Source organism: Parasediminibacterium sp. HNIBRBA5674 (genome assembly GCF_056745525.1).
Genome location: NZ_JBQWIE010000025.1, coordinates 1 through 57,486 on the forward strand (window position 1 = coordinate 1; position 57,486 = coordinate 57,486).

Annotated in this window: 63 protein-coding genes and 1 tRNA gene (1 of these 64 only partly in view); 17 read left to right on the top strand and 47 right to left on the bottom strand. The window is 37.3% G+C overall.

The window, feature by feature from the left end:
- Positions 1-220 precede the first annotated feature (220 nt).
- Complete coding sequence (locus tag ACT9TX_RS12575; RefSeq protein ID WP_481338646.1) at positions 221-643, top strand: NUDIX hydrolase; 423 nt, start codon at positions 221-223, stop codon at positions 641-643.
- A 65-nt stretch (positions 644-708) separates the two neighbouring features.
- On the opposite strand, the gene holA is transcribed toward ACT9TX_RS12575, so the two are convergent.
- The 4 genes from holA to ACT9TX_RS12595 form a co-directional block, all read right to left on the bottom strand.
- Positions 709-1,707, bottom strand: a complete 999-nt coding sequence (gene holA / locus ACT9TX_RS12580; protein WP_481338647.1) for a DNA polymerase III subunit delta — start codon at positions 1,705-1,707, stop codon at positions 709-711.
- A gap of 168 nt (positions 1,708-1,875) precedes the next feature.
- Complete coding sequence (locus ACT9TX_RS12585) at positions 1,876-2,922, bottom strand: ABC transporter permease (protein ID WP_481338648.1); 1,047 nt, start codon at positions 2,920-2,922, stop codon at positions 1,876-1,878.
- A 57-nt stretch (positions 2,923-2,979) separates the two neighbouring features.
- A complete protein-coding gene (locus ACT9TX_RS12590) occupies positions 2,980-4,080 on the bottom strand; it encodes a BT_3928 family protein (protein WP_481338649.1) in 1,101 nt (366 codons plus the stop codon).
- A gap of 90 nt (positions 4,081-4,170) precedes the next feature.
- Complete coding sequence (locus ACT9TX_RS12595; protein ID WP_481338650.1) at positions 4,171-4,713, bottom strand: DUF1599 domain-containing protein; 543 nt, start codon at positions 4,711-4,713, stop codon at positions 4,171-4,173.
- Positions 4,714-4,817: 104 nt separating this feature from the next.
- Here ACT9TX_RS12595 and folP point away from each other — a divergent pair, with 104 nt between their 5' ends.
- On the top strand, positions 4,818-5,642 hold the full coding sequence (folP, locus tag ACT9TX_RS12600) for a dihydropteroate synthase (RefSeq protein ID WP_481338651.1): 825 nt from the start codon (positions 4,818-4,820) through the stop codon (positions 5,640-5,642).
- Between the two features lie 367 nt (positions 5,643-6,009).
- Here folP and ACT9TX_RS12605 read toward each other — a convergent pair whose 3' ends face one another.
- The 6 genes from ACT9TX_RS12605 to ACT9TX_RS12630 form a co-directional block, all read right to left on the bottom strand.
- On the bottom strand, positions 6,010-6,720 hold the full coding sequence (locus ACT9TX_RS12605) for a gluconate 2-dehydrogenase subunit 3 family protein (protein ID WP_481338652.1): 711 nt from the start codon (positions 6,718-6,720) through the stop codon (positions 6,010-6,012).
- Between the two features lie 100 nt (positions 6,721-6,820).
- Entirely contained in the window at positions 6,821-8,563 is a 1,743-nt protein-coding gene (locus ACT9TX_RS12610) for a GMC oxidoreductase (RefSeq protein ID WP_481338653.1), read from the bottom strand.
- A gap of 69 nt (positions 8,564-8,632) precedes the next feature.
- Positions 8,633-9,118: an asparaginase domain-containing protein gene (locus tag ACT9TX_RS12615; protein WP_481338654.1), complete on the bottom strand. Its 486-nt coding sequence runs from the start codon at positions 9,116-9,118 to the stop codon at positions 8,633-8,635.
- Between the two features lie 36 nt (positions 9,119-9,154).
- Positions 9,155-9,982, bottom strand: a complete 828-nt coding sequence (locus ACT9TX_RS12620) for a class I SAM-dependent methyltransferase (protein ID WP_481338655.1) — start codon at positions 9,980-9,982, stop codon at positions 9,155-9,157.
- 8 nt (positions 9,983-9,990) lie between these two features.
- Positions 9,991-11,436 (bottom strand): B12-binding domain-containing radical SAM protein, encoded by a 1,446-nt coding sequence (locus ACT9TX_RS12625; protein WP_481338656.1) that lies wholly within the window; start codon positions 11,434-11,436, stop codon positions 9,991-9,993.
- 11 nt (positions 11,437-11,447) lie between these two features.
- The gene (locus tag ACT9TX_RS12630; protein WP_481338657.1) at positions 11,448-12,416 is read right to left on the bottom strand and encodes a hypothetical protein; all 969 of its coding nucleotides are present in this window, start codon (positions 12,414-12,416) and stop codon (positions 11,448-11,450) included.
- Positions 12,417-12,558: 142 nt separating this feature from the next.
- On the opposite strand from ACT9TX_RS12630, the gene ACT9TX_RS12635 reads away from it, so the two are divergent.
- The 5 genes from ACT9TX_RS12635 to kynU all read left to right on the top strand — a co-directional run bounded on the left by ACT9TX_RS12635 (position 12,559) and on the right by kynU (position 18,507).
- Positions 12,559-13,659 (top strand): glycosyltransferase family 4 protein, encoded by a 1,101-nt coding sequence (locus ACT9TX_RS12635; RefSeq protein ID WP_481338658.1) that lies wholly within the window; start codon positions 12,559-12,561, stop codon positions 13,657-13,659.
- Positions 13,656-14,780, top strand: coding sequence for a glycosyltransferase family 4 protein (locus ACT9TX_RS12640; RefSeq protein ID WP_481338659.1), 1,125 nt, complete (start codon positions 13,656-13,658; stop codon positions 14,778-14,780). The genes ACT9TX_RS12635 and ACT9TX_RS12640 overlap by 4 nt, the downstream gene beginning before the upstream one ends.
- Positions 14,781-14,925: 145 nt before the next feature.
- Complete coding sequence (locus ACT9TX_RS12645; RefSeq protein ID WP_481338660.1) at positions 14,926-15,801, top strand: hypothetical protein; 876 nt, start codon at positions 14,926-14,928, stop codon at positions 15,799-15,801.
- Positions 15,802-15,932: 131 nt separating this feature from the next.
- A complete protein-coding gene (locus ACT9TX_RS12650) occupies positions 15,933-17,237 on the top strand; it encodes a bifunctional folylpolyglutamate synthase/dihydrofolate synthase (protein ID WP_481338661.1) in 1,305 nt (434 codons plus the stop codon).
- A gap of 4 nt (positions 17,238-17,241) precedes the next feature.
- The gene (gene kynU / locus ACT9TX_RS12655; protein WP_481338662.1) at positions 17,242-18,507 is read left to right on the top strand and encodes a kynureninase; all 1,266 of its coding nucleotides are present in this window, start codon (positions 17,242-17,244) and stop codon (positions 18,505-18,507) included.
- A 124-nt stretch (positions 18,508-18,631) separates the two neighbouring features.
- Here the strand turns inward: kynU and ccsA are convergent, their stop codons facing one another.
- From ccsA to pdhA, 10 genes are all read right to left on the bottom strand, one after another.
- On the bottom strand, positions 18,632-21,079 hold the full coding sequence (ccsA, locus tag ACT9TX_RS12660) for a cytochrome c biogenesis protein CcsA (protein WP_481338663.1): 2,448 nt from the start codon (positions 21,077-21,079) through the stop codon (positions 18,632-18,634).
- Between the two features lie 129 nt (positions 21,080-21,208).
- The gene (locus ACT9TX_RS12665; RefSeq protein WP_481338664.1) at positions 21,209-21,664 is read right to left on the bottom strand and encodes a cytochrome c maturation protein CcmE domain-containing protein; all 456 of its coding nucleotides are present in this window, start codon (positions 21,662-21,664) and stop codon (positions 21,209-21,211) included.
- 484 nt (positions 21,665-22,148) lie between these two features.
- Positions 22,149-22,877 carry a DUF4197 domain-containing protein gene (locus tag ACT9TX_RS12670; protein ID WP_481338665.1) on the bottom strand — a complete coding sequence of 243 codons (729 nt, stop codon included), beginning with the start codon at positions 22,875-22,877 and terminating at the stop codon, positions 22,149-22,151.
- Between the two features lie 65 nt (positions 22,878-22,942).
- Positions 22,943-23,635, bottom strand: a complete 693-nt coding sequence (locus ACT9TX_RS12675; RefSeq protein ID WP_481338666.1) for a Sir2 family NAD-dependent protein deacetylase — start codon at positions 23,633-23,635, stop codon at positions 22,943-22,945.
- Between the two features lie 99 nt (positions 23,636-23,734).
- A complete protein-coding gene (locus ACT9TX_RS12680) occupies positions 23,735-24,133 on the bottom strand; it encodes a hypothetical protein (RefSeq protein ID WP_481338667.1) in 399 nt (132 codons plus the stop codon).
- A gap of 175 nt (positions 24,134-24,308) precedes the next feature.
- Positions 24,309-24,791 (bottom strand): EVE domain-containing protein, encoded by a 483-nt coding sequence (locus ACT9TX_RS12685; RefSeq protein ID WP_481338668.1) that lies wholly within the window; start codon positions 24,789-24,791, stop codon positions 24,309-24,311.
- Positions 24,792-24,842: 51 nt separating this feature from the next.
- Positions 24,843-25,562: a (Fe-S)-binding protein gene (locus ACT9TX_RS12690; protein ID WP_481338669.1), complete on the bottom strand. Its 720-nt coding sequence runs from the start codon at positions 25,560-25,562 to the stop codon at positions 24,843-24,845.
- 23 nt (positions 25,563-25,585) lie between these two features.
- Positions 25,586-26,068: a 6,7-dimethyl-8-ribityllumazine synthase gene (gene ribH, locus ACT9TX_RS12695; RefSeq protein ID WP_481338670.1), complete on the bottom strand. Its 483-nt coding sequence runs from the start codon at positions 26,066-26,068 to the stop codon at positions 25,586-25,588.
- A gap of 3 nt (positions 26,069-26,071) precedes the next feature.
- A complete protein-coding gene (locus ACT9TX_RS12700; RefSeq protein WP_481338671.1) occupies positions 26,072-26,770 on the bottom strand; it encodes a tetratricopeptide repeat protein in 699 nt (232 codons plus the stop codon).
- Between the two features lie 76 nt (positions 26,771-26,846).
- On the bottom strand, positions 26,847-27,845 hold the full coding sequence (gene pdhA, locus ACT9TX_RS12705; protein ID WP_481338672.1) for a pyruvate dehydrogenase (acetyl-transferring) E1 component subunit alpha: 999 nt from the start codon (positions 27,843-27,845) through the stop codon (positions 26,847-26,849).
- 356 nt (positions 27,846-28,201) lie between these two features.
- Between pdhA and ACT9TX_RS12710 the strand changes: the two genes are divergently transcribed.
- Positions 28,202-29,344 carry a vWA domain-containing protein gene (locus tag ACT9TX_RS12710; protein WP_481338673.1) on the top strand — a complete coding sequence of 381 codons (1,143 nt, stop codon included), beginning with the start codon at positions 28,202-28,204 and terminating at the stop codon, positions 29,342-29,344.
- 380 nt (positions 29,345-29,724) lie between these two features.
- On the opposite strand, the gene ACT9TX_RS12715 is transcribed toward ACT9TX_RS12710, so the two are convergent.
- From ACT9TX_RS12715 to ACT9TX_RS12770, 12 genes are all read right to left on the bottom strand, one after another.
- On the bottom strand, positions 29,725-30,624 hold the full coding sequence (locus ACT9TX_RS12715) for a T9SS type A sorting domain-containing protein (RefSeq protein WP_481338674.1): 900 nt from the start codon (positions 30,622-30,624) through the stop codon (positions 29,725-29,727).
- Between the two features lie 413 nt (positions 30,625-31,037).
- Entirely contained in the window at positions 31,038-31,844 is an 807-nt protein-coding gene (locus ACT9TX_RS12720; protein ID WP_481338675.1) for a DNA adenine methylase, read from the bottom strand.
- 193 nt (positions 31,845-32,037) lie between these two features.
- Positions 32,038-34,356 carry a right-handed parallel beta-helix repeat-containing protein gene (locus ACT9TX_RS12725; protein ID WP_481338676.1) on the bottom strand — a complete coding sequence of 773 codons (2,319 nt, stop codon included), beginning with the start codon at positions 34,354-34,356 and terminating at the stop codon, positions 32,038-32,040.
- Positions 34,357-34,358: 2 nt separating this feature from the next.
- A complete protein-coding gene (locus ACT9TX_RS12730; protein ID WP_481338677.1) occupies positions 34,359-35,180 on the bottom strand; it encodes a hypothetical protein in 822 nt (273 codons plus the stop codon).
- An 80-nt stretch (positions 35,181-35,260) separates the two neighbouring features.
- The gene (locus ACT9TX_RS12735; protein WP_481338678.1) at positions 35,261-35,728 is read right to left on the bottom strand and encodes a hypothetical protein; all 468 of its coding nucleotides are present in this window, start codon (positions 35,726-35,728) and stop codon (positions 35,261-35,263) included.
- A gap of 82 nt (positions 35,729-35,810) precedes the next feature.
- Positions 35,811-36,677: a hypothetical protein gene (locus ACT9TX_RS12740; RefSeq protein ID WP_481338679.1), complete on the bottom strand. Its 867-nt coding sequence runs from the start codon at positions 36,675-36,677 to the stop codon at positions 35,811-35,813.
- Between the two features lie 6 nt (positions 36,678-36,683).
- Positions 36,684-36,977 (bottom strand): hypothetical protein, encoded by a 294-nt coding sequence (locus tag ACT9TX_RS12745; protein ID WP_481338680.1) that lies wholly within the window; start codon positions 36,975-36,977, stop codon positions 36,684-36,686.
- Entirely contained in the window at positions 36,977-37,261 is a 285-nt protein-coding gene (locus ACT9TX_RS12750; RefSeq protein ID WP_481338681.1) for a hypothetical protein, read from the bottom strand. Before ACT9TX_RS12750 ends, ACT9TX_RS12745 begins: the two co-directional genes overlap by 1 nt.
- Positions 37,261-37,827, bottom strand: a complete 567-nt coding sequence (locus ACT9TX_RS12755; RefSeq protein ID WP_481338682.1) for a hypothetical protein — start codon at positions 37,825-37,827, stop codon at positions 37,261-37,263. Before ACT9TX_RS12755 ends, ACT9TX_RS12750 begins: the two co-directional genes overlap by 1 nt.
- A complete protein-coding gene (locus ACT9TX_RS12760) occupies positions 37,820-38,803 on the bottom strand; it encodes a hypothetical protein (RefSeq protein ID WP_481338683.1) in 984 nt (327 codons plus the stop codon). Before ACT9TX_RS12760 ends, ACT9TX_RS12755 begins: the two co-directional genes overlap by 8 nt.
- 2 nt (positions 38,804-38,805) lie before the next feature.
- Entirely contained in the window at positions 38,806-39,420 is a 615-nt protein-coding gene (locus ACT9TX_RS12765) for a DUF6046 domain-containing protein (protein WP_481338684.1), read from the bottom strand.
- Position 39,421: 1 nt separating this feature from the next.
- A complete protein-coding gene (locus ACT9TX_RS12770; protein WP_481338685.1) occupies positions 39,422-41,428 on the bottom strand; it encodes a tape measure protein in 2,007 nt (668 codons plus the stop codon).
- 3 nt (positions 41,429-41,431) lie between these two features.
- Between ACT9TX_RS12770 and ACT9TX_RS12775 the strand changes: the two genes are divergently transcribed.
- Positions 41,432-41,740, top strand: a complete 309-nt coding sequence (locus ACT9TX_RS12775; RefSeq protein WP_481338686.1) for a hypothetical protein — start codon at positions 41,432-41,434, stop codon at positions 41,738-41,740.
- Positions 41,741-42,136: 396 nt separating this feature from the next.
- Here the strand turns inward: ACT9TX_RS12775 and ACT9TX_RS12780 are convergent, their stop codons facing one another.
- The 11 genes from ACT9TX_RS12780 to ACT9TX_RS12830 form a co-directional block, all read right to left on the bottom strand.
- Positions 42,137-42,448, bottom strand: coding sequence for a hypothetical protein (locus ACT9TX_RS12780; RefSeq protein WP_481338687.1), 312 nt, complete (start codon positions 42,446-42,448; stop codon positions 42,137-42,139).
- Positions 42,449-42,489: 41 nt separating this feature from the next.
- Entirely contained in the window at positions 42,490-42,918 is a 429-nt protein-coding gene (locus ACT9TX_RS12785; RefSeq protein WP_481338688.1) for a hypothetical protein, read from the bottom strand.
- A 33-nt stretch (positions 42,919-42,951) separates the two neighbouring features.
- Positions 42,952-44,475, bottom strand: coding sequence for a DUF2586 family protein (locus tag ACT9TX_RS12790; protein WP_481338690.1), 1,524 nt, complete (start codon positions 44,473-44,475; stop codon positions 42,952-42,954).
- A gap of 13 nt (positions 44,476-44,488) precedes the next feature.
- A tRNA-Met gene (locus ACT9TX_RS12795) sits at positions 44,489-44,560 on the bottom strand.
- 9 nt (positions 44,561-44,569) lie between these two features.
- Positions 44,570-45,010 (bottom strand): hypothetical protein, encoded by a 441-nt coding sequence (locus ACT9TX_RS12800; RefSeq protein ID WP_481338692.1) that lies wholly within the window; start codon positions 45,008-45,010, stop codon positions 44,570-44,572.
- Positions 45,011-45,013: 3 nt separating this feature from the next.
- Complete coding sequence (locus tag ACT9TX_RS12805) at positions 45,014-45,448, bottom strand: DUF5675 family protein (protein WP_481338694.1); 435 nt, start codon at positions 45,446-45,448, stop codon at positions 45,014-45,016.
- Positions 45,429-45,995, bottom strand: coding sequence for a hypothetical protein (locus tag ACT9TX_RS12810; protein WP_481338696.1), 567 nt, complete (start codon positions 45,993-45,995; stop codon positions 45,429-45,431). The genes ACT9TX_RS12805 and ACT9TX_RS12810 overlap by 20 nt, the downstream gene beginning before the upstream one ends.
- Complete coding sequence (locus tag ACT9TX_RS12815) at positions 45,992-46,195, bottom strand: hypothetical protein (RefSeq protein WP_481338698.1); 204 nt, start codon at positions 46,193-46,195, stop codon at positions 45,992-45,994. Before ACT9TX_RS12815 ends, ACT9TX_RS12810 begins: the two co-directional genes overlap by 4 nt.
- A complete protein-coding gene (locus ACT9TX_RS12820) occupies positions 46,161-46,358 on the bottom strand; it encodes a hypothetical protein (protein WP_481338700.1) in 198 nt (65 codons plus the stop codon). Before ACT9TX_RS12820 ends, ACT9TX_RS12815 begins: the two co-directional genes overlap by 35 nt.
- A 97-nt stretch (positions 46,359-46,455) precedes the next feature.
- Positions 46,456-47,520, bottom strand: a complete 1,065-nt coding sequence (locus ACT9TX_RS12825) for a hypothetical protein (protein WP_481338702.1) — start codon at positions 47,518-47,520, stop codon at positions 46,456-46,458.
- 70 nt (positions 47,521-47,590) lie between these two features.
- Positions 47,591-48,586 carry a hypothetical protein gene (locus ACT9TX_RS12830; RefSeq protein WP_481338704.1) on the bottom strand — a complete coding sequence of 332 codons (996 nt, stop codon included), beginning with the start codon at positions 48,584-48,586 and terminating at the stop codon, positions 47,591-47,593.
- 198 nt (positions 48,587-48,784) lie between these two features.
- On the opposite strand from ACT9TX_RS12830, the gene ACT9TX_RS12835 reads away from it, so the two are divergent.
- The 7 genes from ACT9TX_RS12835 (at position 48,785) to ACT9TX_RS12865 (ending at position 54,999) form a co-directional block, all read left to right on the top strand.
- Positions 48,785-49,246 (top strand): hypothetical protein, encoded by a 462-nt coding sequence (locus ACT9TX_RS12835; RefSeq protein WP_481338706.1) that lies wholly within the window; start codon positions 48,785-48,787, stop codon positions 49,244-49,246.
- The gene (locus tag ACT9TX_RS12840) at positions 49,246-50,805 is read left to right on the top strand and encodes a hypothetical protein (RefSeq protein ID WP_481338708.1); all 1,560 of its coding nucleotides are present in this window, start codon (positions 49,246-49,248) and stop codon (positions 50,803-50,805) included. The genes ACT9TX_RS12835 and ACT9TX_RS12840 overlap by 1 nt, the downstream gene beginning before the upstream one ends.
- Before the next feature lie 2 nt (positions 50,806-50,807).
- On the top strand, positions 50,808-51,242 hold the full coding sequence (locus ACT9TX_RS12845) for a hypothetical protein (RefSeq protein WP_481338710.1): 435 nt from the start codon (positions 50,808-50,810) through the stop codon (positions 51,240-51,242).
- Between the two features lies 1 nt (position 51,243).
- Positions 51,244-52,578 (top strand): phage portal protein family protein, encoded by a 1,335-nt coding sequence (locus ACT9TX_RS12850; RefSeq protein ID WP_481338712.1) that lies wholly within the window; start codon positions 51,244-51,246, stop codon positions 52,576-52,578.
- A 155-nt stretch (positions 52,579-52,733) separates the two neighbouring features.
- Positions 52,734-53,798, top strand: a complete 1,065-nt coding sequence (locus tag ACT9TX_RS12855; RefSeq protein WP_481338714.1) for a minor capsid protein — start codon at positions 52,734-52,736, stop codon at positions 53,796-53,798.
- 74 nt (positions 53,799-53,872) lie between these two features.
- Positions 53,873-54,460 (top strand): phage virion morphogenesis family protein, encoded by a 588-nt coding sequence (locus ACT9TX_RS12860; RefSeq protein ID WP_481338716.1) that lies wholly within the window; start codon positions 53,873-53,875, stop codon positions 54,458-54,460.
- 38 nt (positions 54,461-54,498) lie between these two features.
- The gene (locus ACT9TX_RS12865; RefSeq protein WP_481338718.1) at positions 54,499-54,999 is read left to right on the top strand and encodes a hypothetical protein; all 501 of its coding nucleotides are present in this window, start codon (positions 54,499-54,501) and stop codon (positions 54,997-54,999) included.
- A 26-nt stretch (positions 55,000-55,025) separates the two neighbouring features.
- Here the strand turns inward: ACT9TX_RS12865 and ACT9TX_RS12870 are convergent, their stop codons facing one another.
- Positions 55,026-55,355 carry a hypothetical protein gene (locus tag ACT9TX_RS12870; protein ID WP_481338720.1) on the bottom strand — a complete coding sequence of 110 codons (330 nt, stop codon included), beginning with the start codon at positions 55,353-55,355 and terminating at the stop codon, positions 55,026-55,028.
- 49 nt (positions 55,356-55,404) lie between these two features.
- Between ACT9TX_RS12870 and ACT9TX_RS12875 the strand changes: the two genes are divergently transcribed.
- On the top strand, positions 55,405-55,590 hold the full coding sequence (locus ACT9TX_RS12875) for a hypothetical protein (RefSeq protein ID WP_481338722.1): 186 nt from the start codon (positions 55,405-55,407) through the stop codon (positions 55,588-55,590).
- Between the two features lie 312 nt (positions 55,591-55,902).
- On the opposite strand, the gene ACT9TX_RS12880 is transcribed toward ACT9TX_RS12875, so the two are convergent.
- From ACT9TX_RS12880 to ACT9TX_RS12890, 3 genes are all read right to left on the bottom strand, one after another.
- Positions 55,903-56,136, bottom strand: coding sequence for a hypothetical protein (locus ACT9TX_RS12880; RefSeq protein ID WP_481338724.1), 234 nt, complete (start codon positions 56,134-56,136; stop codon positions 55,903-55,905).
- A complete protein-coding gene (locus tag ACT9TX_RS12885) occupies positions 56,133-56,753 on the bottom strand; it encodes an antA/AntB antirepressor family protein (RefSeq protein ID WP_481338726.1) in 621 nt (206 codons plus the stop codon). Before ACT9TX_RS12885 ends, ACT9TX_RS12880 begins: the two co-directional genes overlap by 4 nt.
- A 182-nt stretch (positions 56,754-56,935) precedes the next feature.
- On the bottom strand, positions 56,936-57,486 hold the 3' portion of the coding sequence (locus ACT9TX_RS12890; protein ID WP_481338728.1) for a hypothetical protein. It continues 31 nt past the right edge of the window; 551 of the gene's 582 nt are visible here — the last part of the coding sequence; the start codon falls outside the window, past its right edge; the stop codon is at positions 56,936-56,938.

Genomic DNA, 57,486 nt, shown 5'->3' on the forward strand with positions numbered 1-57,486 from the left:
TTCAAGTTTCAAGTTTCAAGTTTCAAGTTTCAAGTTTCAAGTTTCAAGTTTCAAGTTTCAAGTTTCAAGTTTCAAGTTTCAAGTAAACTCAAATGCAGAAGTAGTAATGTAAATTGCGCAATCCAAAAATAAATTGACCATTGACCATTGACCATTGACCATTGACCATTGACCATTGACCATTGACCATTGACTTCTCACTATTCACTATTTTTACCGTATGGAAGCACAAATAATTAAAGCCGGTGGCGGTTTGGTTTTTAATGAAAAAGATGAGTTATTGATGATTTTTAGACGTGGTTTTTGGGATTTGCCAAAAGGTAAACTTGATGAAGGCGAAACCATAGAAGCTTGTGCCGTAAGGGAAATACAAGAAGAAACAGGCTTGCTAGAAGTAAGTTTAGGCAAGTTTATTGGCATTACACAGCATCAATATTTTGATAGATTTATAAACAAAGAAGCAATTAAAGAAAGTCACTGGTATGCAATGACCGCCAATAGCAGCCAAGCATTACAACCACAAACAGAAGAAGATATTACCGAAATACGTTGGGTAAATAAAACTGAGTTGCCAGTATTACTAGCCAAAAGCTACCCAAGCATTGTAGAAATTGTTACAAAATATGAAACCGCTGATAGATAATGATATGTTGATGTGCTATGATTTTGAAAATCATGGCAAATCATTGCCATCACATTAATCAGCGGTTAGCTCATCATTTTTACAATCAACTCTTTCATTAAACCAGCATCATCTGCGCTGCCATTGCCTATACCAATGCTGCGCAGATTGTAGCTGTGTAACAATAGCAAAATACGCTCAACACCTTGCTGGCCGTAGTTTTTAGCTGATTGCATATAATCTTTCATGAAGTAAGGATTAACGCCAAGTGCTGTTGCAATGTCTTTTTCATTGTTGCTTGGCACACCAAAAATCATATAGGTTTTACTGAAAAAATTATACAATGCTGGCAATATCATTTGTATGGGCGCAGCCTTGGGGTTTTGCTCAAAATAGTGTGCAATACGAATGGCTTTTGGTAGATTCTTTTTAGCCAATGCATCTTGCAATTCAAATACATTGAACTCTTTGCTTACGCCAATGTATTTCTCAATATCATCCTCTGTAATGGCCTTGCGGCCTGCAAGATTTACAGCTAGTTTTTCAATTTCGTTTTGAAGGCGACTTAAATCGTTGCCAATATGGTCTACCAGCAGCAATAAGGCTTTTTGGTCAATACTTAAACCATGCTGGTTAATCATATTGTTAGCCCAATCTGGTAATTGATTGTCATACAACTTTTTAGTAGACAACAACTCACATTTTTGCTTTAAAATCTTGGCTAGTTTGCTTCTACCATCTACCTTTTTTTCTTTGTAACTAACCACAAAAACAGTTGATGGCAAAGGATTTTCAATATAACCTTCTAGCTTATCAATATCCTTCATGTGCTGCGCTTCTTTAAGCAACACCACTTGCCTATCTGCAAACATTGGGTAACGCCTACAAGCATTTACCACATCAGCCCAGTTGGCATCACGGCCATAAAATATGGTTAGGTTAAAACTGGCTTCGCTTTCAGAGAGAATTTTGTGTTCTGCATAATTCACAACTTCATCAATAAAATATGGCTCATCACCTTCTAACCAATAGACAGGTTTAAATGCTTTTTTCTTAAAATCAGTGATAATTTTCTCAGCAGACATGGGGCAAATTTAGCCTAGATAGAGACACGGATGAAACAGATTTTAATAGATAAAGCCGGATTTTTAGTGAAATATACGCTTAGATAAAAGATGCAGAGCGAACCGAACGTACAAGTGTGGACGCAACAAAAGCATCATAGCACTACTACTGATGGTAACCAAATAAATCTACAACTTAACTCTAGGGTCTACAATACCATAAAGCACATCGGCCAAAATATTGACGAGGATAAAAAACGTGGCGGTAATTAATACGCTGCCCATTACCACAGGAAAATCAAGTTTTTCTAAGGCATCAACGGTTACTTTGCCAATGCCTTTCCAACCAAATATGTATTCAACGAAAAATGCGCCTGCCAACAACTCAGCAAACCAACCTGTGATAGCTGTAATGACAGGATTGAGTGCGTTGCGCAAAGCATGCTTGAAAATTACGGTGCGCTTGCTTACGCCTTTGGCATAAGCGGTACGAATATAGTCTTGCTCAAGTACATCAAACATGGCGCTACGCGTAAGTTGCACAATAATGGCCAAAGGACGAATACCCAATGTAATGGCTGGCAAAATGAGATTTTTAAGTTGCAAATGCTTGCCTGTAAAGGCGTCAATATCGTACAAACTGCCTGTCATGCTGAGACCTGTGTAATGGCTAAGCACAAAGCCAAACAAGTAAGCCAAAATAATGCCCATGAAAAAAGAGGGCGCAGAAATACCCAAAACACTAGCGAAAATACTACCTGTATCGCAAATGGTGTTTTGCTTTACAGCCGCCAAAACGCCTAACAAAATACCAATAACCGTAGCAATAAACATAGCTGTGAGTGCTAGAATAATAGTACCTGGCAGGGCTTCAAACAGTACATCGGTTACTTCTTTTTTGGTTTGATAAGATCGGCGCAAATAGGGCAATTTAATACCAACTTTTGTGGCGCTGCTACCTATAAAAAAGCCTTTGAGTTGCTTGGTTTCAATGTCTTCTGCTGAATGAATAGCTATTGGCGACACATCATTGGCATACAATAAAAACTGCTGCCATTTGGGTTTATCTAAGCCTAGTTGCTTGCGTATATTGTTGATAGTTTTTGCATCGCCACTTTGCCCTAACACCAACCTTGCAGGATCGCCAAAACCTTGAAACAGAAAGAACACAATTACCACCACACCTGCTAAAACTAGCAAGCCATAGAGAATTTTTTTGGTGATGAATTGAAGCATTGCTGATTTGAGATTTGAGATTTATGATTACTTGTTCGTGTAATTCGTGCAATTGTTTTAAAATTCGTGAAATCCCTTATTAAAATCTTGGTAACTAAACTTGTTTACAATGGTTGCATTCTTCATTAGTAAGTACGTTGCATTTACTCTTGCGGCGGTTTTAATTAATGTGGCATCGCATTTTAAAATGGTAATTCCTTCTTTTATAATGGGTTTTACTTCTTCGTCAGATTGTGAGGTAACATAAAAAATTGGTACATTGTTTTTATCACAAAAAGCCTTAGCAGCTTGCAAGTCTTTGTAAAACTTCGCATAATCAGCAGGTATTCGATTAGTAAATATTAGCACATACTTTGGCAAAGCAAAAATGGCATTAGTAGTATCTACACCGCTAAGATTGGTAAGGTTAAAGCTGGTAATTTTAGGTTCGTTACTGCCTTTTTTTACCAATTTATCTATACGATTTACGTAGATATAAGTGCTATCAAAATCTGCTGGAAAACTGTTTTGGTCAAACTCAACAGGCTTACCATTTTTAGTGTATTGGTAAATGATGGTGGTACTATCAGGCACATAGTTTTTAGGTTTTTGCATTTGTTCTACAATATTGTTGCCCACTTTGTAAGGCAAACAATCGTAAAACGGCAAATGGTTAAGTACATGGCTTTGCAACAATGTAAACAATAAACATGACGCAATGATAATAATTGCAGAAATACCATTGTTTTTAAATACAGGTTGTACACGTTTTCTGTAAATAAAAAGAACGAGAATAAGCACTAGCAGTACAATGTCTTTTAAGAAACTTTGCAGCGGTGTTAATGGTAAGCAATCACCTAGGCAACCACAGGTTTTTATTTTGCCACTCAACAAAGCATAACCTGTTAAAAAAGTAAACACTACAATAAGCGCTAGTAGTATTTTGGTAAAATATTTCATACCAAAACCTATAAGTAAAGCAATACCACAAACCACTTCTAGCACATTCATAAGTATAGCTAGCGATAAAGAGAATTTGGTAAGTACAAACCAGCCCCAAACCTCAAAAAACTCTTCCATTTTATAGCTTAGGCCAAGTGGGTCATTTACCTTAACTAAGCCTGAAAAAATAAAGAGTAAGCCAACTATCCAACGGATGATTAAAAGTGTTTGTTTCATAAAGTGAGATTGTGAATAGTGAAAAGTCAATAGTCAATGGTCAGTAGTCAATTGTGAGAATATCAATTTTACCATTAAACAATAAAACATTTAAGCCTCTGCATTCTGCAATATCAAAGCAAACACCGCATAGTTAATAATGTCAACATAATTCGCATCAATGCCTTCGCTGATAAGGGTTTTACCATCGTTCAGTAATATCTGCTTAATGCGCAACAACTTCATTAAAATTAAGTCTACAAAACTTTCCTGACTCATGTCTCTCCAAGCTTCACCATAATCATGATTTTTATTTTCCATCGTTCCTTTGGCAAAAGCTATTTGCTTGTTATACGCAATGTTTACTTGCTCTACAGGCAGTTCTTCAATTTTCGGTTCGTTCATTTCTAGCTGAATTAAACCTATTACTGCATAGTTAATAATGCCTTTAAATTCGCCCGCAACATCATCTGCTACTAGTTGCATTTTCTTTTCTTGAATAGTGCGAATACGAAGGGCTTTAATAAAAATTTGGTCAACCACAGATATGGTGCGCAACACACGCCAAGCTGTACCATAATCTTGTACTTTTTTCAAAAAAATATCCTTGCTATTGGTTATCACTGCATCGTATTGCTGCGAGGTATTGTTCATGTTGTGCCGCTTAAATAAACTGGTTTGTAAATATTTAATTGAACCTCTAAGATAGCACTAGTACTACTACCTTTGAAGCATTGCAATATAATAGAAACCACACAATGTTTACACTCAATTGTAAAGGCCGCCTGCTGATAATAGATAAACCCATTGTGATGGGCATTATTAATGTAACGCCAGATTCTTTTTTTGAAGATAGCAGACAACAAGCCATCAAGGATGTGGTAACTAAAGCAGAGCAAATGTTGCACGATGGTGCGACTATTATTGATATTGGCGGACAAACTACCAAACCTGGCAGCGAAGAAATAGGTGCGGAAGAAGAAATAAAACGTGTAGTACCTGTAATTGAAGCCCTTGTACAAACTTTTCCCGGTATTTATATTTCTATAGATACTTACCATGCAGCCGTTGCCAAAGCAGCGGTTGAGGCAGGTGCATGCATTGTAAATGATGTAAGCGGTGGCATGATGGATGCTGCAATGCTGGCTACTGTTGCAGCCTTAAACGTGCCATACATTTGTATGCACATGCAAGGCACACCACAAACTATGCAAGTAAACCCAACCTATGATAATGTAACCAAAGAAGTGTTAGACTTTTTTATAAAAAGATTAGACGCTTGCAAGCAAGCAGGCATTAAAGATGTAATTGTAGATGTTGGCTTTGGTTTTGGCAAAACGATAGCGCATAATTTTCAATTACTAAAAGAAATGGCTGTATTTAAAATGCTTGGCGCACCTATTTTAGCTGGCTTATCTAGAAAAAGTACTGTTTACAAAACCTTGGGTATTTCTGCAACAGAAGCTTTAAATGGTACCACTGTTTTAAATACGATTGCCTTACAAAATGGTGCTACTATTTTACGTGTACACGATGTAAAAGAAGCCAAAGAAGCGATTGTATTGGTGGGAAAAATGGAGTGATGAATTTTTAATTACTTCAATTAATTAGCAGTTTTCACATCTGTTGTAAATTTTCGTTCTAGTTGCCGTCATTTTGTCGTCTTTTAATTTAAAAAGTATCTTGAATACTTAAATTGTATGCCCAATTGACCGTACAAATAACTTTCTTTATCATACAAATAACTTTTTTTATTGTACAGGTAAAAATTATTGCCAAACAAATGATTTTCTTTATCGTACAAGTAATTCAGACTATCATGCAAAGCAAACAAATTATTCCCTAAATAACTTTATTGACCATCCAAATAAAAACGGTTGCCAAAATTTAGCAACCGTTTTTGGTATATTTTTGAGTTAGCAGAAAAGTATTTCTGCGAGCAATAATCTGTTATTTCACCACATCAAAACTTACACATTCTTTCAATTCTTTTTCAGTATAAGCAAGACCATATTGCTTTAACACATCATCAGGTACACCGTTCCATTGGTTAGGTACATTACCCATATAACCTACATCCTTCACCCCTATTTCTGATGTGTAAAAACCACTAGCAACCAAGTCTCTCATTTTAGAGAAAAAAGCAACACCGGGTTCTAAACCAGGTTTTACTTTTCCTCTTTTTACGGTATTACCTTTTTCATCTTTAAACTCAATTTCTGGATAAGCGATATCATCTACAATTTGAATTTGCTGTTCATGCGAAGCATCTACAAATGACGCATTGAAACGCTTAAAGCTTTCCATATCAAGCCATCGCAAACCACCACGAACAGGCGTTTGTAGCTCGGGTTTATCTTTTACAATAAACTCAATAAAGTCATGCACCTTAGCATCAGAAGCACTGCCACTTACGGCGTCTTTTGGTATAATAATATCCTCAAGTACTTTGATGGTTTTCATTTCATGGTCTGTAAAAAATGTAGGCTCAGCCATTACTTTATCGTAAGCGGCTTTCTCTTCTTTCATTCTGTCTAATCCTGCAAATGCATCTGCGCCTGTTTGTGGATCTTTTGCCGTAGGTGTTTTACAAGCTTCTATTACCAAGCCTGCCGATGCAGAACCAACTAATAATGCTTTTATCGATTTTCTCCTATCCATATCTATTTATGATTTGAAATTTGCAATTTTTTGCTCTGAGTTTTGAGTTCTAGGTTTTGTGTTTTTTACTTTAAACTCCAAACTTCAAACCCTAAACTGCTTAAATATTCTGCTTCTTCATTTCGTCAATAATGTACTCACTTGCACGCATTGATAATGCTAAGATTGTCCAAGTAATATTTTTATCAGCTTGGCTTACAAACTGCCCACCATCTACACAGAACAAGTTTTTACAATCGTGTGCTTGGCTGTGTTTGTTTAATGCAGAACGTTTAGGATCATTACCCATACGCACTGTACCAGCTTCATGAATAATTTTACCAGGCGCTTCAAGACCATAATTATTGCTAGCATCATCATTACCGCCCCAAGTGATTACTGCACCCATATTGTGCATAATTTCCTTGAAGGTTTCTTTCATGTGCTTGGCCTGATTAATCTCGTGTTCGCTCCATTTTACATTAAACTTCAACACAGGAATACCATATTTATCAACCATATTAGGGTCAATAGCACAATAGTTAGTTTCTAAAGGAATAGCTTCGCCACGGCCTGCCATACCTACACTTGCGCCGTAGAAATAACGGTAATCTTCTTTTAAACTAGCACCATAACCACCAGGTTGTTTTTGCGTACCATGTACAGCATACTTGCCATTTAACATTTGTATTGACCCACCAAAACCATAAGCAGGTTGGCTCATACCACCCCAATACTCAATATGGTAACCACGAGGAAAATCCAACTTTTTATTATCTAGCCACCAAGGGCTATACACGTGTAAACCGCCTACACCATCTTCGTTGTAACGCTTTCTGCCAAAGAGTTTGGGCAATACACCACCTAACGCAGCACCAGTACTATCGTGTAAATATTTACCCACAACATTACTATTATTAGCCAAGCCATTTGGATATCTTGCAGATTTTGAATTGAGCAATAAACGGGCACTTTCACAAGCACTAGCAGCTACAATTACTGTGCGGCCAGTTACTTGATATTCCATGCCATCATCCTTATTAATGTACGAAACACCAGTTGCCAAACCTTCAGCATTGGTAAGCACTTCACGAGCCATTGCATTAGCCACAATATCTACATTACCTGTTTTTAAAGCTGGATAAATTAATACATTGGTTGCAGAAAAATCGGCTTTAGCCATGCTACAATTGCGGTTACATTGGCCACAAAAAAAGCATTGCCCCCTGTCATTATTTAATTTTTGGGTAAGGATAGACATGCGTGAAGGAATCACATTTACCCCAGCAGTAGTTGCTGCATCCTTAATAAACAGCTCATGTAAACGAGGCTTTGGTGGCTTTAGAAAAATACCATCAGGATCGTTTTCTAAACCTTCATTGGTACCAAAAATACCAATCAATCTATCTATTTTATCGTAGTAAGGCTTTACATCTTCATAGCCTATTGGCCAGTCGTCACCTAGGCCATCAATACTTTTACGCTTAAAATCTTTTGGCCCAAAACGTAATGAAATTCTACCCCAATGGTTTGTACGACCACCAAGCATTCTAGCACGCCACCAATCCCAATCTGTACCTTTTTCTTTGGTATAAGGTTCACCGTCAATTTGCCAGCCCCAATAACAAGCATCAAAATCACCAAAAGGACGATGCTTTGTAGAAGCGCCACGACGTGGACTTTCCCAAGGATTTTTAAGTTGAGTTATGTTTTTTTGAGGGTCGTACATGGCACCAGCCTCGATTATGCAAACCTTTAAACCAGCATTGGCTAAAACATAGGCAGCCATGCCACCACCAGCACCAGAACCTACAATAATAGCATCGTATTTTTTAGGCTGTTTCTTAATGTTGAAATCTCCCATTTGGCAATCGTTAATTGAAATGGAAAGTTATGGGAAATATTTTCTGAAAAAATTACCGTTTATGTTTTTTTACAAAGCTTCAAAAATACCGTCCTGCCTATTCTTACGTACATTGTTTGCCTCAAAATAACAACCATTCATAGCTACATATACACCTTTAGGCAAGGTTTGCACGAATGCCAAAGCACTACCAAGGTTAAACAATCCATCAGAACTACCAAACTTATAAGGTATCATCGCACCAGTAAGCACAATTGTTTTATTCGTTATTTGCGCAGCTAATTTCTTAGCTGTTTCTACCATTGTATCAGTACCATGCGTAATAATAATTTCGGTTTCTTCAGCAGCTTTACAATAGTCTACAATGCTTTGTCTATCATCTTCTGTTAATTGCAAACTATCAGCCATCATTAGCGTATGTGGCCTTACAGGCGCAAGGTTTCTACCCAATTTTAGCATCTCTTGCAAGTGAGTATCCTTAAAGAATAATTCGCCTGTTAATTCATTGTATTCTTTATCGAAAGTACCACCTGTAACTAATATTAATATTGCCATAAAAGATGAATAATTGAGGTAGCAAAGATGGCTGTTTTATTGCTTTTTAAGTGTGATGATATAATAATCACCAATGATGGTAAAAGGCCAAATAGATTTCAATCTATCTTCTAATTTGACTAAAAATTGAAAAAAATTAGGGAATTTTATTGGAAAGTTTTCAATGAAAGATGGTGGCACAATTGTACACATACCTTCAAGTTTTAGCAAGCTAAAGTCTTTTTTTAGAGAATTAATTACATAAGAAGGATTATAATACCAACAACGAAAATACTGCCCCATGATATGTGCTTTAGCACCATATTTTTTTGTGCTAGTTAATCTACGAAATGCCAATTTAAATTCGCCTTTAAAAGCCAGTAAAAACTCCCAAAGAGAAAACCTTGGCATAATAACCAACGTAACTGTGCCATTAGGCTTTAATAATGCATTAAAATGAGATAAAACCTTGCTTAAATCTTCAGCACAATTTAAACCCGCAAAATTGCTGAAAATGCAGTCGTACAATTGATGATTGTCAAGATTATTAAGTTCAGTAAAACTGCATTTTTCAGTGGTTATTTTATCTGTTAAACCAGCAGCAATTACTTTTTGTTGTAGCATATTCTGCATGCCTTCTGAAATATCCGTTGCGAGTACATCATGACCTTGTTGTGCTAGCCAAATAGCATCATCACCTGTACCACTGTTTAATTCTAAGATAGTACTTTTTGGGGGCAAATATTTTTCTAATACTGCCCTTACTCTAGCTCGTTTGTAAGCAACAATTTTATTATCAGCGTACTCAACATCAAATACACTTGATTGTGTGCTGAAAGCCTTTGCAGCATTAATTTCATGTATTTTTATTGCTTTTTTTTCCATGAACGAATCTATACTTTTTGCAACTGCTTTAATTTAATAAAACTCAATTTTTTACCCAACCAATAATAAGGCATTTTTATTGCAGCCTTCAATCGTGTAAAATCGTTTTCAAGCAATAATTTACCAATATTAACTAACGCAGATTTACTTTTTTGCAAATGAAATACCTTGTGCGTGTGGCTGTACAAGTGCCTGTAATAACTTGGCGAAAATGTACCTTGATACATCATAGCTAAGTCATCAGAATCCGTCCAATTTTGCTTTTCTTTTAGTTGCTCTTTTACCTTGTTGTAAAAACCTGTACCCGGCAAAGGATAAGATACCGATATGCCAATATCATGCGGTAGTAAGTCTTTCACCATTTGCAATGTTAAATTAATGTCACTCGCTTCTTCGCCTAGGTAACCGTATTGCAAAAAAAGGCAAACCTTTACACCATATTTTTTCAAAAGTTTGGTTGCTTCGTATATCTGCTGAATAGTGGTGCCTTTATCCATCGCATCAAGCACTTTTTGTGAGCCGCTTTCTGCGCCCATCCAAACTTCATCCAAACCTGCTTCTACGAGATTTTTAATTGTATCTTCTTTCAACAATAAATCAGCCCTGCATTGTATTTTAAGCTTGGGCTTAATATTGGTTGTTTTTAAAAGCTTATTAAACTCACTTACCCAACCTGGTTTTAATCCAAAAATATCATCGCAAATCCAATAATGGCAAGCATCATGCTCTGTGTATAGCATATTTAATTCTGCCACCACCGATACCGCATCACGAGTATTATATCTATTACCGTAAATAGGTTTGGCGCACCAATTGCACTTAAAAGGGCAGCCTCTTGTAGTTGCAATATTCAGTGAAAAGTAACCGTGCTGCTGCATCCAAATAGATCGATAGCTGTAGATATTTATCAAATCCCACGCTGGCATTGGTAACAACTCAAGATTTGTAAGCACTTGCCTTTTAGGGTTTGTAACCAAGTGTTCATTAACAAGATAGCTGATGCCTAAGCATTGGTCAGTTGGTGTTTCTTCTTGCAACAACTCTAGCAAAGTCAATTCTGCTTCACCATTCATTACCACATCTGCACCAGCTTGCAAATACAAAAGCGGATTATCAGTAGCATCTGAACTATTTACCAATACTTTACAGCCAGCAGCTTTTGCAAGTGCTATCATCTCAAAGCAAGCATTACGCATGATGGTTAAACACATCTTACTGAGATAATTAAAATTATCATCGTATACTACAAAGTAATCTGGTTTAGATACTGCAATAATTGGTTGAATATTGTTGGGTGAAGTTTCTAAACTACTATCAAAAAGCGCCACATCGTGACCATCTTTTCGTGCCACAGCTGCTGCTATAATAGTGCCGTATGGTGGATAAGGCTTTTGTAACTGCCATTGCTTTTCATCAAGCCTGTAGAAATATGCATTTGTAAAAAGTACCTTCAACGTATAATCATTTATTGATGAAACGAATCTGCAAATGCATGGTGAAACTTAATGTTTAACAAACTTTCATATTGCTGCATACGACTAGTAAAAAGCGACATAATAGAACAATAATGGTCTTGCGTGTGAGCCTTTGCTGTAAAGCGTTTCAGCTCAAGCTCATTGGCATTGGCAAACCGTCTTGAAGCCATTTTTTTACGCCAGTTTTTTTGTGTCAACAACATCAATTTTTTATCAGCCCACTCACCAAATTTATTACTAAAGAGCGCTTCAAAAATTTGTTGTAATATGCTTTGCGTATAAGGTACGTACTGTGTAGTATGTTGGTTTGCGTTAGGAAAATATTGCTTTGTCCAATCATTATAACGTTGAAAAATGCGATAAGTTTTGCCATTGTAAGTTGGTATCAACGTTACAATTTCCATAGCCGAATAATAAGTGCGATGTTGAATAGCAAGATGCTGCTCATCTATCATATAATTGTAGCAAAAAAACTTACAACGATTAAAGAATAATAGCTTTTGGCAAATAATGAAAAACAACCTACAAACCCATAAACGATTGGGTGCTGTAATGATGAAATAATCAATATCAGATTGCTCGTCAATATAGTTTTTAGAAATAGACCCAGATAACATAACACCTCTAACAAAAGGAAAATGCTTTATAAGGGCAGTAACCCATTTAGCAATGCGTAAATATTGCATAGCTTTTTTATTGGCTTTTAAACGTTGCTCTACCAAACTTTTATCATTGCGCAGCAAATAGAAACCATTTATAAAGTATACATAACCACCTTGTACGAGCTCGCAAAGTGCAGGCTTTAAAGATTCAATAGAATCAATATCGCTGCGTTCAAAAACTTCAGTCAGGGTTAATGGATAACTAAAAATATCAGAGTAAATAAGCGCTTTTAGTGCTATTGCTGCATCAGCCGACACTAAAGGTCTCGATTTGATATAGGCAACAGCTAACGACATACAGAACCTTTTTTATTGTTATTCAACTATTGAATCGTAATTGAATAAGTAATGGTTGCCAATACTTTTGAAATTTTAAACAAAAAATAAAAGCAACCATTTTTAATATTTATACGATGTAAATGCAACTGGTTTAAAGCGTATGAGAATAGTGTACTTAAATTATTTCTGCTCAAAAAAATACGGTAAGCCAGAAGATTGGTTGGCTAAAATGCAACCTGTAAATATTGTACTAGAAGAACTAGCTAAAAAACATACGGTAATTTCTGTGCAGCAGATAGATTATAAAGGCGAAATTAAAAGACGCTCAGTTGATTATCGATTTGTAAACTTCTACAAAAAGACGACATTTCTACCCTTTCGCCTAAACCTATTTGTAAAACAATTACAGGCAAATGTGATTATTATTCATGGTACCGTATTTCCAATACAAACCATTTTATTAAGATTAATAGTTGGTAAAAATATTACCATCGTTATACAACATCATGCTGAACAATCATATAATGGATTAAAAAAAACTTTACAAAAATTAGCCTGCTCAATGATTAACGGCTATTTTTTCCCATCAACAATCATCGGTAATAATTGGCAGAAAAATGGTAACATCCCTGTCAATAAGCCCATTTTTAAAATACACGAAGGCGCATCAAACTTTCAAAAAGTAGATAAGCCTATGGCTAGATTATTTACCAAAAAATCAGGCCAGCCAATATACATTTGGGTTGGTAGATTAGATGCTAAAAAGCAACCACTACAAGCAATACAGGCATTTGCAAGTTTTTTGAAAGCGCAACCAACAGCTAAATTGTATATGCTATTTTACAGCAGTACCCTAATAGATGAAGTTGAGAGTTATTTGGCACAAAATGAATCTCTTTGCAACCATATTATTTTGGTTGGTAAAATAGACCACCAAGATTTGTTCAATTGGTATTCTAGTGCAGATTTTTACATCTCAAGTTCGTTACATGAAGGCACTAGCTTTACGTTATCAGAAGCCATGTCTTGCGGCTGTGTACCCATTGTTACCAATATTCCTACACATGTAGATATGCTTGGGAACAATTGTGGCCTATTGTACGAAGTTGGTAATGAAAACGCATTGTTTGAAGCATTAGAAGCATCAGTAAATCTACCAATTGAAGAAGAAAGCCTAAAGACATTACAACAATACAAACAGCACTTGAGCCCGAGTAGCATTGCCAATAATATAGAAGTAGCTTTAGCCAAATTTGTATGACAGAAAGAAAACACATTGCAATAATTACACACGGCGGTATTGGTGGTGGCCATCAAGGGCAAGGCATACCTGTAATGATGCAATTGGTAACTGGATTGGCTAATGAATTTGACATAACCGTTTTCTCATTAACGCAAGTAAACAAGGGCTTTGAACCGCCAAATTATACAGTAAAAACATTGCCCGTAAAAGACAGTACCAACTTATACTTTAGACTATTTTTACTATTACTGCTACTTTTCAAAGCACACATTAGTAAGCCTTTTAGCTTATTTCAAGCTTATTGGGGTTTTCCTGGTGGTGTACTTGCAGCAATTATGGGTAAGTTAACAAGCAAGCCGGTTGTAACCACTTTTAAAGGTGCAGAAGTCGTAAACCTACCAGAAATTGGCTATGGATTATTGGCTTCAAAACGTATGCGCTGGCTACTTAAGCAGGTGACTAAGCATACCAATTGTTTAGTAGCACAATCGAATAATCATCTTGCAAAAATTAAAGCAAGTGGCTTACCATATAATCAATTGACCATTATTTATGGTGGTGTAAATACGTCTGAAATACCTATAAACGTTACAAAATCACTAAAGCCAACCTATCAATTTTTTCATGCAGCAAATTTGAATTTGGTAAAAGACCAAACAACACTTTTACAGGCTTTTAAAATAGTATCAACACAAATTGATTGCGTGTTGCACATAGCTGGTTTTGATACTTTAGATGGGCAAATACAGCAATTGTCTAAAGATTTAGGCTTAAGCGAAAAAGTCGTTTTTCATGGTATGCTTTTGTACAACGAATTGCAAGCATTCTATCAGCAAGCAGATATTTTTCTACTTACATCTTTGTCAGAATCGCAAGCATTGGTAGTAAATGAAGCAATGGCAAATGGTTGTGTGGTTTGTGGTACAAGAGTTGGTTTATTGGCAGATTTAGAAGACAAAGCCACATTAGCCGTTACTGTAAAAGATGCTGAAGATTTGGCAAAAAAGGTATTACAGTTATTACAAAATGAAACACAATACAAGTCACTACAAGCCTTTGGCAAGGAATGGAGTTTAAAACACGACATCAAATACACCGTAAAAGCCTACACAGATTTGTACTATCAATTGATACAGTGATACTTTTTAATCATTCCAATCATTACTACATTTTAACCATACTTTACATCAATCCGTTCACAACCTATTGTAAAGCAGCGTAATTTTCAACATTGCAAATAATCCATAAACAGAAGCGTAAGTTTGTATGAACAATTATGCCCACATGCAAGTAGATTTTGAGAAAAATAAGAACCTAAAAGCTTCAGGCATTACACTGTTGATATGCAGCTTATTGTTTATCATTTTCTTTTTTGTACAATGGTCATTACCAAATATTCCTCCGCCAGTACAGGAAGAAGGTATTGAAGTAAACTTAGGTAACAGCGAAACAGGCATCGGTGATATTGCACCACAAACACCAGGCGAACCTTCTAAAGTTGAAGAAGCAGTTACGAACACACCACCACCTGATGCAAAACCAGCCGCACAGCAACCACAAAACATTGCCACAGACGAGAATGAAACCGATGAAGCAGCAGCCATTAATAAACCCACAAAAACTGTTATTAAAGCAAAGCAGAACAACAATCCACCAATAGTTGCTAAAAAGCCAAAAGCTGAAGTACCACCAACACCACCTGCACCAAAACCTCGTGCACAAATGGGCAAATATTCTGGTGGTAATGGTACAGGTGGTAACAATGGTGATACATATAACGGAGTAAAAAATCAAGGTATTGCAGGCGGTACTGGTGACCAAGGTAAACCGAATGGCAACCCAAACAGTGATAGTTATACAGGTAATGGCGGTACAGGCAATAGTGGTGTAACCATTAGAAGTGGGCTTGCTGGCAGACGCTTTTCTAAGCTACCAAGCTTTGAAGATGATTTTAATGAACCTGCAAAAGTAGCCGTAGATATTGTGGTAGATAAAAGTGGCAACGTTACTTCTGCTACAGTAAATCCAAGAGGCACTACCACTACTAATAGCAGCATTCGTAGTATTGCGCTGCGCAAAGCAAGAGAACTAAAATTGAATGCAGGCTCAGAAGATGAACAAACTGGAACGATTGTTTTTAATTTTAAGTTGAGAGGATAAAAGCCCCCTAGCCCCCTAAAGGGGAATAATTACTTTGATGAGATATTTCTTTTAATAATTTACTTTGCATGTCATAAGAATTGACTTCTTTCTTCTCACTTTTCACCTTTTACGTTTGACCATTCACCACAATGACTTACCAAGAAACGCTAGATTATTTGTTTAATAAATTGCCAATGTTTACCCGTATTGGCGCAGCTGCTTTTAAAAAAGATTTAACCAATACCATTACATTATGCGAAGCCTTAGGCAATCCTCATAAACAATTTAAAACCATACATATTGCTGGCACAAATGGCAAAGGCAGTACTAGCCACATGCTTGCTGCGGTATTGCAAAGTGCAGGCTATAAAACAGGCTTATACACATCACCACATTTACACGATTTTAGAGAGCGCATTAAGGTAAATGGGCAAATGTGTGAAGAAGCATTTGTGGTTGATTTTACAGAACGTGTCACGCCATTAATAGATACCATCGAGCCATCTTTTTTTGAGATTACGGTAGCCATGGCTTTTGATTATTTTGCCCAACAACAAGTAGATATTGCAGTTATTGAAGTAGGTTTAGGCGGCAGACTTGACAGCACTAATATCATTACACCAGAGTTATCTATTATCACTAATATTGGTTACGACCATATGAATATGCTTGGCAATACACTAGAACTGATTGCTGGCGAAAAAGCTGGCATTATTAAGCCAAATATACCAGTGGTTATTGGTGAATTTGTTGCTGAGACAAAGCCTGTTTTTTTACAAAAAGCGCAGCAAGAAAATGCACCTATTGTATTTGCACAAGAAAAAAGATACGTTGCTGATTTTAAAAATGAACATCACCAATTAGCCATAGATGTGGCTGAACATGTTAGCGACATTAGACATAGTTATGTTTTAGACTTACCTGGTATTTACCAAACTAAAAACTTACTCACAGTTATAGAAGCCATTCATCAGTTGCGCTTACAGGGCTGGCAATTGGATGAAGCCATTGTTAAGAAAGCATTACACCAAGTAAAAAAGCTAACTGGTTTTTACGGTAGATGGCAGTTAGTACATGAGCATCCAAGCATTGTTTTTGACGTAGCACATAATGAGGATGGTATTAAACAATTAACCGAGCAATTAGAACTATCTACTTACAAGCATTTACACATTGTAATGGGCATGGTAAAAGATAAAGACATTACCAAAGTGTTACAGCTAATGCCAAAAAATGCTACCTACTATTTCAGTAAAGCGCCTATGCCTAGGGCTTTAGAAGAAGATATTTTGCATGCAATGGCTGATGAATTTGGCTTAACTGGCAAGCATTTTAGTACAGTGAACAATGCACTACAAGCAGCTGTTAATGCATCTGATAAAAAGGATTTGATTATAGTGTGCGGCAGCGTATTCATCGTTGCAGAAGCTGACGTTGATGCCATAAAATTCTAACCTCATGACCATTGCATTTGACACATCATTATCTACTGCTAAGCAGCTAGATGCAGCAGATACATTAGCAACTTTTAAAGAGCAGTTTCATTTTCCAAAACATGAAGATAAAGATGTGATTTATTTCTGTGGTAATTCGCTTGGCTTGCAACCTAAGAATGTTGAGGCAGCTGTATTACAAGAATTAAATGACTGGAAAAACTTAGCCATTAGCGGCTTCGCAAAAGCAAAGAATCCTTGGCTTACCTATCAAGAATATCTAAAGCCAACATTAGCCAAAATTGTAGGCGCAAAAGCTAATGAAGTAACGGTGATGAACACCCTCACAGTCAATTTGCATTTATTGATGTTATCGTTTTACAAGCCTACCAAACAGCGCTTTAAAATAATGATGGAAGCAGGTGCTTTTCCATCTGACCAATATGCAGTAGAAACTTTAGCAAAGCATTTTGACCTAAATCCTGATGAAACGATTATTGAAATTGCACCAAGAGATGGCGAAAAATTATTACGCATAGACGATATTATTTCAGCAATAGCGACTCAAGGCGAAAGCCTTGCTGTGGTGATGTTTGGTGGTATTAACTACTATACAGGTCAGTTGCTTGAAATGGCTGCTATTACTGAATCTGCACATAAAGTAGGTGCAATTGCTGGGTTCGATTTAGCCCATGTTGCTGGCAATGTGCCTATGCAATTACATGATTGGAACGTTGATTTTGCTTGCTGGTGTAATTACAAATATTTAAACGGTGGCCCAGGCGCTATTGGTGGTTTATATGTACATGAAAAACATGCGAACAATCCTAATACACCACGCTTAGCTGGTTGGTGGGGTAATGATGAAGCCATTCGATTTAAAATGGAAAAAGGCTTTGTACCTAAAACAAATGCAAGCGGTTGGAATATTAGTACGGCTCAGATATTGAATACGGTTTCGCTGAAAGCATCTTTAGAATTATTTGAAGCTGCAACTATAGAAGCGTTAAGAGCAAAAAGTATTCAATTGACAAACTACCTAGAATTTTTACTTCATCAATTACCTAACATTCAATTTGAAATAATTACCCCAAAAAACGTAACTGAAAGAGGTGTACAACTAAGTTTATATTTCTTAGAAAATGGCAAAGCCATTCACCAAAAAATGATTGACAACGGGATTATTGTAGATTATAGAGAACCTGGCGTTATTCGTGTAGCACCTGCACCTATGTATTGCAGCTTTGAAGATGTGTATCGTTTTTATGAGATATTAAGAGATAATTTTTAGGCTTATTTCTCGCAGAAAACGCAGATTTCGCAGAAATACAAAAAGCAACTAATCAAGTCTAGGCTAATACCGTTTAAAGATTTGGGCTAAAAGTATTATAAACTTCAAATCCCAAATCGGTAACTTACTTCGCTTTCACCCTTTGATACACTGCCATACCAAAGCCAATTACAGTAATAATTACACCAATCCATAGCAAGTTTATCATAGGAAACTCGTACACTTTTAAGGTAATTAAATCTGTAATACCAGCAGTTTCTTTAATGCCTATTTCGAATTTACCATTCGCATCAGTTGGTACTTTGTTAAAAGCAATTACCATACTTTGAGAAATAATGGTATCGGTAATGCTACGTAATTCTGAACCTTTTAAAGCAATACCTGGTGTGGCTTTGTAACGCTTTCCTTCTTTAGAAAACACTTCAATATCTAAGAAAACGGCTTGTTCATCACTTGCATATTTGCTTTGCAATTCAGCAGGATTTTTATCTACTTTATGTAATACTAAAAAGCCATTGCTGTAGTAAGTGGTGTCGCCTACACCAATTTCTTTTTTCTGAAAAGTAGTTGTATCGGCTTTGTTGTTTTCTTGAAAAGATGAGATGTACACAAAAATATCCTTGTACCAATAATGCTTACTTGCAGGATTGGCAGCAAAACCTTCCATGTCTTTGTTATTCTTAATCAAATCAGGATACAATGAAAACTGCTCGCTGCTTGACTTTGATTGAAACTTAACCTCGAAGAAACGCTTTCTTTCTTTAGTATTAAATGTATCCTTTACATAGGTAACATTGTATTTACCCATATCTGTAGCAATGCCTTTAAACAACGTGATATTTTCAGCAGGATCTTCTTTTTTATCTTTCTTAAATGTGGCTACACCTGTAGTGTTCCAACTCAATACTGTCTTTTTGCTTGAAGAAATTAAAATACCAACCAACACTAAACCAAAACCAACGTGTGCCACTGAAGCGGCTGCAAATTTCAGTTTTCCTTTTATACCAATAATGATGTACGAAAAGTTAGCTACTGTAGAATAAACAGCTGCAAATATGGCCACATGAATAGCGCCTAAAAATCCTATACCATGTTTATCATAACTAATATTGCTAAAGAAGCTGATGGCTAAACTGATGGCTAGCGACAAAATAGTTGGCACTAAAATCTTCTTTGTAAAAAAGCCTTTAGGCGTGTCTTTATACTTTAAATATTGCGTAATGGCTGTCAGCAAACCAATAACGATAGCTACGAAAACTTGTATTTGATTATAGGCAAATTCAGGATCTTCTGATGGTGCGATTGATGCATTGAAGAGTTTATTATAAACAGGCACAGAAGTTTTTGCAATAATTAAAAGACCCGATAAAAAGAATACCAATGAGCCAATAAACATCCAAAATTCACGGCTATAAGTACTTTCTTCTTTTACAATAGTTGGTATAGATTTATAACGAACAAAGTATAAAACATAAGCTGGGATAACGAATACTAATAGAAATAACAACAACTGTGTATTCATGCCTAAATCGGTAAACGCATGTACAGATGTATCACCTAAAATACCGCTTCTGGTTAAAAAAGTTGAATAGAGAATTAATAAAAATGCCGTGATGTAAAAGAAGTACGTGCTACGCAAACTATATGCTGTGTGCTTGTACACCAAATTACAATGCAAGCCAGAAATCATTACCAACCAAGGCACCAACGAAGCATTTTCTACAGGATCCCAAGCCCAATAACCACCAAAGCTTAAACTTTCGTAGGCCCAAGCTGCCCCCATCATAATACCTAAGCCCAAAATACCTGCACTAAAAGATGCCCAAGGCAAAGCTGGCTTTATCCAACTGTGGTCATCTTTTTTCATAAGCCCTGCAAATGCAAAAGCAAATGGAATAATGGTACTTGCAAAACCCAAAAACAATACAGGCGGGTGAATCACCATCCAATAGTTTTGAAGTAAAGTGTTTAAGCCTCTACCATCTTTCATTAAGGTTAAATAATCTGCTCTAATGCCACCTGTTACAGTGTCTTGCATAATTGGTGCATTATCTAAAATACCTTCATTGCGTAATAAACTAAAAGGGCTACTACCTAGTTTGGCACTAAAAAAGTACAAGCCTATTAACATTGATGCCAAGCAGAATTGGGCAAAGCTTACTACAGTCATCGTTCCTGCTTCCCACTCTTTCGCTTTCCAAATTAATACCCAACCAAGTATACAATGCCAAAAGCTCCACAACATGAAACTACCTTCTTGGCCTTCCCAAAAACAACTTAACAAATACTCAACTTGCAGGCTTTTATCACTATGCTGCCAAGCGTACTTGTATTCAAATAAATGGTGTGAAATGATGTAATAGAGCGTTCCAAAAATGATAAAAACTGAAGCCGTTTCAGCGAAAAATGCCCAACGAGCAACCCGTAACCAACTTTTATATTCAGATGTGATAGACTGTTTTTTACTTGCTGTATAAAAAGCAATTGTAGCTACTAATGAAGCCACAAAAGAAACAACTGCAAAAAACTGTCCTATTTTACCGGGTAATAAATGTTCGCCTAAATATTCCATGTTGTGAGAAAGTGAGATTGTGAGTAGTGAATGGTGAATAGTCAATGGTCAAAAGTGAAAGGTCAAACATTGTCTTATAACTCAATGCCTTTCTGCCTCTTTGCCTTGATCCTCCTTGCCTTTTGCCTTCTATTTCTTAGTAAGACTATCTGAACTTACATAGCCGTTTTCGTCCATAGCGTTGGCAGCTTGTATGCTTTTACCAGCAGCACTTACATCGTCTTTGTATTTGCTTGGACATTTTAATAAAATGTCTTTACACTCAAAATGGTCACCGTTCATTTTGCCTTTTAGTACAATGCGCTCACTTTTTTCCATATCGGTGGGCTTAGTGTTGTGATACACCACTTTTACCGTATTGCCTAAAGTATCAACAGCGGTAAAGCTCAAGTAATTCGCATCTTTTGTAGCGTCGTATTGTATTGGTTGTGATTTATCTAGCTTGGCAATAAGATTTACAAACTTGCCATCTTTTTCTTTGGCTGATGTAATGGTTTCGTAAGTAGTAAGGTTGCCTGTAAAGCTGATTAATATAGTAATTGCTATCACAATTAATACTAACATGGCTATATGCGTCTTCTTCATGGTACTTTATATTTCGATGCGCAAAAGTAGTTGAAAAACAATTCGTGATGGCTGATGTTTGTCAGCTTTAGTTGTTAAAATGGGAAACTTTGAACAAACACTTAACCTATAATAAAAAACGTTCCTAAAGTGCAATCGTTACTTAACTATTGTTAGAACCTTGAAGTAAAACTGCCACATTTTCAGTAGCAGTTTTAGTGTTTTATTTTGCTGAGGGTATACTCTAGGTATACTCAAAGTATGCTCCTTCTTTACTTTCTGTTTGCTATATTGTTACTTGCTTTTCTGTCAGATTGCCAGTTACACGTGATATTAGATGATAGGATTTGATATGATGATATAGTGTTGAAATACAAGTGGCGGGTGAAGATACCCGCCACTAAAAAATATTTCGCTTCGATAAAAGCTCAATAAAGTATCTAACCGATGCAGTGTGGACGCAACAGACGCTAAATAGTAGTGCACTTGTTGGTGACATAAAAAACTACTTTGTACCAAACACTTTTTTCAATAGTTCCGTGGTTTGTGCCGCTGGATTTTTGCGAATCTTTGCTTCTTCTTGTGCTACTTGATAAAACATACCTGCCAAAGCACGGTCGGTTACATAGCCTTTTAAATCTGGATTTACCTTTTTAACAAATGGAATTTTATTGTATTGAGCAAACAAAGCAGACCATAACTGCGAAGCGCCAACTTTAGCCAAAGACGAATCAATTACTGGCGCAAAAGCTGCAGTTAAAGGCGTGGTAGTTTTACTTTTTAAATAAGTAGTTGCAGCGCTATCACCACCTTTTAAAATACCAAATGCATCAGTAATACTCATACTTGTGATGGCATTTACAAAAATAGGCGCAGCACTTTTCGCAGCATCTTCAGCAGCACGGTTCATGCTTACAATGGCATCATCTACTTGTTTATTAAAACCCAATGCACGTAGCTTTTGCTCCACTTTTTGTGCCTCTGGCGGTAGTAAAATTTTTACAGCAGCGTTACCTAAAAAGCCATCAACACCTGATAATTGTTCAGCACCTTTTTTTACACCAATTGCCAATGCTTCTTTAAGCCCCTTGCCTACTTCATCGGTGGTTAAGCCGCTAGTAGTGCCAGTTTTAGCAACATCGGTTGCCTTTTTAATTAAGCCTTTTAAGCCTTGTGCTTGTGAAAAAGCGGCTAAAACGGTGGTAGCTATTGCTAGTGTAATAATTTTTTTCATGTACTTGCTTTAATTGAGATAATGCGGCAAATTAACGTTGATTTTGTTAGTAAAACACTAAATAACTACTGCTTGGCAAGTAATAATTCTGTTAGTTCTGCAACCCCTTCACTTGCAGTTTTCTCAATCATGGTGATATTTTGCAGAGAAGATGTGTATGGTATTTTTTTATCAATAATAAATTTAGGAATACTGCGCTTTGCAATATCTATTAAACCAGCAGCAGGATATACTTGTAAGGATGTACCAACCACCACAAAAATATCAGCCGCAGCAACCACAGCAGCAGCCACTTCAATCATTGGCACTTCTTCTTCAAACCACACTATGAATGGTCTCAGTTGCGAGCCATCTTCTGCCAAATCACCAAGATTAATATCGCCTTTAATTTCGTATGTTTTAGTGCTATTAGCAACACTGCGCATTTTAAATATTTCGCCATGCAAATGCAATACATTAGTGCTACCACCACGTTCGTGTAAGTCATCAATATTTTGTGTAATGATGGTAACGTCAAAATGCTTTTCTATAGCAGCTAGGCCAATATGAGCAGCATTTGGCTGTGCTTGCGCCACATCTTTTCTACGTTGGTTGTAAAACTCTAAAACCAATGCAGGATTAGCTTTGAAGCCTCTAGGTGTAGCCACTTCATACACATTATAACCTTCCCACAAACCGCCACTGTCTCTAAAGGTTTTTAAGCCGCTTTCAGCGCTGATACCTGCACCAGTTAGTACTACTAATTTTTGCTTTGCCATGGGGTAAAAATAATTAAACCTTGGTGCTTTTAGTCTTCATTTTTAGATGAGATGCAGCGAGAGAAAATTTACATACAGCGAGCAATCGTATAGAGGGAATTATTGGCGTTTTAAAACAATAGCCAAGCTATCTTTTGATGTGATAGCAATTAAGCTATCGTTGGTTTTAGTGATGATGTAAGGCAGAAACGCCGTGTCATGTTTTACAAACAAAGTGTCTGCTTGTAAATAGTAATAGTCGCTAGTAGAATCCTTTGGCGATAACATATTGACAGTGCTATCTACATTGAATTTGAAGACATATTGGCTATCAAGTATAGCAGATGATAAGGCAGCAGCTACCGACGATTTACTATTATTTATTACTGTATCTACTTGCCATTTACCTACTATGTTAAAAGGCTGACTATTTTTTGCTTTGGGGGCAAACCATTTACATGAAATACCAGTAATAATGATGCTTGCAACAGCTATGGTTGCGATGATTATCTTTTGCATTTTTTGCGGTTTTATTTGTGAGAAAAATAAAATTGCAGGCCCGCATAGCTTAATAGTAAATAGCGGCAAATAGTAACCATTAACAATTGTTAAAGAATTGAAAAATGGTAAATCGCAAGTTTTCAGGCATAAAAAAGCCCCGACTAATCTAGGCTTTTACTAGTAAAAAATATGTTTAAACAGCGTAGTCAGAAGCAGGCATTTCACCTAGTTCCATAATAACGTTCCATTCATCTGAAGTTACAGGCTGTACAGATAAACGACCTAAGCGTACCAATGCCATTTTTTCTAGTCTTACATCAGCTTTTACTTGTGCCAAACTTACAGGCTTTTTAAGCTTTTTTACAGGCTTTACATCTACAACTACCCAGTTTGTATCTTCAGTTGTTGGGTCTTGATAATGTTCTTTTACAAGCTTTGCAATACCAACTATTTCCATGCCTTCATTACTATGATACCATAGCAACAAATCGCCTTTTTTCATGGCTTTTAGGTTGTTACGTGCTTGGTAGTTACGTACGCCATCCCAAAATGTTTGTTTATCTTTTTCAAACTGATCCCAACTGTATTTAAAAGGTTCAGATTTAATAAGCCAATAGTTCGCCCCTGCCCCTGAAGGGGTATTTTGTAAGTTTGACTTTATCGCTTTTTCACTCATAATATTTATTTTAAACTAGAGTTTCACTTTTCGCCCTTTAGGGTTGGGGCTTTACCATCCACTTGCCAATACATCGGCTAAGTGCATTACCTGTAAACCAGCATTATTGTGTTTGTTTCTACCATCAATATGCATTAGGCAACTCATATCGGTGCTAATCAAATAATCAGCCTTAGTATCTATAGCATTGGTTATTTTTTGGTCAGCCATAGCAATACTTATTGGCTCGAACTTTACAGCAAACGTACCGCCAAAACCACAACAGGTTTCTACGTCATTCATCTCTACCAGTTCTAGTCCTTTTACCTTGCTTAATAGTTGCCTTGGTTCATGTTTAATTTTACATTCTCTTAAACCAGCACAGCTATCGTGGTAAGTTGCTTTACCATTAAATGTGGCACCAACATCATCTATTTTCAACACATTTATTAAAAAATCACTTAGCTCAAAAGTACGCTGACCAAGTGCAACCACTTCTTTATGATTTGCCGCAGTATCAAACAATTTTGGGTAGTAATTTCTTACAAAACCCACACAGCTAGCACTTGGCGCAACAATGTAATCAGCACCATCAAAGTCTTTCATAAACTTGCTACACACTTCTTTGCTTTCGCCCCAAAAACCAGCATTAAATGCAGGTTGACCGCAACAAGTTTGATTAGCATTATAGCTAACCTTGCAACCAACTTTTTCAAGCACTTTTACCATATTAAAAGCAACTTGTGGATATAGTTGGTCAACAAAACATGGTATAAAAATTTGTACATTCATGCACCAAACCCTTATTGGGAAATTTATTTTCTAAATGATTGATTGAGTGTTATCATTTTTAATGCTGTAATAGCCGCTTCTTCGCCTTTATGGCCATGAATACCACCAATACGTTCTATGGCCTGCTGTTCTGTATCAACCGTTAAAATACCAAAGACCGTTGGCACATCTAGTAGCATATTTAAGCTTACCACACCATCTGTTACAGCTTTACACACATAGTCAAAATGTGGTGTATCGCCTCTAATTACTGTGCCTAAAGCAATAAATGCATCCGCTTTTCGCTTTGCATTTTCTTGGTAAGCTTTTATGGCAAATGGTATTTCAAAAGCGCCAGGCACAGTAATTACTTTAAACTTAGCGCCTTGTGCTTTCAAGCTTTTTTTCGCACCAGCTTCTAGCTTGTTTACTATATGAGCGTTCCACTCTGTTTTCACTATAACAACAAAGGCATCCTTTGTTGAGGGGATGCCTTTTTGCAATGCGATGTTACCTTTTGTAGCCATACATTAATTTACGCTCAAGTCAGCCTTTTCTACACTAATTTTATTGATGTATTTATCAGCTTGTTGCGCTTTTTCTGTTTTAGGAAATTTCTCTTTTAATGATTTGAATAAGTCTAGCGCTTCTTTATCTTTCTTTAAAGTTGCACTTAACAAAGCGGCACGAAACAAATATTCAGCAGATAATGCTTCATCTGACTCGAATGTGCTACCAGCTTTTTTGTAACTATCTACAGCATCATCATTTTTACCTGCTTCAGCATAAGCATCACCAAGTACACCATAAGCAGCAGCTTGTACTTGCTTAGCACTAGTTTTAAAGTCTTTTAGATGCTCAATAGCTTTATTAAAATCGCCAAGCTTTAAGTAACTAACACCTGCATAGTAATGTGCAAGATTAGCAGCTTTTGTACCGCTGTAATTATTGATAATGTACAAAACACCTTTGTTTGTACCATCACCTTCAAGTACCAATTTGGCACTATCTTGTTGAAAATACTGTTGCGCTTTGTAAATAGCATCAGCTGCTTTCTCTTCTTTGGGTTTAACAATAAATTGTTTGTAGCCATAATAACCGCCAAACACTACAACAATACCAACTAATAATCCAGTTATGAATTTTCCGCTTTTATCCCAAAATGATTTAGCTTTTGATAGGGCTTCGTTTGTTTCTACCACCTGCGTATCAACAATCTGTTCGCTCATGAATGTGTAATTTGAAATTTGAAATTTATGGGTTTGTAATCGTTAGTTGTTTCTTCGTTCCTCAGAATGACATTTTTTAATCGTAATCGAAAGGATACGCTTCATCTAAATACACGTCTTTGTAAACTTCACTGTCATCTGGCCATGGGCTTTCTTCAGCAAATTTTACGCTTTCTTCTACTAAGTTATTGATTTTTGCATCAATAGCATCAATCTCTTCTTGTGTAGCAAATTTATTATCTAATATAGTTTGTAGCACACGGTGAAGTGGATCTTGGCTTTTGTATTCATCAACCTCATCTTTACTACGGTATTTTTGAGGATCGCTAATTGAATGACCTTTGTAGCGATACGTTTTCATTTCTAACAAAGTAGGCCCACCGCCTTCTCTTGCACGTTTTACAGCTCTAGCAACTGCTTCGTGCACCGTTTCTGCTGTCATACCATCTACTTTATCAGAAGGCATTTCGTAAGCATCGGCTAATTTATAAATGTCTACCACGTTACTAGTACGTTCTACTGAAGTACCCATAGCGTATTGGTTGTTTTCGCAAATGAAGATAACTGGCAATTTCCAAGTCATAGCCATGTTAAACGTTTCGTGTAACATACCTTGTCTTGAAGCACCGTCACCAAAAAAGCAAAGGCAAACATTGTCTGTACCTTTATATTTTTCAGCAAAAGCTAAACCTGCACCTGTACCTATTTGAGCACCTACAATACCGTGGCCACCAAAGAAATAATTGTCTTTGCTAAAAAAGTGCATACTACCACCTTTACCTTTAGAGCAACCAGTAGCTTTACCATATAATTCGGCCATACACTCATTCGCTGTCATACCTTTTGCAAGACCTAAACCATGGTCACGATAAGCAGTAATAAAAGGATCCGAATGTTGTGTAGCAGTCATGCAACCTGCTGCTAAAGCTTCTTGACCTACGTAAGCGTGGAAGAAACCACGAATTTTACCAGCCATTTTGTACATTTCTTCAGCCTTTAATTCAAACTGACGTATTAACTGCATTACCTCGTACCAATACAGGTAAGTTTCTTTAGAAAATTTAGTTTGTGCCATACAAAAATTTGAGGTGCAAATATATGCGTTGTAACAATACAATTTTCTGCAAGATTTTTACTTGAATTTTAATGCGGATTGATGACGTTTTAATCTTGATAATTAGATGGTTATTTGAAATTATTGGTTGAACAATGGTGCAGACTATTGATAAAATAATATTTTACGCTTGTCGAAATACGTACTGTGTTTTTTAAGTAGATAAATAGGCAACTTTATGTTTTGGTAAGTGTTTGTTAGATATAGCATTAATAATTGCATAATACGAAGCAGCCAATAAATAAGGCTACAGATGCAAAGCGATAAGGACGTACAAGTAGGTACATCGTAAACTCAGTATAAACTTGCAAGGAACGATGAAAAGCGGTACAAATGCTGGTTACAAAAGAAATGAAAGAATTATGATAGGTAACAGATTTATAAAATTTAACCCCAACGAGAACGGACAAACGAAGTTTGAACAGATGTTGGATTTATTTACACAATTACTTACGTACACCAATGGTGATGCAACTGAGGCTTTGAGCTGGATGAATGAACTGGATAAAAAATACCAATTTACCACGAGCGAATATGGTATGGGCGATTTTATTGAGGACCTAAAACAGAACGGTTACTTGCAAGAAAACCCTGCTGATGGCAGCATGAAAATTACGGCTAAAAGTGAGCAAAGCATTAGAAAACGTAGCCTTGAAGAGATTTTTGGTAAGCTGAAAAAGAGCAAAACTGGTAATCATCAAACATTTAAGCCAGGCCAAGGTGACGAGATAAATCCTGAAACGAGGCCGTTTCAATTTGGTGATACGTTAGAGCAAATAGACTTTACCGAAAGTATTAGAAATGCGCAGATAAATCATGGTGTAGAAAGTTTTAGAATGCAAGAGGATGACTTGCAAATACGTGAGACAGATTTTAAAACGCAGACTTCTACCGTGTTAATGATTGACATTTCTCACTCGATGATTTTGTACGGTGAAGACAGAATTACGCCTGCTAAAAAAGTAGCGATGGCTTTGAGTGAATTGATACAAACAAAATATCCAAAAGATACGATTGATATTGTGGTATTTGGTAATGATGCGTGGACGATTGAGGTGAAAGACCTACCCTACTTGCAAGTTGGCCCATATCACACGAATACTGTTGCAGGGCTAGAATTAGCGATGGATTTGCTACGCAGAAGAAAGAATCCCAACAAGCAAATATTTATGATTACCGATGGCAAACCTACTTGCTTGAAAATTGGTGGTAAATATTATAAAAACAGTTTTGGGCTAGATAGAAAAGTGGTGAATCGTTGTATTAATCTAGCTGCGCAATGTAAAAAGCTGAAAATTCCTATTACAACTTTTATGATAGCTAGCGACCCCTATTTACAAAGTTTTGTACAAGAGTTTACTGAGATGAATAACGGCAAAGCCTTTTTTGCCAGCCTTGATAAATTGGGTGCTTTTATTTTTAAGGATTTTGAAAGTGGCAAAAGGAAGACGGTGTACTAGTGTGTATTTGCAAATTATTTAAAAAAGTATTTTACCTGATTTCTAAGTATTGGGATTATTAAAGAAGATTCAAAATAGTTTAAAAGAAATACAATGTAATAAATAAGTATATTAATGATTCATAAAAATGCCCACGCTCTAGTTCTTCTATATTCTTTGTGCCAGTTTGTTGTAATACACAGGGTTAATCAATTTACCTGTTTAATACATATAATTAATTAATATTTTATACGATAGAATTTATTACTCGTGGAACTTACCTAATTTTTAAGAATACACCCTTTAAAAAAAATATTAATTTTATATACAAAATTTATTTTCTTGCGTAATTGAAAAAGAATGAACTTAAAATCGTTCTCTGTTTGCTTTTACGTTCCTTTCTATTGTTTTACAAAATTAGCAGATTGAAAAATACTACCATTAATAAAATTGACAATATAATTACCTCTTGCTAATTTTACAGCATCAATGCTAGTTTGGGTAAGTCCACTTTGCACAATTTGTGTGGATAAAATTTTCCCATCAATGCTAACTACTTTCACAGTTGCACCTACCATTGCTTTAGGGTGGCATAAAATGATGATATTATTTACTGGATTAGGATATAATACCAAACTAAGATTTGGATTATCATCTAAAGCAACAATGCTACTGTATTTAAATGTACCATCATGGTCCACCATTTTCAACCTGTAAAACTGTGTACTTACTGTTTTGCTTATATCGGTAAATTGATAAGTGCTTCCATTGCTTATTTTCTTAGAATTTACTTTTACAAGGTGACCAAAGTTTTTAGAATCAAAACTTTTTTCAACGTCAAAATAATCAAAATTAGTTTCATTTATAGTTTCCCAATTCAACTTTGGTTGGCTGTTAATTAAAGTGCCCGAGAAAGATTTAAGTGTAACTGGAAGACTACTACCACATATTATAGGTATTGTTTTGCTATTTCTTGGTATAATACTAGTAGTAACATCAAAATCAAGATTATTATTGCTTGTTTCTTTACAACCATTTATCTTTCTTAAAGCAGCTTGGGTAGTTGATAAATTAATGCCAGCTTCAAATGTCTCTGAAACATTTATATCCAAATTAATTTCCTTGATCGCCTTAGCCAATTTAAATCCTAAATAGCTAGCGCCTGATGGTATTGTTGGGTGCGTACCATCGTTGCTAGTGTACCAATATGCATTTCCATTTGTACTATCTGAAAAATGACCAGTAATCCAGCTGGAATTATCAATATAGTTTACCCCTTTTAAAGCACATGTTTTTTTCATGTAATCCCAACGATCTGAAATTTCCGGTATTGGATAGCCATTTGGCCACCACGCACCTACAATATAAATTTTTGTATTGGGTAAGTAATATTTTATACTGTCTATACATTTAGTAAAGTTGTAAAAACGCCAAAACGGAACGATTACAAAAATAATTCAAATCGTTTACTTTTTGGCGTTGGTGCAAATATGGCTTAAATGTTAGTTAAAGAGGTATTAATTGCCTCTTTTTTTATGCCTATATTTGCCGTGCCAATCAGTTAAAAATACATCCTTATAATACGTCAAATACTACCTACCCTCAAAGGCTGGTAGCACTCGTGTTATGAGGATTTTTAATTGATTGGCGTTAATTTGAAATCAGCTACCAGCCTCACATAACTAAAAAAGCCCCCAAATTTGGGGGCTTTTTTTTACAGTGGATAGTTAGTAGTTACTACCTCTATTTTGCGCTTCTGATAGCCTGATTTGATGTTTACCGATACGCCCTGCTCAACACTCCATTGATGCCATTTAAACTCCTTTCTATAACGCTTCAATAACTCACTTGGATAGCTGCTTAACATAAACTTTCCTTTGATACCGCTAAGCGTTTGCAATAGCTTTTCAAAGTCATCTTCAGTATAGCCATCGTAGTGACCCATGCAGCTATTATAGTAAGGTGGGTCAGCATAAAATAAAGCACCTTCACGGTCACGGCTTTGAATTACGTAGTTGGCGTCTGCGCACTCAATTTGCGTGTTCTGAAGGCGAACGGCCAGCGTTTCAATAAACTGGTCTTTTTTATTCTGCACCTTCTTACTTATGCTGTTATCCTTTTTCTCATAGCCCCAGTTACCGTCAAGCTGTGCGCAAAAGCTTTGTGAAGAAAGTACCCAAACAGCCCATGCACGTCTTACTTCATCATGCAAGTGCGGTGCTGCATATACGATGCTTGCGTCTTCATGTTGCCGCCTACTGTGCAATGTAGAACGAACCAAAGCGGCCAAGTCGTGAAAGCGATTTTTAACCACTTTGTAAAAATTAATGACCTCGCCATTCGTGTCATTAATTAACTCCAGTTCGGTAGGCTCTTTAGCAAAAAAGAATGCCAACCCACCTGCAAAGACCTCGTTGTAACTATCATGCGCTGGCATTATCTTAAGCAACGCTGGTACTAGTTTTTGTTTGCCGCCGTAGTACGAAAGCGGTGTTCTAAGGTTTATTTGTTTTCTTGTCATAATCGGGATTTTCCTACCCCCGATGAATGAATAAATAAAAAAAGCCTATTGTAGAAACAACAGGCTTAAGTGAATTTTTTGCGACAAAAATTACTATGCCTCGAAGTTAAATATTTTTTATTGTGTTAACAAATATTTAATGTGTTGTTACACAATCTTAATTGGTTCTATTACTACCAAATTATTAAAAAACCTATTCTCTCGTCAGCTTAACATTTGCATCATAAGTAATTGTACCTGTAACCTCAGTAGATACAACTACGTTACTGCCTGCTTTTGCTTTAATTCTTATAGATGAATAAACAACATCACCAGTAGTACTGATTGTAGCATCTGTAGCACCCATTTCAAACAAATACTTTGTTCTTTCAGTATCAGTGACATCATGGTAAACAATCTTTGTTTTAATTGTACCTGCCGTAATTGCTGATATATTTAGATTGCAATCAACAGTTATAAAGGCATCAGTTGCGCCAACAGCTTCGGTAATAATAGTTGTTGCTGCCGTTTGCTCAACCAATGATGCTGTAGTTGGATAGCTGCTGTTCTGTATGTAATCTTTATACAAAAAAACTTCTTCTTCACCACCATTAATAGGTGTAGCAAAATAGTCTATAGTCAACAAAAAATAACTTCCTTTTGGTGCAGTACCGTCACAAACAATTAACATTGCTTTTTCGTCATTGTAATTTAGTTGATTGGCTTGAGATAAAGGTGCATTAATTAACACTTCTATTCTGCTTTCGTATGCTACATTTGCGCTCATACCTGCTACAATATTCACTGTGTTTGTTTGAAAACTATTATCTCTTGCAAGTCGTAATTCAGTAAAACCAGTCATATTATTTGCAATAATTTTCATCGCTGCATAGCGTCCTCTGGGCATAGGGATATAACCAAACATATTTTTATCTAAAGGGTATTTTATGCTAAAAGTTTTACGTTCATAGGTTGTTGTGTTTTCACCTAATCCTATCTGAATACTTCCTTTTACAAATGCTCCAAATTGTTCTTGAAATTTAAAATAAGTACCTGGTAAAACTGTCAAATTTTCTATAATTAATTTCCCGAAGAGATACGACGCGTCTAACAATTTAGAAGCATAACCACCAACTATTAAATTGTACACATATACATCGCCTTGCCCTAATAAAACAAATACAGGTCTTAAATCGTCTGAAAATGTATTATAAACAGACAAATTATTAAACACTACATTAAAGCATTTTGCCTCTAGTAATACAGCAACACCTTCACAAGCTTGAAGCATTATATTTTCAAATCTTACATTGCTACACTCAGAAAGGTTTATGCCTCTACCTTTAGCACCAGAACCAAACATTTCAGAGCGCTCTACAAATATATTGTTTACCTGTATATTCTCTCCGTACTGTAAGAGTACTGCTCCTGCTCCTGGATTATAGGCTTTGATATTGTCAATGCGAATATTTCTGGCGTACTGTATATGCACGCCAGCTTCTGGATTAGAATTAGACGGGTCTGCGTGTAGATAAAGATTTTTAATTTCTACGTTTTCAATTAAATCGCTTATTTGTACAATTTTTCTTTGATTGGTGTCTGATACCACTGCAACAGATAAAGCATAACCGATTGGTCTGTCAAAGGTTACTATTCTAGTAGTAGGATTAATAGCTGTTATTGGTGCGTAAAAAAACCAATCTGGTTCATAAGCATCATATAAAGCCTGTCCTAATCTTAAAAAACAAGTTTTACCCACTTCTAAACCTGCCACGCTTGCTACACGAACATAGTTTTGTGTAGCTATAGTATCTTGGTCTATGATGGCATGAACTTGATTTTCTGCTTTACTACCTAAATAAATAAATTCAGCATTGTTATACAGATTTAATCTTGGCATTCCATTACCCACATAACTTACTCCTGGTTTTAATCTTACCCCTCTTTGAACTAACCATTCAGGTCTACTTGTATAAAACTCACCACTTGGTATATTAACTACACCACCACCTTGTTCATATACAGCGTCTATACTATCTTGCAATGCGAATACATCTTGTCCTATATCAGAACCATTTAAACCAAATAATTTGGGATTAATAGTGTCTTCTATAATAGCTATCCACCTGCCAATTTCTTGATCATTAGGCGCAACCACTGTACCGCCATTAGGCTTAAGCGTACTAAAAGCATCATACCGATATTTGGGCATTACGGTATCCCCCACAGATGTCCTTCCACCAATGCTTACGACTTTACCATTAACTGCTGTAGCGGTCAACAAGTCTACAGATGTTGCGAAGTCATAAATAGGTAATTGATTTGGGTCTACCATCCCATCTACCAAATCTGCTTTTACAGCCAAATTTTCAATGTTCGCCTTGCCATTTAAAGCATCAGGCAATCCATCTACATGGTCAAGAGGTACAGCATTATCTTTAGTTCTGAAGCTTGTAAATGTCTCTAACCTTTGCGCTACTGTTGGTACTCTTGTGCCATCCCACCAATCTTGTATCTGCTGTTCAGTTGCCATGATTAAAGTTTAATAATTGCAAAATCGAATTTCAATTTTTGATCAACGTTTCCAAACTCCCTAACGGCAAGTTTAAAACTGCCAAGTTGCTTATCAGCTACCACCCATGCCACATCATTACTATAGTTAGCATCACCTTCGTAACAGTACAGGCTACCAGTAACGATATAATTAGTATTTAATAATGCAGGGAATGAAATTGTGAAAATGCTATCATTCTCGCCAACAGCATTAGGCCAGCTAGGGTTGCCAGGACCACCACCAATATTGCCATGTTGTGGCAAATTGTAGCTGGTAGCATAATGTATACCTGCTGGTTTATTGGTAATATCTGCCCAATCTGGTGTATAAGCATTAAACGATGCTGTAAGTGCAGTAAGATTTGTGGTTAATGTACCAATGGCTGTTTCAGCATCTTTCAAGCGTTTAAATAAGCCATTAGCAAAGTCTTTATTCTCAAAATTTGCCCAAGGGTACAAAGTGCCAGCACTGCCAAATGTGGCTATTCTATCTATTGTATAATTGTAAAATTGTGGTGTAACACCAGTGGCAGGGTCACCAAAACTTGCGGTGGTTGGTGTGGCTATTATTACCACATTGGTTTGTACAGCACCACCTAAAAATGGCAATATCTCGCCGTTAATGCTTACCCAGCCGTTACTTATTACACCACTACCATTATCGGTACAGCCTTGTATTACGTAGCTATTACCACCAATAAAGCTAAGAGCTTGCAATTGCTGCAGTTGCTGTTGCACAAACTCAAAAGTATCGGCACTAAATGGCCAGCCGTAGTTCTTATTTGCAAAATCTAATAGTTTCATAAGCCCCTAACCCCTAAAGGGGAATATTTAATTGTTTAAAAAATGTTTCGTTTCCCTTTCTCCCCTTTAGGGGTTGGGGGTTAAATGCTTTGTAAATAAAAATTCTTGCCATCCATTTTATACTCATTCACTTTGGCTTTTACCTTGGCTATTTGTGCTGGTACCGTAATTAAAGTACCAGGTACTTGCACCGTAAAATCTAAACCTGTATCCGCACCATACAAATAATTAACTGTAGTGCTTGTGCAGTATCTTATCTCAGGCACATTAGTAGCATCATACAGGTATTCTTTGCCGTAAACCTTAAAGTCTATCACTCTAATTCTACGTTGTATTTTGTCAAAAGCATCATTCAAAACCTTTTGCAAATACACCACCTGACCATTATTTGCCAGTTGATACATCACAGCATTGCGGTAAGTATCAAAGCTGTCGTAAGCCTCACGCAACGGCTTGTTAGCAGCCAATACAAATAGCACCAGCGTATTGCTTCGCAGCCATGTTGGTATTAACCACTGAACCAATTTTGTAAATGCTATTTTAAACATGCCCCTAACCCCTAAAGGGGAATTTTAAAACGTTAATAATTCAAATATTCTACACCCTTACACCCCTTTAGGGGCTGGGGGCTTACACATCAGCTATATAATTAATGGTTAAACCACCTGTATCAAACTTGCAATAGCCAGCAAATGGCACAAACGAACTGCCCACACTTTGGTAAGTACCACCAGCAGGTTTACGCTGCATACTTTTCAAGTTTACCTTGCGGCGGCTTACACCGTAGCAAGCTTGCAATGCATCAATAAATCCAGCATTGGTAAACTCACCATCAAACTCTAATTGCGTAGGGTAAAGCGTTGCTGCATCACGTACAGGATAGCCAGCAGCATCGGTACGCAAGCCATTAGCATCTAACAATAAAGGATTATAGTAAACATCAACCTCAGCTTTTAAAAGGTCAGCTACTTGGTTGTAAATGATTAGCGTAGTACCTGCGAATTTTACTTTTGTTTGCATGTAACTTTCAAAAGCTGCGAACTCGGTATTTGATAATGGCACTAAATCCGTACCGTTCAATTTTGCCACTTTAATCAACACCACACGTACAGCGTTTAAAGTCGTTTCAGTACAAGCTGCATAAGCTATAATCTTACTAGCTGTAATCTGTGTATCGTTGTAACCTGTGTTATCAAATACATCGGTTTCAGTGTACAATGGAAAGCCAAATTGAAAGTCCTTAGCTTTTTGGCGATACCAGCTTAATTTACCGGGTTTAAGTGTAGCAATTTTTGCATCTACAACCACACCAAAAGCATCCTGCAACTTTTCAAAAGTCATTATTGCAAACACCTGTATGTAAAACATCAAACGCCAAATAGCCACCTTGCTAGTATTGGCAAACATGCCCACAGCAGCCGTATTGCCTTGCGCTGTAGCAAGCCTTACACCTTCAGCTACCATGCTATCAAATATGTCTGTTGTAGTTCGTGCCATAGTTATTTATCCATGTGATGGCGGTAAGCCAACGGTGTAATAAAGTGTCCATTCGTCTTCGTAGGCTGTTGCTTGGTCGGCTGTTAGTGCTGATGCTGGTTTATTGTTTTCAGTAAAAATCGCTGCTACACTTTTTTTATCAAAAGCAATAAATGGCACTTCAATACTTTGCCCTGCTTCTAAATCAGCCGTTATGTCTAGCCCATTTAGCTCAGCCAATTCATTTACCCTCTCAACATCGCCTAGCTCTTGTATGGCTATGTCTAAAAGTGTTTGCCCATATCTTGCTATAATTGCCATTAACTAAGCTTAATTGTTGTTTTATCATTTGTGTTAGCACCTTCAAACGTTTCTTTTATACCATCTCTAAAAAATACTTGTCGCACCTTTCTTAAAAGATTTGAAGGGTTTTCATCTTCTAAATAGTTAACAGCACCAACTGTTGCATCGGGGGTTTCTTTAAAGCTGCCATCTTCACTAAAAAACAATGTTTTCTTTTGTTGCTCTAAACTCTCTCCAATTATAAAATCACCATTTGTAATCTGTAAGTCATTAGTGGCATTAAGTAAAATATCTTTTGGCATCAGTGTTTTACTTTTGGGTTTTCTAAATTAGCCTTCGTTGTTGCTGTTATACTTGCATTCGCCCATGTAAATGCTGCTGTTTTTAAAGCTGCACCTCCATCTGATGGAATGGGTGACCAAGTTTTAAAGACCGTTTTAATGGCATTTAAATCGTTTTCCAATACGTTGATTTTTGTAACCAAATCACCAACCTTTACCATGCCATCCAATGTGCCACCATTCATTACAATTCCCGTATCGGTTATTTCAAAAGAACTTGCACCAATCTTTATTCTGTACTTATCGGCTTCACCAACTGCAATAACCATCCAATCATCGGCATCCTCAATTCTTATAGCTAAAGCCCATGTGTTTTGTTTAGGTAAAATGGTTAGGCTCTGGTTGCCATCTAATACTGGTCGTAAACGCACATCGTGGTAAACTGTGCCGTCATTATCATCATCTATCAAATCACAGGTAAATTCAGTTTCATTAACATTATCAACCTTAGCCAAAATGGTAGAAGATGGCCCCACTTGTGCGGCTATTTCTCTTAGCTTTTGTCGTATTTGCTCTTTTTTATCCACTGCCTAATAATGTTCCTAATTTTATTTTTTGTCTACCACCAGCTGGTGAAAAATCGCCATCAACACCTTCTATAAAAATCAATGCATTTCGTTCAGGGTAATCCTCACTCGTTATGTGGCTTGCCATTAATGGCTCTGCTAATGGTTCTAAAAAAGTAGTTATCATACCTTCGTAACCACGATTTACCAGTTTTTTTCTTTCATCATCTGCTAACTGTTTTAAAAATGCCTCGTTTTCAATAACTGTCTTTTTTGTTACTACATTTCCTTCAGCTGGGCCCATCTGCACATGGTGCTTTTCACCTGTTTTTCTTCTGTATTCTAACCTAATATTCACAGTTGCCAGCTCTTTTCTATCAGCTAGCTTTAAATCATCATCTTTTATCACATTCCAATCCAGCTTATGCTGTATTTTTTTTGTAAAAGCGACATGTCGAAAGCCAACATATAATTTATTAAAAGTGAAAAAGACTGTTAACCCACATTTTTCTTTAAACCAGTCTAAAACTTGCACACCTGTATTGTTTTTAAACATGGCTTTGGGTAGTGGTATATTAGGTATCGCTTCACTTAAAATAATATCAGTTCCCTGTATCAAATCATTTAAAATGGTTCTTACAGTGGTTGCACCATAGGTTTTAGTAAAATCTGTTTTCTTACGCAGTTGATAGCTGTAGCCTTCGCACTCAATTTCTAGTGGTATGCTAAAGTTTATGCGCCTTATAAACCCCATAAACCTCAATGGAACATTGCCATTATAACCAGCACTCACACTTATTTTCATTCCTTCAGTAAACTGCAACTGTGTTGGTATATTTTTATAGGTAACACCATTTTTTTTTAACCTACAAATGCCAGGTACTTTAACTGTGGCACTATCACTGTAATTATCAATATGCCTGCTCCATTTTACCGCATTAGGATGAAAGGCCTTAAACCCTTCAATCTTAATATCACAGTCCATTATAAATGCCATAATTATTCTGCTTCAAGGGTAAAAATGCTATCACTACACAGCTTCATGGTAAATGGCCGCACATGCTTTCTGCCGCCTTCAACTTCGGGCAAATCCCAACTTTCAATACATACACGGTCATCAGCTTCTAAGAAAAAATCAGTTAAAGCATTTTCTAGTTTAAAACTAGCACCTGCTTCGTGCAGTTTTTTAAGCTGCGCCAAATCGTCCGATGGAAAAAAACGATCCTTTTTATCTATAAAAAAGCCTTTGATATTTATTTGATAATCGTCAATGCTGTACAACTCTTTTACTCTACCTCTACGTTTGTTTAAGGTGGTTTTAACGAAATCTACACTACCACTAATTCTTATTACACTATAAGGTAAATAAAACCGAGTGCCATTGTCTGCAACCAAAGTAGTGGGTAACCATATTTCTACACCTAAATAGTATTCTTGAAAGTAACTGCCATTCCTACTTTGCTCACCAGTAAAAAAGCCGTTGGCAAACCCCTGTTTCACCAAAAAATTGCCATTTGGCTGTATCACCTCACTACCTTTTGGCGGTATGCCATGTGGCTTCGTGCCAAATGTGCGTTTATATAACTCTTCTAATTCTGTTGCAATGCTTGCCATATTAGTTAACTGCTGCGCCGCTGTTTAATACTCGTAAATACATTTCTTCAAAAATATCCTGCAACTGAGAGGCACTTTCTTTAACAGTGCTAGAGTGTAGCTCAATTTTATCTGTAAATTTTACACCATAAATATTAATCACACGTGGACCACCACTTGTAATGCCTTTGGTGGTGCTATTGGCATCATCGGGGATGCCAGCACCACCTGTGTTTTTACGCTTCATGGCATCATCTAATGACATGATGTAATCCATAGCACTACCTTTTTGATTAGTTTTTAAAATATTGCCACTTTTAGTGATGCTTTTGGCCAATCCCAAAAACTCATTTAATGCCTTAGCATTACCGCCAAAGGTTTCTTTTTGTAAGGTTTGGCTATGAGCTATATCGTAAGCTTTGCTAATTGTTTTGTACAAGGGGTCATCGCTTTTTACAAGGCTTTCTCTGTACTTTTTATCTTGGTCTGCTTGCCAGCTTGCACTACCCTTTGCTGCACCTACACCATATATACCAGCTATTTGCTGCCCTGCTTTTTGTGCGCTACCTATACCCAATACTGCCTGAGCAGCACCTTTGGCATCTGCCCATGCACCGCTAAAATCACCTTTAAACAATTTTGCCAAGGCACTGCCTACCAGTTGTATGCCTTGCAGCAGTTCTGTAATTCTATTTATTACATAATCTTTTATTACTGTGCCAAAGTTTTTCATTACTTCCCACACCCCTAATACTACCTTTCTAAAACCCTCGAAGTGGTCCCAAGCATATTTAACACCTACTACCAATGCTGCTATACCAGCTATAATCCATGTAATAGGGTTCGCTAGCATAGCAGCCGTAAGCTTCCACATGGTACTAGTTAAAAAACCAGTAGATATTGATGCCAGTCTAATACCAATGCTCATTGCTATTGCTTCGGTATTAGCAGCTACAAATGCAATGCCCAGTACGCCAAGTGTAAAGGCAACGGCTTGCCCGTTTTCACTTAAAAAGCCAAGTAGGCTGTTAAGGCCGCCAAGTGCTGTATTTACAGCAGGTAATATGGTTTCGCCCAGCTTGGCGGCGGTAGTATTTATTCTATCTAAAAAAGTAGATATTTTACCTTGTAATGTGCCGCCCAGTTTTTCCATCATTCCATGAAACCTGCCACCTTCGCCAGTTACGGCTTGCATAGCACCAGTAACCATATCGGTGGTTATTTTGCCATCACGCATCATTTTGTCTAGCGTGTTCATGCTTTTGCCCGTTTTCTCGCTTATGGCTTGTAGAGGGTTAAAGCCTGCATTTACCATTTGCAATACTTCTTGCCCTGCAAGGTGGCCTTTGGCACTTACTTGCCCAAATGCAAGGCTTAGGCTTTGTAGCCTTTCGGCACTGCCACCGCTTATATCGCCCAGCATTTTTACCGTGGGCAATACCTTAGTACTAGCTACACCGTAGTTTAGTAGGGTTTCGCCACTTTTTAGCGTATCGTCTTTACTATATGGCGTTACATCGGCATAGCCTTTAAGCTGCCCATACATATAATTACCCTTAGCCTCGCCACCCATTAGAGTACTAAATTTTACTTTACTGGCTTGCACATCCATAGCTTGTTTTACGCTATAGGCAGCGGCTGTGCCAGCCATTACCAAGGGGTTACTTATAAGCCCAGCACCTGGCACTTGGTTAAAGGCATCTTTTACCCATGTTTTTACTCTGCTGCCGTTAAGGGTTTGAAACTTAGACATGTTTTTTTCTAAGTTCTTAATTTCCGAGTTCATTACCCTTAGCCTAAGTATATCGGCAGGGTTGGTTATATCTAAGGTATTACGCTTGTTTTTAAGATGGTCTATGGCACTGCTTAGTTGGTCAATATTTTTACAAACAGCAATATTGGTAGTATTAAATTTTGCAGCAGCATCGCTCATGCCTTTAAACGATTGATGAGCGGTGGATTGCACTTTGCGCAATCCACCGCTCATCATGTCGTTTAGCTTTATTACAAATTCAAGTACATTTGCCATGTTATGATAGCGTTATTATTACTATTTATACTACTGTTTTTTATCGTTCGCAAGTTGCCGTATGTGGTGGTGTTTTTACTACTACTGCTTAGGCAACTTTGGGTAATGCTTACCAGCTATTGGCACTACAAGTATGTGGCTGTGCCAGTATCTTGCAGTATTGGCTTATTTGTATGGCTGGTTTTAAAAGAAAGCCCTACCACCCAGTGGCCAATAATTATTACTACCCTTTTGCCACCTGCCCAGTTGCTAGTAGTGGCTACCTGCTACTACTTTTGGTATCAAAAACACGCACCTAATAAACAATCGTAAGTCATGCAACTCATTATCTGCATTTACCTATGTATTGCCTTTTTTGCTTTTATAGCCTATTTGTGTAGGCATCTATTAGCGGCTTTACCTGCTATTGTTTGGTCTTTTTGCCTCATTGCCTTTTTACCTGCTATACGTTATGCTATTTAAAACCACCCGTAGCAATGTGGTAGGCGTGGTATTTTTTATTGTTTGCATGGTGGTGGTGGCTTTCATTTGCCTACGTGCCTAAGCCACCTTTGTTTTGTTCTGCCTCTCTTTCTCGTACCCACAGTATTTCGTTCAGCTTCATTGCCCACTCATCATCGGTAAGTGTATCTGGGTTTATATGTCCGTAATATATAAGGCAAGCGTTACCCTGCCTTATATATTCATAATCTTTTACTTGGCAGTTTTCTAAATTTTTTTTAGCTCACCGCTTTTAGCTTCTATTAGTTGCGCTAGTAATGGGCTTGCCGCAAAAAAGTATTCATCGCCGGTTTTTATGCGTTCATCGCCACCTAGCCAGCAGTCGTTTAGCAACCGCTCGTTAAAGCCTATGGGGTCATTTGCACTTAGTGCTGTGGCTGCACTTAATTCGGTACGGCTTGGCCTGCGTAGGTAGCCTATGGCATCATCAATATCTAATACAAATATTTGTTTGTGTTCGGCTTTCCAGGCGGCTATTTGCTCGGGTGTGGCTGTGCCTTTTTGTGCTGTTGGTTTCATGTATTATGGTTTATCCTTATTCCCATTTAGGGGTTAGGGTTTTATAAAATCACCGTTTTCATGGCTTTAAAGGGTAGGGTTACATCACCCATTTTGGCGTTTTGTTCCATGCCTATTTTCCAGTTTTCAAAGGCAATACCAGTTGCGGTAATAGTATTAGCTGTTGCCGCAGCATTTAACTTATACTGGCAAGTAATTACAATGGCTGCATAAGGCACCTCGGTAATATCCTCGTAGCCAGCGGCAAGAGCAGCAGCATTTAGCTGGTCTAGCTCGTACTTTAGTATTTTAATATTGCCGCTATAGCTTTTATTGCCGTGGGTTATGTCTATCGGCTCGTTGCCGGCACCGTATATGTATTCTTTTTCTACGGCTTTTTCAAACTCAAAGCCTTTGAGACCAACCACTGTACGGCCTAATATTTTTAAACTGGTCTGTGACCATGCACATTCTTTAGTTGAGAAGCCCATATTTTTTAAATTAAATGTTGTTTGAAAAGCAGTTTAATTACCAGATGTTAAGCCTAGGTCAAACTCAATAAATGTGTTGTATCCTACTGGCCTTACACGACCTTTTATTTTGGTTTTGCTAGTATTAATAATATTACTGGTTCGGTCTACAATTATTTCAATACCACTAATGCGCTCGCCCATCGTTACCTCTACTTGCAGTTTTGCCCTATCTTCAAGGTGCTGGGCATCAAGCTCTTTTATGATACCATTATCCTCGGTATCAACTTCGCCCTCCAACTCGTCTATATACACACTAGCAATAACCTTTGCCACAGCATCAACTACACCACCATGTGCCAGTATACGGTAATCATCATTACTAGCCATATTATCTATACCAAAGTAAAAACCAGCTTTACCAGGATAAGTTAAGAAGCTTAAATAGCCAGCATCATGCAGTGTATCGGTTTGGTAGGTTTGTCCATCTTTGGCGGTAACACCACCAGCAAAAGCAGTTTTGGTAAAACCAATAGTGCCTGTTTGGTTTACTGATAATTGAATACCATTATTACTAGCACCAAGGCCAGCAACAGAAGTAATAGTAATTATACCTGCTGCATTGGTAGCAGTAAAGCCTGTAACCGATGTATTGGCATTAATGGCATTTTTTAATGCTACCGCAACAGTTGTAACTGTAGTTTCGGTATTAGCTTTAATGTAGCCGCCCAAAAATGTCCAATTACCATTTGGCAATGGTGCATATATGTAGATATAATCACCATCTGCACCAATTGTGGTAATAGTAACAGTTGCGGTTGCTTTTGTTTCTGCAACTGGTGCAACAACAATCGCATCCAAGCCGTTTAGCTCTTTAGTACCAATATAAATTTTATTAACACTTAAAGCACCGTTTGCAACTTTGCCGAGTTTAATATGGCAAGCATATTTAACTGAGCGGCCAAGAGCCAACCCAACTGATGCGCTTAAATCATTTTTAGTGCCGCCTAAAACCACACCAGCAAAGCCATTGCTTGCTGTGTTTGGATTAAATATAATATTGCTAGTTTCATCGGCTATACGGCCTTCAATAAGCACACGAAGAAATTTTAATTTATTATTTAACGCCTGAACAAAACCTTTAGCAGCTGTTACCGCTGCTGTTACATCGGCATCAATAAAATTTGTGCCAGCTACATAATTTGGTGGTGGTGTGCGAAAAACACCCAACTTGCTTATTTGACCACCTGCTGCTTCAATCAATTTGTTAGCATATACATTACTAGTACTATCTAGCATTTGTGCCATGGTAACAGTATTTGGCAATAGCAACAAATACAAGCTTTGGTTACCTGCAAGTTCCCCATAAAACTCGCTTATTTGGCGATATGCAAATGGCTCATCTGCCAATGTAATGCCTGCTTGAATAGCTTCTGTAAGGTTATGTACAATCATAACCTTACCTTGGTTGACAGTTTGCTGTGCTGTACCAATCATGGCAGCAAAGCCATCAATATTTTGAATATCCTTTGCAATATTGCCGTTACTAAATGCTATTGATAATTTAGGCTTACTCATTTTGTAAAATTTGTTGCGAGGAGTGGGTTCGAACCACTGACCTTCGGGTTATGAGCCCGACGAGCTACCGCTGCTCTACCTCACGATATAAAAATTAATCTTGTTTATTCTTGTTTTCAACCATTTCGTCTTCAGGCATTTCATTGGCTAAATCTAATGCCACCTGTGCAGCAGCTTCATTAGCTAAAGCCTTGTTTAAAGCCACTTTTGTAGACCCTTTTTTATTGGATTCTGCATTATCAAAAGCTACCTGTTTTTCTGCCACAATTGCTTGCATCAGGTTTAATTGATTGGTAGCCTTTTCTATTGTTTGGGCTTTGTTCAATTTTACAATAACCAATGGTGGAGCTGCCGCTACTTCGCTTTTAAGCACTTCAAATACAATAGGATTACCAGCCGATAACTGCACAGCATTACTTACCGCTTTTTCAGGAGTATCAAATACCTTTTCATCGGTGGTGATGAAAAGTACATCCGCTTCAGGATATATCTCTAAAGCCGCAATGGCAAGTTGTATTTGTTTCTCTTTTTGCATGAATTATGCTTGTATGGTTATAAAAACTTTTTCTTCTCTATCGATTGCCCCTTTTATTTTTTCAAACAAAGGCGCAAAAGCCAATCGGCTAGCTGTTACTTCATCAGCGCTTCTAGCTCTGCCAGGCAATAAGCAGCCTTCAGTGTCAGTAGCAGTATTGCCAGGATGTATGCGGATGCCTTCAAAGCCTGGCACATCTACCAATAATGGCAATGGCTTTTGAAACCTATTACTAAAAGTGATTTTAATCTGATAACGGCCTTCTGGTATACAGGTTTTCCCTTTTACCTTTTTGGCAATAATTGTAGCCAACGGCATTGATTGCTTTAACTGTCTGTCCTGGTCTTCCAAAACAAAGCATTCAAATACCCCATCAACGTAAAGCTTCCCAGTTGTAGCAGTCTCACTTCTAACATCTCTATCTAGTAGCAAATCCATTGGTTACAAAGGCTTTAATGAATGAAATTATTGGTGTTCTAAAGGCGATAAGTGTAATGAGTATTGAATAAGCCAGCAACCACCATATCCATTTTGGCGTTTTATATTCAACTACATTTACAGGATAAGGCACTTTCTTTTCTACAGTCTTAGACTTGTACAAATAGGTTTCAAGTAATTGGCTAGTAAGCCATGTAATATGCTTTCGCAGCTCATCCTCATGGCATTCTACTTTTACATTGCCGTTTCGGTTTACTGATATTTTAGCCTTAATACTATCTTTACCTTTTCCTTTTTCCTGTACTACCACATAATCAGATGTATCAGCATTCTGCTCATTCAATTGCTTAATAATAGCTAACAAGCTATCTACATAAGTGGCTAAACTGGTATTCTTTTCAGGAGTAACCAGTGTAGTGTCTTTATTTGTAGTTGTTAGCCTTGTGTAGCTGCTATCTTTTTCTACACTATTAATACTTGGTGCTGGTAGCATCTTGCGGCCACAGCTCGCAAGCATTAGAAGTAAGATGAAGGTTAAATATTTCATGGTGTTTTTTGGTTTTTAGCTTGTGTAAATGCCCATCCCATTACGCCTAGTAAACCCATTTGAAAATAGAGGTTAACTAATTCTTTACTCTCGGATGGCATAGGCTTAAAAATGGCTATTATGATAATGGTTGAGCAGGTTAGAATAATGATTAATGCTATCACATTAACTATCAACACTTTGCCCATCTTTTCCCACATGATTGTCTTTTTTAAGTTCTTTTCTAATTTTCACAAACCAGTAAATCCCAGCTAGAATGCTAGCGATACCGCTAAGAAAGTAGCTTACTTGTTGGCCGCTTAAAACTGTAAATACCCATGCTGCACTCAGCATTACCTTGCCTAACATTGTACTGTTTTCCACAGGTTATCTTTTTTGAGTGAGAGCTTCCAGCCCAGGGTAGCCTTACAGGGCTACCCAAGCGAGGAAGTATGCCAGCACCAACTAGTTATTAATATTTTTAAGAAACAAAGTCCTCAACTACTGCATACACACCTTCGGTTCTGCGAATACGGCCACCAATTCTTAAATAGGCAGAAAATACATCACCATAGTAAAGCGGATTGCCATTATCATCAAACACTTTAATTTCACCTAAAGCCCTTTCAACACAGCTATCAACGTAGAACAATGAAGCGGCGCAATCACCTGTACCTGCGGCAAAATCTTCTGCCTGTGTATCAATAACAGTCCATACACCACTTACTTTTCTGTAGCGTAATACGGTGCTACGCATCAAGATTTCTGCACCCATGTATTTACCTACGATGCCATTTGCCAAATCGGCAACACGACCAACATCAGTTTTTTCTGCATCGCTGAGGCTTTCAAAAAATTGATAGTAATGGTTAACAGTTAACTCTGCTGTAATTCTACCTACAACATTTTTGTTACGCATTTTTTTGATGATTTTCTTAAACTCATCTTTTGTGAAGAGTTTTCTTGTACCTGTAGCCGTATCATCAATTAAATCTGCGCCACTTGCTGCGCCAGTTGTTGCTATTACATTTGCAGCACCTGGTGCCCATCTAAATAACAAGCTATCCATTGCATCTTGAATAAGCTTTTGCTCATCTTCACCCACAACACTTTGTCTTTTTTGATAGCTTAATTCGTATTTTTCAATGTCTTGAATTTGGCGTGGCAACGCATAAATGGTATCTAACACATAGGTTAATTCGCTATCAGAACGATTAACAGCTGTTTGTGGAAAAGAGGTAAGATTTTTCTTTGTAGCCGTTGGCGCACCTGCAACAGGTATATGCACCACCTTGCCAGCCAAAACAAAACTATCAGCAATCACACATCGGGTGGCGAAGTCGTTATTTTTCCAAAGATTTTTAACAATATCATCCTTCCAAATCTCAACCTGCAAAGCCATAAACGCCACATTTTTAGGCATTAATAACGAGGCTAGCACAAGTGTACCAAACAAGGCAAATGGGCTAAAACTAAACACCGCACTTACCAAAATTGCCGCCAAGGCAATGTATAAAAGCGCATTAATTGATTGTACTTTTTTCATTGTATAAAAAATTTATTTTTTAAAAAATTGCTTACATTGTTGGTGTTGGCAATCTTTAAAACCAAAGCATCTATTTGCTATATTCTGTACCAAACTTGGCTTTGAACTTCGCTTTAAAGGCATCCATATTTTTAGCCATTAAATCTTCTACTTTGCCTTTTTCGTTTAGCTCATCATAATCCATAGCCATCAATGATTTTAAGGCTGCATCGCCTTCATCAATAGCCGTAGTTAATGGGTTGTAAACTGGCATTGCATCTACCAAAGCTTTCAACTCGGTTGGCTTACTTGCATACGCTACTTTCAATTGATTACCAACTTCAACCGTGAACTTTTTAGCAGTTACACCGCCAGCAATCAAGTCGTTTATAGTTTGGGTTTCAGTGGTTGCCTTCAAAGCTGCCAAAGCATCTTCGGCGGTTTGTGCCTTTACCTTTTGTGCTGCTAAATCCTGTACCAGTTGCGGTACTTTAGCGGCTTCGGCTACAAGGCTATTTAAAGCCGTTTCAAAAGCTGCATTATCAGCGGCCTCTGCTTTTAAATTCAGTTTGCCAAGTTGCTCGGCAGTTAATGTTATTTGCTTCATTTTTATATTGGTTGTAAAATCTGAAAGGTTTATTTCGTTATCGTCCTTATCGTAAAGCTTTAAGCTGTTGTAATTGCCAGGAATATCAACCACGCTACTCTCTCTATTAAACCATTTTGTTACTGTCGGTGCAGTTTGGTTTGGTAATTTCAAAGCAGGGTCATCACTAGTTTCCAACACCACAAAATGCCCAAGAGAAGCTGCATTTAAAAAGCCATTTTCAATTTCGTCAACAGTTTGCTGACCTCTCGAATTTGATAAATTAATAGTTGGTTTTGCAAAAACAGCATCACCGTCAACTCTAAAATCAGTCCATTTTAATAAAACACCAGCAGCTCTATCGTGCATGTAATAGCCAATAGGGTTTTTGGTGTATTCAGCCATCAAATAACCCTCAGTTAATAAGCGAAAACCATACACGTTTACCGAGTTATCGGTAAGCTTAAATTCTTTATCTATCTTCTTAAACTTATCTGCCATTATTCGTGTAATTCGTGCAATTCGCCTAATTCGTGGGCTTCGATGATGTAAAAATGCAACCCTTTAAAACCCTTGCCAAACGGTACTTACAGCCAAAAACAGTTACCGACTTAGCATAAGTTTACAACTGTCCTCGCATAGTTTTTCGAGTTCTATTTAGGGTTAATTATGGTTCATTTTTGTTGTAAACAAAAAGGGATGGCAGCAGAAAAAAACACTAAAGAGGAACTGGCAAGAAAGAAGCGGCTAGCCTATACATTGTTCGTTGAAAACCACTTTGAGCAAAAGGTTATTTCGGATATTACTGGCATCAGTGAAAAGAGCATTAGTAAGTGGAAAACAGAAGGCAATTGGGATGATGATAGGCAGGAAGCAAGGCAAGGTTTTGAACCGCAACGTAAACGTATCAGGCGGCATATTGATACTTTACTAACTAATATAGAAAGCCGTGATGCGCCTAATAATGTACCCACAGCACCAGAAGGAGATACGCTTAACAAATTGGCTGATGCTGTAAAAAAACTACAAACAGAATTATCCTTTGCGCACAAAGCCGAGGCAGGTAAACAGTTTATTAATTACGTACAAACTGTTCACGGACAGGCTAAGGCAATTGAGGCTGTTGAATTATGGCACGAATACTTAATGGGAACTAGCTAATGGCGGCAATTATAAATATAAAACAGGCAACAGAGGCATGGGATAACTTTCGTAAAAGTTTACGAAAAGGTACACCTGTTGATAAAACTGAAAGCCCACAAGCTAAAGCCAAGCGAATAAAGGAATTAGAGGCAAATCCTGAAGCTTGGAAGAAACACTATTTCTCAAAATTTATGGAGTTCGATAGCCCTGACTTTCACAAAAAAGCAACCCAAAGGCTATTAAAAAACTTTTTAAAATTAAAGCACTGGTACGAGGTAAGACATTGGGTTCGTGGGTTAAGCAAAACCACAACAGCCATGATGGATGTGTTGTATTTAGTAATGACAGGCAAACTAAAAAACATCATTTACACCAGTAGTACCTACGATGCGGCTGAGGCATTTTTAGAGAAATACCGTGCCCAGTTAGATAGCAATCCACGACTAATAAACGACTATGGCAAACAAGAGCTTGCTGGCAGTTGGTCTATGGGAAGTTTTACAACTCGTAATGGAGTTAAATTCTTAGCACTTGGTGCAGGGCAAAGCCCACGTGGTAATGGTAACGAGGAGATACGACCAGACGGTATTATAGTGGATGATTTTGATACGGATGAGGAATGCATGAACGCTGATATTATCAACAAAAAATGGCGATGGTTTGAAAATGCCTTGTTTTTTACCGTTGATACCGCCAAACCTTATTTAATCCTTTGGCTAGGTAATATTATTGCTGAAGACTGCTGTGTGGTTAGAGCTGGTAAAATGGCTGACCATACCGAAATTATCAATATCCGTGATGCCAATGGAATTTCTGTTTGGCCTCAAAAGAATAGCGAGACTGATATTGATTATCAACTAAGTAAAGTAAGCTATGAAAGCCAGCAACAGGAAATGTTTAATAATCCCATGCGACAAGGGCAAACGTTTAAAGAGATTACTTGGGGTAAATGCCCACCACTAAAACAGTTGGATTTTGTAATTAGCTACGCTGACCCTGCTACAAGCAATAAAGACAAGCCGAGTGTTCGTAGTAAAAGCCAAAACAGCACCAAAGCCGTACCGTTAATTGGCTATAAGCAAGGCAAATTTTACCTATACACCTGCTTTGTTGATGTAATGACTAACAGCATGTTTATTGATTGCATGTATAGCGTTCGCAAGTATGTAAATGGGGCTTGCCCATTGTACAGCTTTATTGAAAACAATACCCTACAAGACCCATTTTGGGAGCAAGTATTAAAGCCATTGATTTATGCGAAAGGTGCAGAGTTTGGCGGGGTTTTAGCCGTTACGCCTGACGGTGAAAGAAAGGGTGATAAATGGTTTAGAATTGAGGCAGATTTAGAGCCATTGTTTAGACTTGGCGAGTTTGTTTTTAACATAGATGAAAAGGATAATCCACACATGGTAAGGATGGCTGCACAATTTATTACCGCCAGTATTACCAGTAAAACTTTGGATGGCCCCGATGCTTGCCAAGGTGCTGTAAAAGAAATTAAAAAACGCATTCAAGTACAAGCACTTGGCAGTGCTGTTGAGTGCATTAAACGCCCCCCAAACAAAAAAAGATATTAATCATGCCATTTTTAACAAAAGCAGATTTAACACCACCATTATACCAAGAGATTATTGATGAAATAACCCGTGGTGATGATAGCATTGTTACCAAGGCTATTAACAATGCTATTGGCGAAATGAAAGGCTCATTAAACCGCTACAATTTAGTAGCCATGTTTGGCACTAATGATACTGAGCCAACTTTTAGTGAGGAGTTTTTAAGCAGCCTTGGTAAAGACATGGCTTGCTGGCATTTGATAAAATTGGCTAATCCAAATATCAACTTAGAACTATTTAGAACAGCATACGAGGATGCAGTAAAGTTTTTAGATAAGGTGATGAAAGGTGATAAAGACCCTGCATGGCCACTAAAGCCAGATGACCCTACAACGCCTTTAGATGAAGCAGGTAGTGTAAGTGCATCGTATAACAAAAAAAGAAATAATTTTTATTAGAATGGCATTGAAATCAAAAAAAGTAACGACTTCGGTTGATAATGATAAGCTAATAGTAAACCAAATTATTGTTAGAAATATTGACCGTACCAGTAAGGATATTGGTAGCTACCGCAATGCACATATTGCTGCTGAAAACGTCTATTATCCAAATCGTACAAGGCTATATGATTTGTATGAAGATGTTGATTTAGACGGCCATTTAACAGGTATCATTGGCAAACGAATAGATGCAGTTTTAAACAAGACCTTGCACTATAAAGTCAACGGCAAAAAAGCTGATGAAATGGACGATGTTATCGAAAGTGATTGCTTTCGTGAGATTATACGTTTACGTATGTTGGCTAAGTTTTGGGGCATCAGCGGCCTAGAATTTATTCCTGGCACTGAGCTTGAGTTTAAAGAAATTCCACGAAAGCACATCAAGCCCGAAAAAGGTGTTATCACTATTGAGCAAACAGACCAAGAGGGTACACCTTACATTGGTGTAAGTAATATTTTGGTATTTGGCAAGCCAAAGGATTTAGGGTTATTATTGAAATGTTCGCCTTATGCTTTGTACAAAAAAGGTGATATGGCTGATTGGGCGCAGTACATTGAAATATTCGGCCAGCCAGTGCGAATAATGAAATACGATGCTTACGATGCCAAAACAAAAAACGAACTTAAACAGGTTGTAGATGAAGCTGGCAGTAGCTTGGCTTTAATGATACCTAGGCAGGTTGATTTTGAGATGATGGATGGCAAAGTAAGCAATGGTGATGGTCAGCTACAAGAGAGGTTTAAAAACGCTTGTAATGACGAAATGAGCGTTATTGTTTTAGGCAATACCGAAACCACCAGCAACAGCAATGGCGGTAGTAATGCAAAGAGTAAAGAGCATGGTAAGCAACAACTTGAATTTACAAAAAGCGACTTAAAAGACGTTGCTAATGCTTTAAATAGCAAGCAGTTTATTGCTATACTTAAAAGCTACGGCTTACCTGTTGTTGAAGGTGGAAAATTTGCCTTTGAGAAAGAAATTAATGTTGAGGAATTAAAGGCAAAAGCCGAAGTTGACACTACAATTGTAACATCAGTAAAATTACCAGTAAGTGATGATTATTGGTACGATACCTATGGTATAGATAAGCCAGATAATTACGATGAGTTAAAGGCAAAATTAGAAGAAGCCCCCCCGCCCCCCGAAGGGGGGAACAATAGCCCGAACCAAAAGAAACCCGAAAATAAATCGGCATCAAAGCCCCCCCCTTCGGGGGGCAGGGGGGCTTTATCGGCATGGCAGAAGCTAAGGTCAAAGCTTGCTGATTTTTTCGACCAAGCCCACAAAGATTAAGGGATTATCTAAGTGGGCTACAAGGCCTTGCACATACTGAAATACAGGCGCAACTTAACGTCTTGTATGAAGATTGCTGCCACCATTTATCCGCTTCGAATATTCCCCCTTTGGGGGATGTGGGGGCTGATGATTTTGCCAAGATGTTGACCGACATGGTGCAACAGGTATGGAACGACAAAGGCTTACCATCAGGTACTATAAATAAGGCCGTGACCAATGAATTTGCAAAACGTTTATGGACTGGTGTAACCAAAGGTTATGGTGATAAAGCCAAAGCATTTTTAGCAGGTAAATTGGATTGGGAAACACCCGATTACAAAATGCTGGCAGCATTGCAAAAAAACGTTTGGCATTTTGCAGCAGCGAAAAATTATAGCCAATTACGAGCATTAAGCAACGCATTAATAGGCGAAGATGGTAAGCTTAGGACTTACAACCAGTTTAAAGTTGAAGCCTTTAAAATCAATGACCAGCATGTAAACCAATGGTTACAGGCAGAGTATAACCTTGCTGTTGCTGGTGGGCAAATGGCGGGTAAATGGGTAGATATTGAAGCCAATGCAAAAGCATTGCCCAACCTTGAATTTGATGCCATTGTTGACAAACAAACCAGCAACTTGTGCCGTGGTTTAAATGGTACGGTATTGCCCATTAATCACCCATTTTGGAATACTTACTATCCACCAAATCACTTTAATTGCCGTAGCACCGTAAGGCAACGTGGCAGCAGTACCAGGGTTACAAAAGAAGCCGATATACCAAGCAGCGATATACCGCCAATGTTTCGTACAAATTTGGCAAAGCAAAGGTTGATTTTTCCGCCAAAACATGCTTACTATACTGATATACCAGAAGGTGTACAACAAGGTTCGGTAAGTGCTATGCGTAAAGAATTAATAGCAATTGCAAAAGAACGATTGCTTGATAAGCAAGTAGATGTTGAAGGTATTGGTAAGGTTGGATTTAATAATAAATCAATTAAGGAAATATTTAACCAGCCGCACAATCAATATGATTTAAAAAATCAACTAGCCACCATATCGGATTTAATGCTAAAAAATGCAACATTGATTAAAAAAATGCCCGACTTGAAAGGATTTGCCAAAGCGTTTCATTACTTAGAAGTAAAAGGATTGGGCAGTGATTTTGTTTTGGTGGTAAAAGAAAACCAAGATGGCTCTAAAATAATGTACTCAATTGTTGATGGCTTAAAATAAAAAAGTGGTAAGCCCTCGCCGAAGGATATGCAATCCAACGCAGTATCTTACCACACTACAAATATACAAAACAAATGGATAACGCAAATATTACTTTACCAATTGAGCAACTCGAACAACATTTCAAAAGCGTTGCTATTCGCTTGCCTGCCATTGCTGGTAACGAGGTGGTAAATTTTGCATTGGACAATTTTAAACGTCAAGGGTTTTTGGGTGATAGCTTCCAGCCTTGGCGGCCACGTAAGAACCCCAATAAATGGGGGCAAAAGCCTAAACGTAATGGGAGAAATATATTAGTTGATACAGGCAGATTAAGGCGTTCTATCAGAATTGTACGAATGAATATGGATGAGGTGGTAGTGGGTAGTAATGTGGCTTATGCCAAAGCTCATAACGATGGTGTAAGACTTGGCGAAATTCAACAGGTAAAAGAACACCAACGAAAAATCACTAAGGTTGGTATTATTAAAATAGTAAGCCGAAAAACAAAAACCAACATCACATTTGGTAGAAAAGACACAGGCAACACCAGTATAGTAAAAGCCCATACTCGTAGGATAAACAAAAATATTCCTGCCCGTAAATTTTTAGGCGAAAGCCCTTACCTGACTGCGAAGCTACAAAGGGTAATTGGTGCAGAAATCATGAAAGCAATTCGTTAAAAAAAATCGTACATCATACCTCGTAAATCATACTTATTATGACATCGTTATTTGCTCAACTATACTTAGCTATACAAGCGCACATTAAAACCAATGTGCCAGCAATTAAATGGATAGACCAAGATTTAGGGCAATTGGAAATAGCAGATGAAAGACCTCCAGTAATTTTCCCTTGTGTACTAATAGATTTTGCTACAGCACAGTACACCGAAGAAAGCCAAGGTTTTCAATGGGCTGCTATTACCATTAGCATACGTTTAGGTTTTGCACCATTTAGTAGTGCTAGTTCTGCTGCACCTCTACCTGTACAAGAAAAAGCATTAGAATATTACGAAATTGAAAACGATTTATATTCGGCATTGCAAGGATTTACAGCAAATGATTGCATACAGCCAATGGTAAGAATAAGTGCTGCAACTGAAAGGCGTGAGGACACTTACAGGGTGCGTGAAATACTTTTTACAACTGCTACCGAAGATGATACGGTACAAGTGCCTGTAAATAAGGTAAGCGGTGATTTAGAATTAAATTTGGGCTAATTCCCCCTTTGGGGGATTGAGGGGGCTTACCAAACAATAAACGGATATTTATTTTTAAACCACTTTACATCAGGCTTAGTCCTGTTAAGTTCTTTTAATAAAGCCGAGTGTTCGGATATTTTATTAACAATCGTTCGTTGGCTAAAGAAAATTTCATCTTCAAGCAACGCCAAAGTAGCTAGGTATTGCTTGCCTTGCATTTTAATGTAATAGTAGTAACGGCAAATAAGAAGCTCTGTTTGTTTAGCCATAAGCACCTCGCTACGCCCTTTACGTTCAGGCACAGTAATGACGCTTAACTGTTCATTTTCATCTTTAAAGAGGGATTGGTATATAGAGCGACTGCCACGTTGCATATCACAATATTACTAACGGTTTTAGTAATAATACAAAAAACTTACTTACATGAAAACACAACGAGAATTATTAGCACAAAAAATTACCAAAGGCTTACCACTTACCACTACCGAGCAATTGCAAGTAGCTACAATAAACGCAAGCATTATGGCACAAGCTGCTACACCTATTGCCCTCGAATTCGAGCATTGGTTAGCTGCCCTGCTTCGCAAAGGGCAATCATTTGAGCAATAAATGCTTTAAAATTATTAGCACTCCATTGGTTAGGCATTTGCTGCAATAAAAACGCAATACTAAGTAGTTGGTAGCTTGCAAACCGTTGTGGATGCTTGCACAATATGATAATATAATCTAGTATTATTTGCGCAGCTTGGCGGTAATTGCCTAGTGCTATATGGGTTTCAAATTCGGCATAATCGCCTAGTATATCATCTTCATCAAACATGCTCAAATATATCAATAAAAAAAGCCACCATTTCCTTACACCTGCGGCTATGGGGAAAGAGGGTGGCTTAAAGCACTTACGTGTAAATACACCTGTGCTACCTACGCTTTTTTGTCTATTTCGTATATTCTATTCAACTCAAATTCATTAGGCATTATTGCTTCTTGCAAGTCGGCTAATGTGTGCAGTGTGGTATTATCTGCTGGCATATCATCTTGGCTACTACTCACTAAGCGCATTACATGGTTAATGCTTTTTAACAAATTTTCGTGAAAAGCACCCGGCACTACTTGCGGTATGGTAATGATGAGTTGGTTTTTGCTGTAACTAATCATATTGAGCCCTCCCCAAAATTTAACGCAAGTACAGGTTGCATTTGTTTTAAAGTGATGCGATTGTTAGTTACCAGCTTTTGATGGTGCAGTTGCAGGGCAAACTCTTCGGTTATTAACTGCATTTTACCCATTTTTACAAAATGGCCCGGATACCTAGCCACCCTGCCACTACAGCCGCCACTGGTGTAGTTGTAGCCTAGCTTTTGCAGCAGCTCACGGTAAGGGTACATTTTGCGGCCATTAATACGCTCGGCCTTTAAACCCTTAAACACTTGGTGTTGCGGTGGCAATTGGCTTATGCCACGTAGCTCTTTTTCTTTAGCGATGAAATAGCGGCGAATTTGCCTACCTGTCTCGTTACGCTCTAGCATGGCAAGCTCTTTCGCCATGTCGAGGGTGAGCAGATACTTTGTAACAGGTCTTTTTGAACTTTTAACAATTTCCAAATTTGGAAAATAATCTTTGCTCTTTTCAAAGCCAAATTCTTCGATTCTCCTTTTTATCCAATTTTGATAAATTGAACCAACTTTAAGTTGGCGGTGCAATTGCTGTGCATCAACTAGCACATTGTTTTCTTGTACTACTAGCGGTAGTAAGTCGTGTTGAACGTTTTGCATGTTCTGAAATATTAAAGCCTATTAGTCGGGGTGCAAAACGTTCAACACGATAAAGTGTAGTACTAAAGGGTTTTCCCCTTTCCCCGACCAATAGGCTGAATTGTAAATTTAAATTGAAGTACATGTTAAACGTTTTGCACTTCAAATATAGAAAGTTATTTTAAAAAAGTAAACGTTTCGTTTTAATAAAATTTATACATGCCTATTTTTTCGATGTCATTTTCGTAAAAGCCTTGTGGCAATTTCTCAAATTCTTTTACTTTAATTTCAGCATTTGGATAACTTTTATTGAAGTAGTTTAATAGTTTTTTCTGTGGTACTATGTTGTAATTTTCATCAAAATACATTCTATTTTCAGCTATAAACCTTTCCATATTTTTCTTAGTGAAAATGACAAAAGGTTGCACTTCATAATATAATATTTGTGTAGTATCTAACTTGTTTGCAAGTAATTGGCAGCTATCATACCTCCGTTTACAATCTTTCTTTAAGCTATCAATATAATCATTATCAATTTCATAGTTATTCTTTACAGCAAGTTGCATTTCTGTCTCAGCCAAACTATATTGATAACTTTGTATTTGCATTAATTTCTTCGCTGTAATTGTATCTACCATTAAGTAAATGGTATCTATTTTTTCAATATCACCAAGTTCTGCCAAGTAATGTTTTTTTACAACATCGGCTATCGGTTGCAGTTTTTGCTTTTTACTGTCACAAGCCATTGCAGCAA

Coding starts and splice junctions, on each gene's coding strand:
- ACT9TX_RS12645 (WP_481338660.1), top strand. CDS start 14,926: ATGCAAGTAGATTTTGAGAAAAATAAGAACCTAAAAGCTTCAGGCATT.
- ACT9TX_RS12615 (WP_481338654.1), bottom strand. CDS start 9,118: ATGGCAATATTAATATTAGTTACAGGTGGTACTTTCGATAAAGAATAC.
- pdhA (WP_481338672.1), bottom strand. CDS start 27,845: ATGGCACAAACTAAATTTTCTAAAGAAACTTACCTGTATTGGTACGAG.
- ACT9TX_RS12850 (WP_481338712.1), top strand. CDS start 51,244: ATGGCATTGAAATCAAAAAAAGTAACGACTTCGGTTGATAATGATAAG.
- ACT9TX_RS12775 (WP_481338686.1), top strand. CDS start 41,432: ATGATAGCGTTATTATTACTATTTATACTACTGTTTTTTATCGTTCGC.
- ACT9TX_RS12880 (WP_481338724.1), bottom strand. CDS start 56,136: ATGATTAGTTACAGCAAAAACCAACTCATCATTACCATACCGCAAGTA.
- ACT9TX_RS12710 (WP_481338673.1), top strand. CDS start 28,202: ATGAAAAGCGGTACAAATGCTGGTTACAAAAGAAATGAAAGAATTATG.
- ACT9TX_RS12825 (WP_481338702.1), bottom strand. CDS start 47,520: ATGAAAAAAGTACAATCAATTAATGCGCTTTTATACATTGCCTTGGCG.
- ACT9TX_RS12735 (WP_481338678.1), bottom strand. CDS start 35,728: ATGTTTAAAATAGCATTTACAAAATTGGTTCAGTGGTTAATACCAACA.
- ACT9TX_RS12725 (WP_481338676.1), bottom strand. CDS start 34,356: ATGGCAACTGAACAGCAGATACAAGATTGGTGGGATGGCACAAGAGTA.
- ACT9TX_RS12875 (WP_481338722.1), top strand. CDS start 55,405: ATGAAAACACAACGAGAATTATTAGCACAAAAAATTACCAAAGGCTTA.
- ACT9TX_RS12620 (WP_481338655.1), bottom strand. CDS start 9,982: ATGGAAAAAAAAGCAATAAAAATACATGAAATTAATGCTGCAAAGGCT.
- ribH (WP_481338670.1), bottom strand. CDS start 26,068: ATGGCTACAAAAGGTAACATCGCATTGCAAAAAGGCATCCCCTCAACA.
- ACT9TX_RS12815 (WP_481338698.1), bottom strand. CDS start 46,195: ATGTGGGAAAAGATGGGCAAAGTGTTGATAGTTAATGTGATAGCATTA.
- ACT9TX_RS12830 (WP_481338704.1), bottom strand. CDS start 48,586: ATGGCAGATAAGTTTAAGAAGATAGATAAAGAATTTAAGCTTACCGAT.
- ACT9TX_RS12610 (WP_481338653.1), bottom strand. CDS start 8,563: ATGGGAGATTTCAACATTAAGAAACAGCCTAAAAAATACGATGCTATT.
- ACT9TX_RS12870 (WP_481338720.1), bottom strand. CDS start 55,355: ATGCAACGTGGCAGTCGCTCTATATACCAATCCCTCTTTAAAGATGAA.
- ACT9TX_RS12690 (WP_481338669.1), bottom strand. CDS start 25,562: ATGAATGTACAAATTTTTATACCATGTTTTGTTGACCAACTATATCCA.
- ACT9TX_RS12700 (WP_481338671.1), bottom strand. CDS start 26,770: ATGAGCGAACAGATTGTTGATACGCAGGTGGTAGAAACAAACGAAGCC.
- ACT9TX_RS12665 (WP_481338664.1), bottom strand. CDS start 21,664: ATGAAGAAGACGCATATAGCCATGTTAGTATTAATTGTGATAGCAATT.
- ACT9TX_RS12635 (WP_481338658.1), top strand. CDS start 12,559: ATGAGAATAGTGTACTTAAATTATTTCTGCTCAAAAAAATACGGTAAG.
- kynU (WP_481338662.1), top strand. CDS start 17,242: ATGACCATTGCATTTGACACATCATTATCTACTGCTAAGCAGCTAGAT.
- ACT9TX_RS12835 (WP_481338706.1), top strand. CDS start 48,785: ATGGCAGCAGAAAAAAACACTAAAGAGGAACTGGCAAGAAAGAAGCGG.
- ACT9TX_RS12680 (WP_481338667.1), bottom strand. CDS start 24,133: ATGCAAAAGATAATCATCGCAACCATAGCTGTTGCAAGCATCATTATT.
- ACT9TX_RS12670 (WP_481338665.1), bottom strand. CDS start 22,877: ATGAAAAAAATTATTACACTAGCAATAGCTACCACCGTTTTAGCCGCT.
- ACT9TX_RS12590 (WP_481338649.1), bottom strand. CDS start 4,080: ATGAAACAAACACTTTTAATCATCCGTTGGATAGTTGGCTTACTCTTT.
- ACT9TX_RS12790 (WP_481338690.1), bottom strand. CDS start 44,475: ATGAGTAAGCCTAAATTATCAATAGCATTTAGTAACGGCAATATTGCA.
- ACT9TX_RS12845 (WP_481338710.1), top strand. CDS start 50,808: ATGCCATTTTTAACAAAAGCAGATTTAACACCACCATTATACCAAGAG.
- ACT9TX_RS12840 (WP_481338708.1), top strand. CDS start 49,246: ATGGCGGCAATTATAAATATAAAACAGGCAACAGAGGCATGGGATAAC.
- ACT9TX_RS12760 (WP_481338683.1), bottom strand. CDS start 38,803: ATGGCATTTATAATGGACTGTGATATTAAGATTGAAGGGTTTAAGGCC.
- folP (WP_481338651.1), top strand. CDS start 4,818: ATGTTTACACTCAATTGTAAAGGCCGCCTGCTGATAATAGATAAACCC.
- ACT9TX_RS12780 (WP_481338687.1), bottom strand. CDS start 42,448: ATGAAACCAACAGCACAAAAAGGCACAGCCACACCCGAGCAAATAGCC.
- ACT9TX_RS12885 (WP_481338726.1), bottom strand. CDS start 56,753: ATGCAAAACGTTCAACACGACTTACTACCGCTAGTAGTACAAGAAAAC.
- ACT9TX_RS12745 (WP_481338680.1), bottom strand. CDS start 36,977: ATGGCAATTATAGCAAGATATGGGCAAACACTTTTAGACATAGCCATA.
- ACT9TX_RS12855 (WP_481338714.1), top strand. CDS start 52,734: ATGGTGCAACAGGTATGGAACGACAAAGGCTTACCATCAGGTACTATA.
- ACT9TX_RS12595 (WP_481338650.1), bottom strand. CDS start 4,713: ATGAACAATACCTCGCAGCAATACGATGCAGTGATAACCAATAGCAAG.
- ACT9TX_RS12720 (WP_481338675.1), bottom strand. CDS start 31,844: ATGACAAGAAAACAAATAAACCTTAGAACACCGCTTTCGTACTACGGC.
- ACT9TX_RS12575 (WP_481338646.1), top strand. CDS start 221: ATGGAAGCACAAATAATTAAAGCCGGTGGCGGTTTGGTTTTTAATGAA.
- ACT9TX_RS12675 (WP_481338666.1), bottom strand. CDS start 23,635: ATGGCAAAGCAAAAATTAGTAGTACTAACTGGTGCAGGTATCAGCGCT.
- ACT9TX_RS12585 (WP_481338648.1), bottom strand. CDS start 2,922: ATGCTTCAATTCATCACCAAAAAAATTCTCTATGGCTTGCTAGTTTTA.
- ACT9TX_RS12810 (WP_481338696.1), bottom strand. CDS start 45,995: ATGAAATATTTAACCTTCATCTTACTTCTAATGCTTGCGAGCTGTGGC.
- ACT9TX_RS12640 (WP_481338659.1), top strand. CDS start 13,656: ATGACAGAAAGAAAACACATTGCAATAATTACACACGGCGGTATTGGT.
- ACT9TX_RS12605 (WP_481338652.1), bottom strand. CDS start 6,720: ATGGATAGGAGAAAATCGATAAAAGCATTATTAGTTGGTTCTGCATCG.
- ACT9TX_RS12750 (WP_481338681.1), bottom strand. CDS start 37,261: ATGCCAAAAGATATTTTACTTAATGCCACTAATGACTTACAGATTACA.
- ACT9TX_RS12740 (WP_481338679.1), bottom strand. CDS start 36,677: ATGGCACGAACTACAACAGACATATTTGATAGCATGGTAGCTGAAGGT.
- ACT9TX_RS12765 (WP_481338684.1), bottom strand. CDS start 39,420: ATGGCAAGCATTGCAACAGAATTAGAAGAGTTATATAAACGCACATTT.
- holA (WP_481338647.1), bottom strand. CDS start 1,707: ATGTCTGCTGAGAAAATTATCACTGATTTTAAGAAAAAAGCATTTAAA.
- ACT9TX_RS12630 (WP_481338657.1), bottom strand. CDS start 12,416: ATGTCGTTAGCTGTTGCCTATATCAAATCGAGACCTTTAGTGTCGGCT.
- ACT9TX_RS12730 (WP_481338677.1), bottom strand. CDS start 35,180: ATGAAACTATTAGATTTTGCAAATAAGAACTACGGCTGGCCATTTAGT.
- ACT9TX_RS12860 (WP_481338716.1), top strand. CDS start 53,873: ATGGATAACGCAAATATTACTTTACCAATTGAGCAACTCGAACAACAT.
- ACT9TX_RS12800 (WP_481338692.1), bottom strand. CDS start 45,010: ATGCAAAAAGAGAAACAAATACAACTTGCCATTGCGGCTTTAGAGATA.
- ACT9TX_RS12785 (WP_481338688.1), bottom strand. CDS start 42,918: ATGGGCTTCTCAACTAAAGAATGTGCATGGTCACAGACCAGTTTAAAA.
- ACT9TX_RS12865 (WP_481338718.1), top strand. CDS start 54,499: ATGACATCGTTATTTGCTCAACTATACTTAGCTATACAAGCGCACATT.
- ACT9TX_RS12685 (WP_481338668.1), bottom strand. CDS start 24,791: ATGAGTGAAAAAGCGATAAAGTCAAACTTACAAAATACCCCTTCAGGG.
- ACT9TX_RS12715 (WP_481338674.1), bottom strand. CDS start 30,624: ATGAAAAAAACATGTGCTTTAAAAGGGGTAAACTATATTGATAATTCC.
- ACT9TX_RS12805 (WP_481338694.1), bottom strand. CDS start 45,448: ATGGATTTGCTACTAGATAGAGATGTTAGAAGTGAGACTGCTACAACT.
- ccsA (WP_481338663.1), bottom strand. CDS start 21,079: ATGGAATATTTAGGCGAACATTTATTACCCGGTAAAATAGGACAGTTT.
- ACT9TX_RS12770 (WP_481338685.1), bottom strand. CDS start 41,428: ATGGCAAATGTACTTGAATTTGTAATAAAGCTAAACGACATGATGAGC.
- ACT9TX_RS12650 (WP_481338661.1), top strand. CDS start 15,933: ATGACTTACCAAGAAACGCTAGATTATTTGTTTAATAAATTGCCAATG.